The sequence below is a fragment of the Arthrobacter gyeryongensis genome, from assembly GCF_039543785.1.
Lineage (GTDB): Bacteria > Actinomycetota > Actinomycetes > Actinomycetales > Micrococcaceae > Arthrobacter > Arthrobacter gyeryongensis.
This window is the reverse complement of the sequence record NZ_BAABKK010000024.1, coordinates 57,672-114,475: the sequence shown is the minus strand read 5'-3', so window position 1 is coordinate 114,475 and position 56,804 is coordinate 57,672. Positions and strand designations below refer to the sequence as shown.

The following is a 56,804-nucleotide window of genomic DNA, read 5'->3' as shown; positions in this document are numbered from 1 at the left end:
GGCCATGAGGGCCGGCAGCCTGAGGCCGCGGGCTTCCGCGGCGCTCAAGTGGCTCGTCCTGCTGACCATTTGCTTGACGGCCCGGACGGAGCTCGGCGCGCAGGCGAGGATCTGGTCCACCCAGCGCTGCACCGCGGCGTCGAGCTCCTCTGCGGGAACCACTTCGTTGACCAGGCCCATCGATTGCATTTCCGCAGCCTCGGCCTTGCGGCCAGTGAGGAGCATGCCCATCGCTTGGGTGTAGGGGACGCGGCGCACCAGCTGGTGGATGCCGCCGTCGAGCGCTAGGCGCCCGACCCGCGGTTCGGTGAGGCCGAAGCGGGCCGTGTCCGCGGCGACGACGATGTCGGCTCCGAGTACGATCTCCATGCCGCCGCCAAGCGCATAGCCGTTCACTCGGGCAATGACCGGAATGTCCAGGCTCGTGCGCAGGCTCAGTCCGCCGAACCCGTTGGGGTCAAGCTCCGCCCAGTACTGCAGGCCGGTCTTGTCCACGGCGGAGGCGGACATGTCCGCACCGACGCAGAACGCCCGCGTGCCGGCACCGGTGATGACGACGGCGCGCACGTCAGGATCGGCTTCGATCTGGTTCCAGATGTCATTGAGCCGGGCCTGTGCAGTCCCGTCCACCGCGTTGAGCACGTGCTGGCGGTCGATCACCACAGTGGCCACGTGGTTCTCGAAGGTCAGCGTGACCTGGTCCACGATTGCCTTCTCTTCTATCGAAGCAGTCACCGGAGAACTCCCAATTTCTGCAGGCGCTCGATGGTTTCAGCGTCGAAGCCGTTCTCCAGGAGGACCTCGACGTTGTGCTCGCCGAGCCGCGGCGCCACGCGACGGATGGAAGGCGGGGTAGCAGACAAGCGAATGGGAGCGTTGAGCATCTTCACGGTGCCGACGCCCGGGTGCTCGGCCTCGACGATCATGCCGTTGGCCTCGGTCTGCGCATCGGCCAAGGCCTGTTCCAGGGTGTGGACGGGGGCGTTGAGCAGTCCTTGGCTTTCCAGCTGGTTGGTCCAATACTCGGTGGTGTTCGTCGCGATGCGCTCCCGGAAAATCGTCTGCAGGGCCGGCTTGTGCTTGAACTGCTGCTCCAGGTTGGCGAACTCCGGCCGCTGGGTGAGGTCTTCCTCCAGGCCCAGCGCTTCGGAAATCCGCGCGAGTGGATCGGGGGTGAAACCGCCCACCATGCAAACGGCGCCGTCGGTGGTTTCAAAGACGCCGCTCAGCGGCATGGCGCCCCAATTGACTTCGTAGCCGCGGTTGAGCTGCATGCATGCCTCCTGCATCTGCAAGTGCAGCATGGAGTCGTACATGGTCACCTCGACCTTTTGCCCGACGCCGGACGTTTCCCGGGTGCGCAACGCCAGCAGGATGCCCTGCATGAGGTGCATGCCGGTGATGTAGTCGCACAGCGTGGTGGGGTAGATGGCCGGCTTCATGTCGTCGGACTCGCGCCGCCACATCACGCCCGAGTAGGCCTGTGCGATCGCATCCTGACCCCCCTTGTGGGAGTACGGCCCAACCGGGCCGAAGCCCGTGCCGGAGGCCCAGATGATGCCCGGGTTCGCGGCTTTCAGTTCCTCATAGCCGAAGCCCATCCGCTCCATCACGCCGGAACGGAAGTTGCTGACGACGACGTCGGCATCGGCCATGACCCGGTGGAGGACGGCCTTGCCCTCGTCGGTGCGGGTGTCCACGGAAACGCTTCGCTTGTTCCGGTTGATGGACAGGAAGATCGGGTTGTCCTGGCCGTCCTTGTCCGGGAACGAATTGCGCGAGATGTCGCCGGCGCCCGGACGTTCCACCTTGATGATGTCCGCGCCGTAGTCGCCCAGCAGCTGGGTGCAGGACGGCCCCATGAATACCTGGGTGAAGTCCACGATCTTGATTCCGTCGAGGGGGAGCGGGATGCTGTTGGGCTTGGCAGCGCCGGCGGGCGCCGCCGTCGTGGTTTCCTCAAACTGGTCGAGCAGGGTGTCGGTACTCATGCCCCCACCACGGCTTCACTATCGACGGTAGCGTTCGACGACGGGATGTCGCCCGGGTCCGCACCGTGCCGGCGCATGCCCTGCTGGATGTCCAGCGCGGAGACGTCGCGGACGAGGGTGCCGTTTTCGACCGCCAGCGCCGCGGCGACGCCGACTCCCTGGCCCATGGCCATGCAGGGCGGGATCTCGCGGGACATCTTCTGCGCTTCCGGGGTGGCCGAGTAGTGGCGGCCAGCGACGAGCAGCTGGTCCACTTCCTTGGGAAGCAGCGAGCGGTACGGGTAGTAGTAATCGCGGCCGCGGGCCACGGTGTCCGCGAAGTGGCGGCGGGAGGTGACGTCGTCTTTCGTCATGACGTATTCGCCTTCGAGCAGGCGGGTTTGCCTTACGCCCATTTGGGAGGCGACGTCGAGCATGTAGCAGTTCTCAAAGCCCGGCAGGTGGGCGCGGACGTACTCAACGGCCTCGGTGATCCGGTCCCGTGCGGCGAACTCGGCGGCGGTCATGTCCGCCGGGTCGACGCCGTCGTATCCGGTCATGTGGGGAGCGTTGCACCAGACGACGCCGTCGATCGGTGTCTTGAGCCACCACAGTTCCCAGGCGCCGCCGAGGAGGCGTTTGATGGTGCGGTTGATGGCGCGGGCTTCCTTCGGGTTGGCCTGCTCGAAAGCCTCTGCGGCAGCGGTGTCAACGTTGCCCAGACGGAAAACGAGCGTGGTGAGGTAGCTGTCCTTGATGTGGCTGGCGCCGGCACGGGAGGCGACGTCGATGTCTCCGGTCGTGTCGATGACGATGTCCGCCATGAACGCCTGCGGGCCGGACTTGGTCTCGCAAATGACGCCCTTGATGACGCCGTTGTCCACGATCGGGCGGGAGAACCAGGAGTGCAGGCGGAGGTTGACTCCGGCTTCGCGGACGAGGTCGTTGGAGACACGCTTCCAGCCGTCGGGGTCGAAGGCAGCGGCGTAGCAAATCGGCTTGGGGTTGGTGTGGGAGTGGAAGTCGAAGGTGCCGTAGCGGCCCCACTTGTTCCAGAGTTCCTCGGAGGTCTTGCGGTCATCGGCGGGCGGGACAACCGCGAGGCCGAGCTTCTGCAGCCGTTCGACGTACTCCGAAACGATGCCGGTGACCGTGATTTCCTGGCCGTTGATCATGTCGTCGAGCACCAGGACCATGCCTCCGGAGGCGAGTCCGCCGAGCGAGGAGTAGCGCTCCAGGAGCGTGACGGATGCGCCGGAACGTGCTGCGGTGACCGCGGCGGCCACGCCGGCGGGCCCACCGCCGACCACGAGGACAGCGGAGCGGGAGATGACGGGCGCGGTGAGATCCGCCGTCGTCGTACTGAGTTCCAGTGACGATGTGCTGGCAAAGGAGTTCATGGAGGAGGATCCTTACTTCCCGGCGGGCATGCCGTTGGAACGGTTGCCGGGGTGTAGACGAGGTGCCCGGGAGGAGTTCGCGGCGATGCACGCAACGAACCAGGCCCGGGCGGAGGGCATGACGAGTAGAGGTCCCGCGGGACCTGGACACGGAAATAGAGATGTTTGCGAACGGACGTCCAAGGGTCCGTGCGTGTATGGGAGCAGGCGGCGGCTAGCGCCGGGTGATCACCAGACGTGAGGGGCGTTGACCCATATTGCTACGCATACCTCTTCGTAGCTGTTTTTGTACCAGTGAGGCGTATCCGACGAGAAAGTGATCGAATCGCCCGCCTCAAGCGTGTAGCACTGGCCGTCCAGGAAGATGTCTTTCCTTCCCGAGAGGATGATGCCGAATTCCTCGCCGCTGTGGCGGAAAGGAGTGGCGCTGGTGTCGTGGCCTGGCGGGCTCACGATCCATTGGGCCTCCAAGGCGCCGTTGAGGTCCGGGGTCAGGAGCTCGTAAACGGCCTCTCCCACGGACTTCTTGGTGACGCCTTTGAGGTTTCGCCGTTCGGCCTTGCGGACTACCGGCGATCTGGTCTCTTCCTGGCCGATGAAGAATTTCCCGACGGGAATGTCCAGGCCGTGAGCCAGCTGTGCCAAAGTGGTGAATGATGGATTGGCCAGCCCACGTTCGATCTGGCTGACGATCGCCGGGCTGAGACCGGTGATTTCCGAGAGTTTGGACAGGGTCATCCCCTTGTCCTTGCGCATCGTGCGGACCTTGTTGCCGACAGTTGCCAGAAGCGCGCTCGTGCCGGCCGGTGAGGATGCCGTGATGATCTCGTTGGTCATGATCCAGCTTTCTCTCGGTGAGCTGTCTCACATAACTATAGTGAAAAATTTTAGCGAATCAATGGTTTGGTGAAATTTTTCTTCTCCGCCGGGTTGAGCGGCGTCCTCGCGGCGGCGGACTCTCCAATGCTGGCGGCGCGGCACGGGCTATTTATCAAAAAGCATTGACCTGGTGAATATCTTCAATATAGTTAAGTGAGTCGCATCACGTGGGGAAGTTTGCAACACGATCAGAGACGTGGGCGCTTCAGTCTTCTGGCGGAAGGCCCAGCCCAGCCCCACGTCCACCCTCGTGTTTCCCTACTGATCCTGCGGCATCCAAGCAAGCCATCCACGCTCCCTGTTAACGGACTGGATGTCCCCGTTTGCTTCAAAGCGCTACGAAGAGGCACGCGTAGCTATCTGGGCTAACTCGCTTCCCATGAGGTGAGCTGGTTCGGCCCCGCCGAACCAAGCCAAAATGATAGTTTCGATCACCGTCCATACCCCCTGGATGTCAACGGTGATCCGTACCCTCACGCACCGCGAAGGTGCGGAGGAAGGAAAGAATCATGACTGACACTGTCGTCAAGAATGGCCCGGAGAGCGCCCGGAAATCCCGGCTCTCTCCGGAAATCCGCCGTGGGCTGCTGGGCCTCGGACTCGGGAACACCCTTGAATGGTATGACTGGATGGTCTTCGGACTCCTGTCGGCCTTCATCGGGCCAAAGTTCTTCCCCTCGCAGGACCCCACCGCCGCAACGCTTAACGCCTTGGCGGTCTTCGCCGTCGGCTTCGCGTTCCGTCCGCTGGGCGGTGTCCTGCTCGGTACCTTCGCCGACAGAATCGGCCGTCGAAAAGTGATGCTCTGGTCCATCATGATGATGGCGATCACCACGCTGATCATCGCCCTGTGCCCGACTTACCAGCAGATCGGCGGCGCTGCCGGCGTCATCCTCCTGGTCTGCCGCATCGTGCAGGGCATCTCCACCGGTGTCGAAGCTCCGCTTTCCACCGCGCACGCCGTCGAACTTGTTCCCGTGGGACGCGAAGGGTTCGTCGCAGGCATCATCTCCTTCTTCGTCAACTCCGGCATTCTCCTCGCCTCGCTGGTCAGCTACCTGTGCAGCCTGATGTTGAGCGGGGCCGTCATGGCCGACTGGGGTTGGCGTGTTCCCTTCATCGTGGGCGCAATCTTCGGCTTCATCGTGGTCTACCTTCGCCGGACCCTTCCGGAAACCATGCGGCCCGAGGAGCTTGCGGAGAACTCATCGAAAGCTGTTTGGGGCGGTGTGCGCAAGCATTGGCTAAGCGTGCTGGCCATTACCTTCGTCGTTGGAGCGGCGCAAGCCTACAACTACGCCTGGAATACGGGACTGCCCACCGCGGCCCGGAGCGGCTTCAAGGAAGACGCCACGGCTGTCTTCGCCCTCACCACCATTCTTGGCGTGGTGCTGGTAGTCGGCAGCCTGGTGGTCGGCAAGTTCGCCGATGGCAAGTCGATTTCCAAGTGGTTCCTGATCACCCGCGCGCTGTCCATTCCTTCGGTCTTCCTGATGCTCATGTACGTCCGTCCGGGCATCGGCGGATTCGCCGCGGTCCTCCTCGGCGGCTCGGTTGTTCTGGTCCTGAACATGACCCTTTACAACGTCGTCACGAGTTCCCTGATGCCCAAGTCCTGCCGCGGCGCCGGAACTTCCCTCGGTTACGGAATTGGCGTCGCCATCTTCGGCGGCACGGCTTCTTACCTCCTGGTCTGGCTCCAGTCCATGAATGCATCGTGGATCTTCCCGGTTTACGTCGCCGTCCTGTCCGTGTTGAGCATTGTGTTCTACGTGCTCGCCCGGCGGAAGAACGGCATCTTCATTGGAAGCTAGGAATGTGATCTCGTTCGACCTCAGCCAGTCCGATGTGGAGCTCTACACCGCGGCACGTCAGCTGCTTCTCACCGCCCACCATGGCGAGAACCATCGGGTGGCCGCGGCCATGCGGGGCGAGTCAGGGGCGATTTACCTGGGCCTTCACATCGGCTCGAAACGAATCAACGTGTGTGCCGAATCCAGCGCCCTCGCCAATGCCCGCATTGCGCAGGAAGCCTCCATCCGGTCATCTGTCGCAGTCAGCATGGACGAATACGGCGAACCCCAGGTCACCAATCCTTGCGGCGTTTGCCGGGAGCTGCTGCGGAACTATGGGGCCGAGGCAACTGTCCTGGTTGATGCCGGGGGAGAGGTTGGAAGCGTCGGCTTGGAAGAACTCCTGCCGTACCCCTGGATGCGGGCCACCGAGACCGAATGGACCACCCAGCCGCCGGAAGCAATGAAGCCGTACTAACGGAAATGGAAATGGCCGGGACTCATGAGTCCCGGCCATTTCTGCAGTTCTGTGCTATTTGACCGGGTGCTATTTGACCAGGTTCAGCCAACGCTTGGACGTCAGCGCTTTGTGGGTGCGTCTACGGACGATAGAGGTTCGGCCCAGCCAATTCCGGACCCGGGGCTGCCCCTCTGCGGCCGCGGCGGGGGAAGAGACTTCCGGCGCTGCCCCTGATGCGGCCGGCTGGCTCGGACACAGGTCCGTGATCAGTCCCATTCCCGCACATGCCCGCACTTCGCGGATTCCCACCACTGCGGCGCGCTTGGTCTCAAAATCCTTCGAGACCGCCATGACGGTGCCGTCCGCTGCCTTCAGCCGGAACCTGTAGCGTTCCCGCGCATCGACAAACAGTTCAAACTTCCCAGCCATTCGCTGACCTCCCCAATAGACACATATGGTCGCCCTCTAATGGACGCTACCCGGCGGTCACCAAAAAACAAAGCACCCTTAGTGTTTTAAGCGATATGCCGCTCGGATGCCGGATCCGCGGCGCGTGGTTGCCGGATGAGGTGCTGACGTGTAGTTTTGGCGATGCAAAGTAACCTTAGTAATACCCGCCACCGCCGGGTCCGCGGTTCAGCAGGAGGTACAGCAGTGGGAATCGGATCATCCATCTTCCTAATAGCGATAGGCGCCATCTTGGCATTCGCCATCCCCGGAGACGTCGTGTCTTTCATCGACCTCCATATGGTCGGCTACATCCTCATGGTCGTCGGCGTCATCGGCTTGATCGTTTCCCTTTTCGTGTTCGGCCCGCGCCGGACCCGCCGAATCAGCGAAAGCCGCGCCACGGTTGACCCGGTCACGGGGGACCGCATCGTGACCCGGGACACCCGCGACGGCGGAATCTAGCAACAGCAGGAACGAAGGGGAGGGTCGGCGTGCCGACCCTCCCCTTTTCGATGAACCCGGATGGTAGTCAAACGGGTCGTTGCCGTCCGGCCCGCCGTTGCCCGCAGGAGCTCCGTGAGTTCATGTACGACCCGCTAAGCTAGCTTTCGTCAGCTCAGCGCCGGTTCCTAACCGCCACTTCCCTTGCCGCTGCTCTTGTGATGTCCCGGTGCCGGTGCCACCGGAACAGGCGCAGCCGGCGTGGATGGCTCAATGCTCGGTGAGGGCGTCGGCGTAGGGGTGTTGGGCGTGGGCGTGGGCGTTGCCGAGACGGATGGGTCCGGGGCCGCGGGAGCAGGCGGCTGGAAGGCGCTCACGCCAACGATCACCAGGGCGGCGGTCAGAAGTGCGGCGCCGACAGCCCACGCCGAGCTGCGCGCGCGGCTTACGGGCTTCCCTCGCCTCGCCGTTGCCTCGGGCTGCACCCGCATCTGGATGGTTGCCTTGGCGGTGCGGGGCGGGCGGTCGGGCATGCGGGGAAGGGCCTGCGTGGCTCCATTGGCGCCAGCCGGTATCGCCGCTGGGACGCCGGAACCGAAGGCACTCCGAAGTGCTCGCTCAACCTCTAGTGCGCCGGGCCGTGCAGAAGGTTCAGTCAATGTCATGGCGGTGAGGAGGTCAACCCAGCGCGCCCCCAGGGCGTCCGGTACACGGGGTGGGCGGTGGAGCCTCGCAACGGCCGACTCCACGCTGGTTCCCGGGTATTCGAGCTTTGCGGTCAGGCATTCGAGGAGGAGGAGTCCGAGGGAGTAGATATCGCTTGACGGTCCGAGGACAGAGCCGGTGGCCTGTTCCGGGCTCAGGTATGCGGCGGTTCCCACCATCGTGCCTGTTGCGGTCAGGCGCGTTCCCTCGATGATGCGGGCGATCCCGAAGTCTGTGAGCTTGGGCCGGATGGGGGATCCTACGGGGGCATCAGGCAGGAGGACATTCGCGGGTTTGATATCGCGGTGGATGATCCCGCGCCCGTGGACGTATTCCAGGGCCGAAGCCAGATCCGCTCCTATATGGGCTACGTCCTGGGGCGACAGCGGTCGGCCCCGCAGTCTGGCATACAGGTCCGGACCGTGAATCAGTTCCATGGCGAGGAATGTCCGGGCATGCTCCGGGTCCCGATCGTCGGTACCGGCGTCGAAGAGAGTGACGAGTGAGGGATGATTGAAAGTCGCCAGGAGCCGCATCTCGTTTTCATGCCGGGCAAGCTCGTCCGGCCCGCCGAGCAGGGGAGAAAAGAGCTTCAGCGCCACGTCGCGGCCTAGCCTCTCATCTTGCGCCCGGTACACAGACGCGGTGGCGCCGCGGCCGATCAAGGTTCCCAGCCTGTACCGACCAGCTACAAGGGCATCGCTGTCTCCAGCAATAGGGCCATCCGACACGGTTTCACCTCGCTTTCTTCGAACCGACGGAGCCCGTATAGTCTAGGCCCCCTTGCCGGACCATGGACATTCGTCCCCTCAGGCGTAATCGTCCGGCCCTAGGGGAAGGTTACGGTTCGGCCGAAACTCGCCTGTCCTGCCCTGCCCGCCCTGCCTCTCCGCAGCGCGGGCCAGATCGAGCGTTTTCGAGATGACCGCCACACGCTGCTCCACTGTTGCGTGCGGAGGGGCGGCAACTTTGATTCCCCGAAAATCCTTGCCGGACGCCGGACCCGCCGCGCGCAGGCATTCCTCCATGCGGTCCACCGTCAAGAGGGACCCCGGCTCGAGGACATCCAAGCCCCCAGGCGATTCGTCGTCCGGACGGGCGCGCAGCGAGGTTGGGGGTGCAGGAGGAACATGCACATCGGCCCAGGCCGCACCGTACCGGGTGTCAACCCCTGCGCAGCCCGAGAGCACAAACCCGCCGAGCAGGTTACTCCCGCGCAGGAAGTTGATGTGCTCCGGAGCGGCATCCGGGTTGCGTTGCTCAATCACTGACCGCCCCCAGTTGACGGCAATGCCCATGGATCGGCCGCTTGACTCGTTTACCCGGTGCACTGTCTCCGCTTCAACGTGGAGCGGGAGAAATCCCTTGGAAGGCACTTGACCGGGGACAAATGCATCACAGTGCTCAAGCACAATCTGCGCACCGTTCCACTGCCAGTCAGATATTTCCTTCAGAGAGCCGGCCAAGGCGGACGCAGAAGCCCGCTGTCCATCTGCCCAAGGCGCTGAATGGATCTCAACGGCAACAACCGCGGCTCGGCCAAGGCTCTCGTTGATCCTTCCGGCGGCGTTCAGCGACTCTCGAATGAAGTCGATTGCCGCCTTGCGCCCGGCCCTGGAAGTTGAAGCCAGGCCGAAGCCGGGGTCTGAGCCAAGGCGGGCCATGGTCCCGGGGATGGTGGTCACGATGAAGTCTGCTTGCTCGGGCAACTGCCGCAAGAACCAGGATTCGTCGTCCTTGTGCAGCTTCCCCGCGAAGGGGACTTCGAGGCCGGCAACGCCGTCCAGTTCCAGGACGGATTTGAGGAAGCTGCCTTCAGCCGAAGGATCCCATCCGCTTAGGCTTGGCGCGGCCGCATAGGCCCCCACAAAGAATTTGCTCATCGACTGACCGGTTCGTGGTTCCCGAGGAGTGGCAGTTCATCGCGCCGGGGGAGCCCCTCCCAGTCGCCGGGGACGAGGCACACAAAAGCACCCGCGCTGACGGCTGTCTGAAGACACTCCTCCGGCTCCAAGCCTCCGACGAATTCAGCCAGGTATCCGGCGACGAACGCGTCTCCGGCACCCACGGTATCGAGGGCTTCGATGACCAGTGCGCCCTGCCTGAAGACCTTGCCGTCGACGAATGCCAACGCGCCGTCTGCACCCAACTTGATAACCACTTGGCGAGGACCCATGGCCGCGATGCGCCGGGCGGCCTCTTCGGCGTCACGAACTGTCCCGACCGCGAGTTCAGCCTCTTCGAGACCGGCGAAAACGATGTCGACGTCCGGGATAATTTCGCGGTAGGCGCTTCCTGCGGTGTCGGCGTTCCAGAGCTTACTGCGGTAATTCAGGTCGAAAGAGACCGGAACACCGGATGATTTGGCTGCGGCGATAGCGTACTGAAGGGTGGAAGCGGCTTGCGGAGAAAGCGCCGGGGTGATTCCGCTGACGTGGAGCAGGGCGGCCCCGGCAATCAGCCTTTCGTCGACCTCGTCGGGGACAATCCGTGAGCCTGCACTGCCGGAGCGATAATACGCAACTTTCTGGGCTGTGGGGGTCCGACGTTCCTTGATCATCAGACCCGTGGGCGCGTCGTCGTCGACTATGGCGCGGACGTCCACGCCCTCAGCGCGGATCTCCCGTTCTACAAGCTGGCCGAGGGAATCCGCGCCGACGCGGCCGCACCAGACGGCCTGGACACCCAAACGTTGCAGGCCGATGGCAACATTGGACTCAGAACCTCCGATGCCGAGGCTCATGGTGGACGCATGGGCAAGCGGGCCGGCCTTGTCCGAAGCCATGAGCGCCATGGTTTCGCCAAGGGTGACGACATATATTCCGTGACTCATCGGGATTCACGTGCCTCATCAACGAAGTTTCGGACCCGCCGGGCCCGTGCGGTCAGTTCAGTCAGGCTCCCGCCTTTGAAGGCGTCGCCGAGGAGCGGTCCTCCGAGACTGACTGCCAATGCTCCTGCGCGTATCCATGCAGGTACGTCTTCGATATTGACGCCGCCGGAAGGGACCACCTGGATGTCGGGGAAGGGGCCGCGGAGTTGCGATACGTAGCCGGGCCCGACCGTGGAGGCGGGGAAGACCTTGACGGCTGTGGCGCCCAGCTTCCAACCGGTGTGGAGCTCGGTGGGGGTGAGCCCACCAGGAAAGACAGGCACCCCGCGTCGGGTGCAGGCGGTGATGACGTCCGGTTCGGTAATGGGCGTAACGACGTACGCGGCGCCCAGGTCGAGTGCCGTTTCGGCCTCGGCAGCCGTCGTCACCGTGCCGACGCCGATTTCCACGGATTCGCCGAACCGCTCCCGAAGCAGGGGAAGTTCCTCGAATACTCCCGGGGTACTCAGCGTCAGCTCGATACTGAGCACACCGCCGTCCCGCAGGGCTTCGACGACGGGGCCGTAGTCCTTGGCGTGCCGGGCCCTCAGCACTGCAACGACCCTGGTGTCGCGGAGGATGGCGGACGGAGCGGGACGGGAGGCAGTGCCCGGGTTCTCGAGGCTGAGCATTGGATGTGTCCTTTGTATCTTGGTTGGTTGGCCGGGGCTCCCGACGGCGGCACTCGCCGCCGTCGGGAGCCCTTAGGGTGCTACTGGACGTGCTGCGCTTCGGAGGTCACCGGGACAACCCCGCTTTTGCCGTGTGCTGCATCCTCAGGGTCGGTCAAATCGCGGTTGAGGGTTTCCGGGGACATGCGGGTGGCGATGAAGCTGATGAGCATGGTCGCCGACATGTAGATCGCCACAGGAATCCATGAGTTGCTGAACATGCCCAGCAGGGCAGCGCAGATCATGGGAGCGATGCCTCCGCCGATGATGGAAGAGAACTCGCGGCCCAAGGTGACACCCGCGTAGCGGTAACGGCTGCCGAAGATCTCAGGGAAGTAGCTCATGTGCACGCCCACCACGCCTTGGCATGCCAGGACGAATCCGACCACGATCACCAATACGATGGCTACCGGCGAGCCGGTGGTGAGCAGCAGGAACGCAGGGGCGGGGAAGAGGATGAGGGCGCCGGTAATGAGTGAGACGACGCGTCGTCGTCCGATCTTGTCGGAAAGGATTCCGAAGGACACCGCAGCGACTCCGCCACAGAGCGAACCGATGAGGAGCACGGGAGGAATGAACTTCGGGTCCGTTCCGATCACGGTGATGAGGTACGAGGCCATGAACACCTGAATGGTGTAGGACTGCGTGCTGACGCCGAGGTTCATCAGGATGACGCGCAGGACGTTGGCCTTGCCGTATTTGGCAACTTCGCGCAGAGGCGCCGGGGGTTCCGTGCGGGCCTGCTTGATCTCTTCGAAGACCGGCGATTCGTCCAGCTTGCGTCGGATGACCAGCGCGGCGATCGTGACGAAGATGCTGGAGAAGAAGACGAGCCTCCAGCCCCACGTGAGCATGTCGTTGGGTGCCAGCGACTGGGCTGCGATCCACACGAGTGCTCCGAGCGCCGTTCCGGCGGCGGCGCCGACCATGATGAGGGATGCCAGCTTGCCTCGGGTTCCAGGCGCGGCGGATTCGGTGAGCAGCGTTGCGCCGCCCGATTGCTCCGCTCCGGCGCCGAAGCCCTGGGCAGCGCGGCAGACACACAGCAGGATCGGGGCAAGGAGACCTACCTGGCCGAAGGTCGGCAGGAGCCCGATTGCCAGCGTCGCTCCACCCATGAGCAGCAGGGTCACTACCAGGACCCATTTGCGGCCGAGTCGATCGCCGAAGTGGGAGAAGAAGATCCCGCCGAGGGGCCTGAACAGGAATCCGACGGCGAAGGTGCTGAAACTGGCCAGCAGCGCCGCCGCCGGGGAAATGTTGGGGAAGAAGAGCTTGCTGAAGACGAGTGCCGACGCCGTGCCGTAGATGACGAAATCGTACAGTTCAAGCGTGGTGCCGATGAGTCCGGCGATGGCGGCCTTCCGGACCTTGCTTTGGTCCACCGGCGTGGGCGGGAGGTTTGCTGCTGTGGTCATTTCCATACTCCTTTGAATGGATGTCCGCTGGCCCGTACTTGGGCCGAGTCAGTAGGTGATGAGGACTTTGAGGTTGGTGGGGTCTGTCACGGGGGCAGTGAGTGCGGTCGCCGCGTTGGCGAGGGGAAATGTTGCGGTGATGATTGACCGGAGGTCCACTACCCCTGAGGAGGCGAGCTGGATCGCCGTCGGGAAGGCGTTGGCGTACCGGAACGCGCTCACCAGGTCGATTTCGAAGCGTTGCAGGAAACCGAGCGGGATCCCGTCGACGGTGGGGCGGGCCTGGCCGACGACGGTTGCCCGGGCGGCTGGGGCGAGTGTCAGGATGCCGTCAGCCAGGGCCCTGGTGTTGCCGGAGCATTCGATCAGGCGGTCCATGTCTTTCAGATCCAACGCCGTCACCGAGGTGTTGATGGTCCGGGTGGCGCCGAACCGGGCGGCAACAGCCAGGCGGTCGTCGTTGACGTCGGTCACCACGATCTCTGACGCGCCGCGGGAGGCCGCCACTTGCGCCACGAGCAGGCCGATCGGCCCTGCGCCGGTGATCAGCACCCGGTGTCCGGCCTGCACCTGGGCGCGTTCAACCGCCCAGACGGCGACGGCAAGCGGTTCGATCGCTGCCCCGATCTCGGCCGGGACGCTCTCCGGCAGAACGTGAAGCGCGGCTTCGGGCACCACTACGTGGCGGGCGAACAAGCCGTCGGTGGGCGGGGAACCGAAGCACGTCCCCGCCGGGCAGAGGTTGTAGCGTCCGGAGAGGCACGTGGGGCAGCTCCGGCACGGCAACGCGGGTTCAATCACGACGGCGGTGCCCGCGGCAACGGTGGCGGCCTCACCTGCCGCAATGACGACGCCGGCTCCCTCGTGGCCGAGGACCGTAGGCTGCCGGAGGACATTGGTGCCGTTGCGGCCGTCGGCGAAGTAGTGCATGTCTGAGCCGCAGATGCCGCCGGAGCGCATTTCAACGAGGACATCGTTCGGCCCGAGGGTCTTCAGGGGGTTCTCTTCGATACGGAGATCCCCTGCGCCGTGCAGGACAGCCGCTTCCGTGGTCAGCGGCAGGGACGATCCGTCGGCGAGGTGGACTGCATGGGTGGTCATCGGATGCTCCGGGTCTGTGCGGGTAGAAGTGAGGCGGATTCGGCTGCCGCGTTTGCGGCGGCCAGGGGGCCTTGCCGGTGGATGATGTCGATCAGCTCACCGGTGCGGCGGATGAAGTCATCGCGAGTAGCCAGTTCGTCACCCAGAAGATGGCGTTCGCCAAGTACCTTCGCGGCGAGGTCCCGCCCGGAGCCGGATCCCGCTGCGAGCTCCTGGAGTGTTTCCCGGGCGGGGTCTTGCATCTCATTGGCGTGGTTGCCGGGGTCGAATCCCCGAAGAGGTGCGATGCATGACAAGTATGAGGCGACCGTGAGGGCGAGGTAGTGGGGCATGGCGCCGGCGTCGAGCATTTCCAAGGCAGGAATCGGGATCCGCTGGCGGAGCTTGACGGAACCATCGCTGCCCACCTGGCTGGTCCGGTGCCCCAATGCCGAGTTGCGCCAACGCGAGAAGAGTTGCTCCTCGTAGGCCTCGACGTCGACGGCTGCGGGCACCGTGATGCTCGGCAGGTACTCGTCACGGAGTACACGGCGGGCGGCGGCTTCGATGTAGTCGATGCCGGTGGCGTCCGGAATGGTGGCTGCACCGGACAGGGCTCCGAGGTAGGCGATCAGCGAATGGGTGCCGTTCAGGAGCCGGACCTTGAGTTGCTCGTAGGCTGCGACGTCGTCCGTGAAGATGGCGCCTGCTGCCTCCCATGCCGGGCGGCCCGCTATGAAGTTGTCCTCCAGGATCCACATTGTGAAGGGCTCGGCTGGCACGGGGATCTGGTCCTCGTAGCCGAGTTGCTCGGCGACGAGGCTGCGGTAGTGGTCCGTCGTGGCGGGCACGATCCGGTCAACCATGGACGAGGGGAAGGTGACGTTGGCATCGATCCACTGCACCGTCTCGGCGGCCTCGCCGGCCGGGAGCAGTGAGGCGAATTCGTGGACGAGCCGTTGGGTGTGGTGCCCGTTGTCTGCGAGGTTGTCACAACTGAGGACCGTCACCGCTTTGCCGTGGGTCTGTGCCCGGCGCTGGAGTCCGCGGACGATCTGAGCGATGGGAGTGCGGGGGACTGGGCTGTTCGCGAGGTCGTGCTGGACGTCAGGATCGTCAACGTTCAGCGAGCCAGTCGCGGGGCTGTAGGTGTAGCCGTTTTCGGTGACCGTCAGGGATACGATGCGCGTGGTCTCGGCGCCAATGGCGGCTACGACCCGTTGTGGTTCCTGTGCCGCGACAAAGGCGTCCGTATGCACGCGCGGGGTCGAGAACTTGGATCCCTCGGGCGAGATTTCGACGACGGTGTAGAGCATGTCCTGGGCGTGCATGGCATCAGTGATGGCTGAGGAACGGCTGGAAATCCCAATGATTCCCCAGTCGCCGCCCTGCGCCGCGACGGCGGCATCCGTATAGACCGCTTGGTGCGCGCGATGGAAATTTCCGAAGCCGAGGTGCACGATGCCGGGTGCAGGGGCGACGATCCGGCGAAGGATTCCGGGGGTTTCGGCGTTCAGCTGCGGGAGGCGTGGCGTGGCCATGGTTCACCAGTCCTTCATGGAGCCGTCGAGCTCCCGGGCGATGGGCAGGTAAGCCTGCGTGTAGGGGAACCTCGCAGCGGCATCTTCGTCTACCTGGACGCCCAGGCCGGGCTCTTCGCCAGGGTGCAGGTAACCGTCTTCAAAACGGAAACTCGATTGGAAGACCTCGGACACCTTGGGGTCGTAGCCCATGTATTCCTGGATGGCGAAGTTGCTCGTGGCCAGGCCGAGGTGCAGTGATGCGGACAGGTTGATGGGGGAGACATCGGACGGACCGTGGGGTGCGCCTTTGATCTGGTACACCTCGGCGAAGGCCAGGATCTTCCGGACGTGGGAGATGCCTCCGGCGTGCACGACGGCGGTGCGGATGTAGTCGATGAGCCGTTCAGTGATGAGCAACTCGGCATCCCAGACGGTGTTGAAGACTTCACCGATGGCCAAAGGAATGGTGGTCTGCTGGCGCAGGGTGCGGAGCAAGCGCTGGTTCTCCGCGGGGGTGACGTCTTCCAGCCAGAAGAGGTCCACGTCTTCCAAGGAGCGGGCCAAGCGGGCTGCCTCGGTGGGGTTGAGGCGGTGGTGGACGTCGTGGAGGAGCTTAAGCTCGGGGCCGACGTGCTCACGGACTGCGCTGAGGATCTTTGGTGCATGGCGCAGGTAGGCGGCGGTGTCCCAGTCTTCTTCGACAGGTCCGGCACCGCGGCCGGCGGGTTCGTAGCTCGCGGCGCCCTTGGTGACGCCGTAAACCTTGTCGAGCCCGGGGACGCCGGACTGGGCGCGGACGGCGCGGAAGCCTTGTTCACGGCGCTGGTCAACCGAGTCCAACAGTTCGGGCAGGTCCCAGCCGGTGGCGTGCGTGTACGTGAGGATCTTGTCGCGGGCTGCGCCGCCCAGGAGCTGGTAGACCGGAACACCAAGGGCCTTGCCTTTGATGTCCCAGAGGGCGAGGTCGATGGCGCCGATCGCGGCCATGGTCACCGGACCGCGGCGCCAGTACGCGCCTTTGTAAAAGTATTGCCAGGTGTCTTCGATGCGGTCTGCGTCCCTGCCGAGCAGGGCCGGGCCGAGGTGATCGCGGAGGTAGCTCGCGACGGAGAGTTCGCGGCCGTTCAGTGTGGCGTCACCCCAACCGACGATGCCGTCGTCGGTGGTGATCTTGAGGGTGACGAAGTTGCGGCTCGGGCTGGTTACCAGGACGTCGACGTCGACGATTTTTCGGGTCATCGGGAAATCACTACATTCTTCAGCGGCTGGTTTGTGGAAAGACGGGTGATGTTTTCGGCGATCTCGAGTGCGCGGCTGCGGAAAGTCTCTGCGGTGACGCCGGAGGAGTGCGGGGTCATGATGATGTTGTCCAGCCGGCCGAACGGCAGGGTGGACGGTTCGCCGCGGCCGTCAGTTCCCGGGTATTGGTACCAGACGTCGATCGCGGCCCCCGCGATCCGCCGGTCTTTCAGGGCTTCGTAGAGTGCGGCTTCGTCGACGACGGGTCCGCGGGCAATGTTGACGAGCAAGCCGTCCGGGCCGAGGTCGTCGAGTTCTGCCGCGCCGATGATGCCGGTGGTTTGCTCCGAGAGCGGGATGCTGACCACGAGAATGTCCGATTCACTGAGTGCCTCGCCGAGGCGTTCGGTGGTGCCTGCCCAGCGCAAGGAGTTGGCCTTTGCGTCCACGCTGCCGCTGCGGGTGATGGCGATACCCTCGGCGCCGAAGGCCTTGAGGAGCGACCATGCCGCCCCGCCGATGTGCCCGAATCCGAGGAATGTCACCACAGCGCCGCGCAGTGTTTCCGGCTGGCGGATTCCGGAGGAATAGACAGACGAAGACCAGACGCCGCTCCGAAGTGCCGCGTCCTGGCCAAGCAGGTTGCGGCGAAGCGCCACCAAAACGGTGGCGATATGTTCGGCAATGGAACTTTCGTGGTGGAAGGTGTTCGCGCAGACCGCCCCGACGGGCAAAGCGGAGGCGTCGATGCCGTCGTAGCCGGCACCGCCAACGTGCACAAGCCGCAGATTGCCGGCGGCCGCGCCCATCGCCTCGGTGAAGCGTGGCCCGACGTAGACATCGGCATCTTTGAGGTCGGTCAGTACTGCATGCTCGCTCCAGCTGTCGTGCCAGGAGGTAAGGGCGCCCTCGGGGAGTGCGGCCTCGAAAGTGGAGCGGTGGGGCATCAGGTTGGGGTCTGCGATGACGATTCTCATGGTTACTTTCCCTGGAGGGCTTGCTCTGCGGTGCGCGCAGCAAAGGTGGAGCCACGCACGATGAGTTGTGAACTGAGGTGGACGGCTTCCGTTGCCGTGGGCTTTCCGGCCATCTGCTCGAGGAGGAGCTCAAGGCTGAGGGCGCCGCTTCGGTCAATGGGTACGCGGACAGACGTGAGTCCGGGTTCTGCCGCGGCGGCAATGTCGAGGTCGTCGATACCGACAACGCTGATGTCCTCCGGGCAGTGGTAGCCGAGGGTCCGGGCGCCGGCGAGCATGCCGATGGCGACCAGGTCGTTGTATGCAATCACTGCGGTGGCGCCGCTGGCGACCACCGACGCCGCCGCGGCCAGTCCGCCGTCGACGGTTGCATTCTGGTTCCCCACGGTGACGAGTTCGATGCCCCAGTCGGCGCAGAAGCGGGTGATCGCTGCACGGCGTTGGCCGTTAGCCCATGACGACGCGGGCCCGGGAATGTAGGCAAGCTTGCGGTGGCCGAGGGCGTAGAGATGCTCGACGGCTTGGCGGATTCCCTCGCCGGCCTCCATGAGCACCCGTGCGGCGTGCTCCGCCTCGCCATTGATGACCACCAGCGGCGCGCTACCCGCGAGATGGTGAATCTGCTCGGAAGGCAAGCGGGGCGAGCAGAGGATGATGCCGTCCACGCCCGTGGCGAAGGATTCGAGGTGTGCCTGTTCACGCGAGGACGATTCGGAGGTGTCCGCGAGGACCATCCGGTGGCGGCCGTGCCAGGCCTGGTCCTGGATGGCCTTGATGAGGGCGGCGAACACCGCATTTGAAATGTCCGGGACGATGACGCCGAACGTCCGGCTGCCAGTTACTCCTGGCACGTCGTAACCCAATTGTTCGGCCGCGGCCATGACCTTCTGCCGCGTTTCGGCTGCCAGGCGGCCGGGGTCTCCGAATGCCCGCGACGCCGTTGCCAGGGACACCCCTGCCAGCTTTGCGACATCCGTGAGTTTTGCCGACATCTGTCCTCCAGTTGCTTCGTTGAAACCTTGTCCTGCAAGTATGGAAAGACTTGTACAAGTTTGTCAATGGTTTGCACAAGGTTGTTGGGGCGGCCGGGTTGCCTGGACCCGTTGAGCGTCGCGTAGCCGCGGAGTAGGGTGGCCCCACCCACCTCGCACCACCATTTGAGGAGCGACCATGTCACATCGCAAACTTCGACTGGCCACCATGACGGCAGTTCTCGCGCTGAGCGTGACGAGCGGCGCCGTCGCCAACCCCGCCTTTGCCGATCCGCGCCAGACTGAAAAGACCGCCACCGCCACCGGATACGGCGGGGCGGTCAGCACGGTAGACCCTGAAGCATCCGCTGCCGCCATCGAGGTCCTCCGCAAGGGCGGCAACGCCGCAGACGCCGCCGTCGCCGCCGCCGCCACGCTGGGCGTCACCGAACCGTACAGTGCCGGGATCGGCGGTGGCGGCTACTTCGTGTTCTACAACGCGAAGACCGGCAAGATCGGCACCATCGACGGGCGCGAGACCGCTCCAGCGGCGATGCCGCATGACGCGTTCATCGATCCCGCTACGGGGAGGCCGTACAACTTCACCCCCGAACTCGTCACCAGCGGGGTCTCTGTAGGCGTCCCCGGCACGGCGGCCACCTGGGAGCGCGCACTGGAACGCTGGGGTACGTTGAGTCTTGGCGACGCCCTCCAGCCTGCCATCAAGGTCGCGACCCGCGGCTTCGTCGTCGACCCGACTTTCCGCCAACAGACACTCGACAACAAGCTCCGCTTCGAGGCGTTCAGCTCCACCAGCAAGCTGTACCTACCGGGAGGCGATGCACCCGCCGTCGGCAGCATCTTCCAGAACCACGACCTCGCCGCGACGTACCGGCTCCTCGCGAAGCAGGGCACACAGGCCTTTTACAGCGGTCCGCTCGCAGCCGAGATCGCGGCAACCGTCCAAGCCCCGCCCAAGACCGCCACCACCACGCTGCCCATCCCCGTGGGGCACATGACCACTGCCGACCTCGCCGCGTACAAGCCCCTGGACCAAGCGCCCACCCACGTCGACTACCGCGGCCTCGACGTCTACGGCATGGCGCCGTCGAGCAGCGGGGGTACGACGGTAGGCGAGGCGCTGAACATCCTCGACACCGTCAACCTTTCGGAGATGTCCAAGCCAGCTGCCCTGCACCACTACCTCGAGGCGAGCGCGCTCGCCTTCGCCGACCGTGGAAAGTATGTGGGCGACCCTGCGTTCGTCGACGTTCCCACCGCCGCGCTCACTGACCCGCTGTTCGGCAAGGAGCGCGCCTGCAAGATCGACCCGCTGCACGCGGCCACGAAGCCCGTCGCGCCGGGAGATGTGTCAACGTACGACGGCGTGTGCCCGGCTTCCCCTGCCGCGCTCGCCGATGAGAAGGACACCGAGAACATCTCGACGACCAACATGACGGTCGCGGACAAGTGGGGAAATGTGGTCGAGTACACGCTTACCATCGAGCAGACCGGCGGATCGGGAATCGTGGTGCCGGGACGCGGGTTCCTGCTCAACAACGAGATGACCGATTTCTCGGCCGTATACAGCGCGAGCGACCCCAACCGAATCGATCCCGGCAAGCGCCCGCGCTCTTCGATGTCCCCGACCATCATCCTCAAGGATGGCAAGCCGTTCCTCGCCCTCGGTTCACCCGGTGGATCGACCATCATCACCACCGTGTTGCAGACGATACTGAACAGGGTGGACTTGGGCATGAGCATCTCCGACGCGATCGCCGCCCCGCGTGCTTCGCAACGGAACACCGCCAAAGTGACGGCCGAGCCGGACTTCATCACGGCGTATGGGAGTCAATTGACACCGTTTGGCCATCAGTTCACGCCATCGGGTGATGCCTTCACCTCGGCCGCGGAGATCGGTGCGGCAACGGCGATCGAGTTCGGGCCCGGCGGGCGCATGATCGCTGCCGCCGAGCCGGTGCGGCGCGGAGGAGGGTCGGCGATGGTGCTGAAACCGTCGCCGTGAGAGGTGAATGGTTTCTGGCGGGAAACCACTTGTCCATTCGATCCGCTGTAGTGCTGACGCCCGGGGTAACGCTGGGGTAACTTGTCCCCATGGCTACCGAAGCAACCACCCTCACCGTTGATGGGCCGCACGGTCCCCGGGAAATGCGGATCTCCAGTCCCAGCCGGGTTCTCTGGCCGGAATTGGGCCTCACCAAGCTGGATCTCGCGCGCTATATCGTTGATGTCGGGGAAGCATTCATAGCCGCGAACGGTGACCGGCCGGTCTCGCTGCAGCGCTTTTCGGACAACATCGACGGAGAACAGTTCTTCTCCAAGAATCCGCCGAAAGGAACCCCAGACTTTGTCCGGTCGGTGAAGGTGATCTATCCAAGTGCGCGCTCGCATCCCCAATTGGTCCTCGACGAGCCAGCCGCGGCAGTGTGGGCCGTCCAGATGAACACGGTGGTCTTTCATCCTTGGCCGTCGCGTGCCGAGAACACCGACAACCCCGACCAGTTGCGGATCGACCTGGACCCGCAGCCCGGAACAGATTTCGACGACGCGATTCCCGCGGCTCTTGCGCTGAAAGGCGTACTCGCGGAGGCAGGATTGACCACCTTTATCAAGACCTCAGGAAACCGGGGACTCCACGTCTATGCCCCGATCGAGCCTTCGCATGAGTTCTTGGACGTACGGCATGCCGTCATCGCGGCCGCCCGGGAGCTCGAGCGCCGAATGCCGGACAAGGTCACCACTGCCTGGTGGAAGGAAGAACGGGGTGAACGGGTATTCGTCGACTTCAACCAAGCCAACCGTGACCGGACCATAGCCGGTGCGTATAGCCCGAGGCCGCTTGCCCATGCCCCGGTCTCTTGTCCAATCACGTGGGACGAGCTTGAATCGGCGGACCCGAAAGACTTTACGATCCTTAGCGTGCCCGGCAGGCTGAAATCCGTGGGGGACCCTTGGGGTGACATGAACTCCAAAGCAGGCAAAATTGACGTCCTGCTTCAATGGTGGGAACGCGACGTCGGCGCCGGGCTCGGGGAGCTGCCGTTCCCGCCCGACTACCCGAAGATGCCGGGAGAACCACCGCGTGTCCAGCCAAGTCGAGCACGCAAGCAGGACTGACTGATGGGCCGGGAAGGTGGCCTCGACAGACAATGAGTGGAAGAATTAGGGCTGGACCAAAACGGCCGGCGGCGCATCTTGCCTGCTGAGACCCAGGTGAGTCCCCCAGTGCGCCGTCGGTCCTGACGTTGCTGGTCTCTTACGCCGCGCCGGTCCATCTGGGCGCGGTTGCCGCGCGCCGGAGTTCCTTGGCGCGGGTGCGGAATCCGTCGGACGCCTTGCGCGGTTCGTCGCATGCCTGGGGACCCGCATTGCGGGGGATTGCCATCGGACGAGCCATCCCGGCCGGTTCGCGTGCGCCCGCCGCCGGGCAAAGGTCGGTGACCAGTCCCATGCCCGCGCATTCCCGCGCGGCGGCGATTCCGGCGACAACTGCGGGCTTGTCCTCAAACGGCGTCGAAACAGCGATGACGACGCCGTCAGGTGATTTGAGGCGGAACCTGAAAAAGGACTCCCCGTCAACAAACACTTCAAATATGCCGGCCACTGCTACCTCCCGGTCTGCGGATCCCGCTCAGTAGCGACTTCACTACCGGCGGGGACGGAGCATCACTGCATTCCTCGTCCGCTGCTCTGGTTGAACAACCACCGTGAATCGTTTTTCACGTGATATTCAGTCTGTGCTGACTGTGTTGAGGCTAACAAGACCGCGTGAGTAAACCCTGTGTAAAACGTGTGCAACCGCAGGGTGGGTCAATTGCCACTCGCCCGGTTCATCAGGTGCTCAAGCAGCGCTAGTTCCGGGAATCCGGGGTGCCGGGCAATGCTGGACCTGAGCTTTGCCCGGAGGTGCTCGCCGCTCGGTTCGGTTCCGCTGAGGACCTCGTCTATGATGTCCTGCGCTTGCCCACGCAAAGCCGCCAGGCTGTCACCGTCGTCGCCGGGAACCAGAACCGGTTCCGGCTCGACGAGCGGGTCTTCAGACTCCAAAGGTTCCGACACTGCCAGCTCCTGATATTTCATCCCGGCAAGTCCCAGCCACGTCGGGAATTCGCCCCCATCCACTCTAGATAGTAATGAGGGCACCCGGATTGTTCATCGCTTGCGGATCAGAAGGATGAAAATGGCCTCGAAACGACAGTTTGTGACGCGAACGCCGGCGCGCGCGCCGTCGCACCGTTGCGGCCTCAGTCCATGACCAAGTCGCGGGCCGCGGCAGCGATGTGGCGCGCGGAAATACCTGCGGCGTTGAGCAAGTCCTTGGGTTCGCCCGAGCCAGGAAGTTCCCTTACCGCGAGCAGCGCCATATGGAGTTTGGGCGTGTTGGCACTCGCGAGCGCTTCGAGGACGGCCGAGCCGATCCCGCCTTGTGGGTAGTGGTCTTCTGCGACAACAATCCGGCCATCGGTTTCGAGGCACGTCCGGCGCAGGGTGTCGACGTCGACCGGCTTGATGGAGTAGAGGTCGATGACCCGGGCTTTGATCCCCGACCGGGCCAGCTCCTCTGCGGCAGCGAGGCATTCGTGGAGCGTGACGCCGGCGCCGATGAGGGCAACCTGGTCGTCGGGGCCGGCGCCGTGGACCTTGCTCCCGCCAAGGGGGAACTGTTCGTCCGGCCCGTAAATCACGGGATAGGCTCCCCGGGTGGCGCGCAGGTAGGAGATTCCGGGCGTGTCCGCCATGGTGCTCACGAGCTGCGCCGTCGAAGGGGCGTCGGCCGGATAGAGCACCGTGGAGCTGTGCACTGCCCGCATGGCCGCTATGTCCTCCAGGGCCATTTGCGAAGGACCATCTTGCCCGATTTCAACGCCGGCATGCGTACCGACGAGCCGGATATTCACTTCCGAGACTCCGGCCATGCGGATAAAGTCGAATGGCCGCGAAACCAGGAAAGCCGCGAAACTTGAGGCGAAGGCCACGTAACCGCGGACCGAAAGGCCGATGGTTGCGGCGACGAGTTGCTGCTCGGCAATGAACATTTCGAAATACCGCTCAGGGGCCACCTCCTTGAAGTCCCCGGCATGGGTCGAATTCCCCACCTCGCCGTCGAGGACCACCACTTCGGGGCGGACCGCAAGCGCGGACACGGCGGCGCCAAAGGCGGCCCGGGTCGCCACTTTGTCGCCAATTTTCCAATCCGGAAGCGCGACTGAACCGTGAGTTTCCGGCGTGATTGCCGGCGTGCCCGACTCCGGAGACCGGGTGGTCACGCGGACACTGCTCGGCCCGCCAAGGGCAGCTATGGCTTTCTCGGCCATGTCCGCCGGGAGCGCTTTGCCGTGCCAGCCGTTCTGGTCTTCGATCTCAGGTACCCCTTTACCCTTGATTGTCTTGGCCAAAATCACCGTCGGCTGATCGTCGTCGCTGCGGGCCCGGCTCAGGGCGTCGTCTATCTGACTGAGGTCATGGCCGTCGATGATGAGGGGCCGGGCCCCGAAGGCTTCTACCCGCCTGGCGTAGGCGTCCATGTCCCACTGCAGTTCGGTAGGGCCGTCCTGACCGAGCCGGTTGACGTCGACGACGGCGGTGAGGTTGCCGAGCTTGTAGTAGGCGGCCTTGTCGAGGGCCTCCCAGATGGACCCTTCAGCCAGCTCGCTGTCTCCGCACAACACCCAGGTGTGGAAGGGAAGCTTGTCCAGGTACCGTCCTCCGAGGCTCACACCGACGGCGACCGGCAGCCCTTGTCCCAGCGAGCCGGTCGCCACATCCACCCAAGGCAGCACCGGCGTCGGGTGGCCCTGAAGCCGGGCACCGAACTGACGATAGGTGTTCAGCAGTTCCTCTTCCTCGACCACGCCCACGGCCCGATACATGGAGTACAGAAGCGGTGAAGCATGTCCCTTGGAGAAAATGAGGTGGTCGTTGTTTGGCAAAGCCGGGCGTTCCCAGTCGTAGCGAAGGTGCCTGGTGAGGAGGACCGCCATGAGATCCGCGGCCGACAACGACGACGTGGGATGACCCGAGCCGGCGTTGGTGCTGCACCTGATGGAGTCCACACGCAATTGCGTCGCCAGAGCCCGGATGGAATCCATATCTTCGGTTTCCCATCGGGCGGCGGTTGTTGTCCTGTCCTCTGACATCGCCGGTCCCTCCTGCCTAGTGCTCGTTCAGCCGCTCAAGCAAGTTCCCCAAGGCATCGCGAATATCGTCATGGTCGTATTGGCTAGCCCTGCTTTCACCTGAAATCACGGCGCATCGATGGATTTTCTTGAAGTCTCCATACGGGAATTTGTAGCGGCCCTTTTGTCCCTCGGGATGCTCATCGTCCACGCCGAGAAACCATTTCGAATATTGGGCGCTCCCGTTCTTATCCAGGAAGGTGTTCTCATCCTGCGTCGAAGGCGCGTGCTCGCTCCAGTCGTCCCGGGTATCGATGACTACCTTGTTGTCCCGGATAAGGCTCTTCGCATGATCGAAGGCCTTCTTGTTGAGTTTCACGGTCATGCTTGGGACCTCCATCTCCTCCGTCAAACTAATACGGCTTGCCAGCTCACGGGAAGGGAAGGTCGGGACCCGGTTCGGGGACAGGGGGAGGTCCCGGCTCGGGCAGCGGAACCGGCTCGGGGGTTCCCGGGCGGGGTCCGGGTTCGGGCACCGGGCCAGGGGTCGGCACAGGTGTCGGCCCGGGCTCCGGCAACGGCACTGGCTCCGGCGTCGGGCTTGGACCAGGCTCTCGGGTGGCGTCAGCGTTAGGGTCTCGCGTGGGGTCGGGAGGGAACTCGCTCATTGTTTGCTCCTCGAATAGCCGATGAAATCTGGGCGGACGTCCGTGGGGCCGGCCTGTTCGCGGCCGGCCCCACGGGGCTCAGCGGTCCGACTGACGCGGACGGGTTTCTGTGCCTGGGCCACCTTCCGTAGCAGGCCACGATTCGGCGCCGCGTTCCATGGAAGGGTCACGAGGCGATTCTTCCGCGGTGTAATCGCCTTCGATCCGCTCGGCGGGCAGATCCGTGACGCGCGCCGTGCCGTAGTCGCCCTCGGTGTACTGGCCGAGGCGAGTCGGGTCACCGCCGTCGGCAGCCCCCATAGCCGCAGGGGCCGTCAAGTCAGGATCGACGGCGGGCAGCTCCGAGGTGGTCTCCGCGGGGGAGACTGCTGCGCCGGAGTCGTCGACATCGCCGGCGGCCACGGAGCCTCGCCAAGCGCCAGTCTCGTAGCCGCGCTCCTCAATGAATTTCTTGAACTTGTCCAGGTCGGCTGAAACCCGCATGTCGTCGATGCCCACCAGAGAGCCGGCCTTTTCGGCAAAACTCTCCGGCTCCCATTCGATCTCTACACGCACGCGGGTACGGTCCGCGCCAAGTGGCTCGAAGCTCACCGTCCCCGCGTTCCTTGGTCCGTCAATGCTGGCCCAGCTGACCAGTGAGTCCGGGACCTGCTCGAGGATTTGGGCATTGAATTCGCGCTTGACGCCGCCAACGTTGGTGGAAAAATGCAGGGCGGTCTCGTCGATTTGTTCCACCGCTTCGACGCCCTTCATGAATTCCGGGAAAGACTCGAACTGGGTCCATTGGTTGTAAGCCACTGAAACGGGAACTTCCACGTCGATTGTTCGGTTAACGGTAGCCATGTTGGTACTCCTTGCTTGCGCTTGTTCCTGCGGATGTTGGTGGTCCTCTTGGCGGTCTAGCCGGCGTCGAAAGTTTCGCCGTCGTCGTCCTTCGGGGACTTATCCTCTGGCAGTCCTGTCGCATCGCCCTTCGGTTCGGATGAGAAGGAACTCCCTGCCTTGCTTCCCTCGGAGTTCGACTCATCCAGCTCGGCATCAGCCGATGGCACCGCGGCTGATCCGTTGTGCCCGCCCCGATTCGCCTGCTGGGCCCCGCTTCCTGCTGTTTCTTGTTCCGGCGTCGGAGTTCCGTAGCCTCCGGCTGCCTCTTCCTCGGCTGCGTGCTGCTTGTCCATGTCCATACCGTCCATTCCGTGCTGGTTGAACCTGTTGGTGGAAAATCAAGAACCTGCTACTCAAGACGCCGTCCGTCTTGACCGGGAGGCTGGCCCCGGACGAGAAGGCCTTTGGCCTTCTGCCGACGCCCGCTCAAGCCTGTTACCACATCGAAACTAGTAGGCCGGGCGGTCATTTGTCCATGGATTCGGGAAAATTGATCAGCAAACTTACTATGTCGATCGAGAAGGCCTAGACTAGGCCGGCGTGAGGCCTCGAATTAGGGTTCCGGCTCGGCCTTCCGGCGCCCGGGAGACCAGGAAAGCAGCGGGTACAGCAGCACGAGCGCCGCGAGGGCGATAAGGATGCTGCCGCCGGCGGCGAGGCCAGCCTCCGGCCCCACGGCAACGCTGAAGATCAGTCCGGCGCATCCCGCGATCAGCAGGGATACACACGCCACGACGGCCTTGACGATCATGTCCCCTGCAGCCACCAGGCGGTACTTGACGTGATGTTGGAAGAGCCGCCGGTGCAGGCTGACCGGAACAAGCATGAGCCCGGTGGTCATGGTCGCCAGGACAACCAGCAGGAGAAACCACCACTTCTGCAGCTCCGTGAGCGTGCCGAATCTCTGTTGGAACGGCAGGGTCAGCAGGAAGCCGCCGATAATTTGCACGCCTGTCTGGAGGACCCGCAGCTCCTGGAGCAGCTCATTCCAGTTGCGGTCCATCCGTTGGTCCTCGGACTCATGCCGCGTGTCGGGAGTAGGCCCGGGCAGTAGAGGATCCTCCGGTCCGCTCACGACGGGCGCGGCAGTTCGCAGCCTGCCACAGGGTTCAGTCCCATGTAGTTCAGGGGGCCAGCAACAATATTCAGGCTAATTGTTGCCCACTGGGAGCACTGCGCGGGAACTGCGCTGAAGTAGCCACGCTGCCCGGCAGCTACCGCTCCAATTATGAGCCAGATCACCACGATCAGCCCGAAAATCGACCCGATTCGCATGGCTATCGACCAACCTCTCATCGATTCCGAATATCATCAGCTTACTTATTCAGCGACTTCGACCATAGGCTGGCCGGATGGCAACCCACGTAGGGACGTCGGGGTGGAGTTACGACCACTGGGACCACGTGCTCTATCCCGCCGGCACCCCCTCCCGCAACCGGCTCGATTACTACGTGCAGCAATTCGAAACCGTCGAACTCAACGCGAGTTTCTATCGTTGGCCGCGCGATTCATCGTTCGCCAGTTGGCGACGCCGCCTACCTGAAGGGTTCGTGTTTTCGGTCAAGGCGCCCCGTGGGCTCACCCATGGCAAGCGCCTTTATGCCCCTGAAGCCTGGATCGGCAGGATCACCTCGGCGTGGCATGAGCTCGGGGACAGGCGTGGGGTCCTGTTGGTCCAGTTGCCGCCGGGAATGGAGCGCGACGACGGCCGGCTGGCCTATTTCCTTGGCCTCCTCCCCGAGTGGATCAAGGTCGCCGTCGAATTCCGCCATCACAGCTGGCACGACGGGGCCGTCTACGAACTGCTTGAAAGGCACCAAACGGCCTACTGCATCATGAGCGGAGCGGAGCTCCCTTGCGTCCTGAGGGCCACGGCGCCGTTTGTCTACATCAGGATGCATGGGCCGGATCACCATCATCTTTACGGAGGTTCATACTCCGATCAGGACCTGCGCTGGTGGGCGGACCGAATTGCGGAATGGGAGGCCGCGGGCAAGGAGGTCTTCGCCTATTTCAATAACGACGGCGGCGGCAACGCGGTCCGTAACGCCCACACCCTCCGTTCGTTCCTCGGCAGCCACTAGGCGTGGCCTCCACGGTTGTTGGGTACCGTAGCTTCCATGGTTGAAACGAAGAAGGTCAAGATGCCATCTTCATCCCTCATGACCGTGATCTTGGCCTTTGCCGCAAATCTATTGGTCGCCGCGGCAAAAACCGTCGCCGCCATACTTACCGGCTCCGCTTCGATGATCGCCGAGTCCGCCCACTCCTGGGCGGACACCGGCAACCAGATATTCCTGCTGGTGGCTGAAAGGAGATCCTCGAAACAGCGGGACGTGGCCCATCCGATGGGCTACGGCAGGGAAGCTTACGTGTGGTCGATGTTTGCCGCCTTTGGCTTGTTCACCGCAGGGGCTGTCGTGTCGGTGATGCACGGTGTCCAACAGCTTTTCGCACCGGAACCAGCCGGTGATTTCGAGGTCGCCTATGTCGTCCTGGCGATATCGTTCGTGCTCGAAGGGGCCTCGTTCGTCCAGGCGTTCCGCCAGGCCCGCACGTCGGCAAGGCGACTTGAACGTCGCACCTTGGAGCAAGTGCTCAAAAGCTCGGACCCCACCATGCGCGCCGTCTTCGCGGAGGACAGCGCAGCGCTGATAGGCCTGCTCATTGCCTTCTTGGGGATCTTCCTGCACCAGCTCACCGGATCACCGCTCCCGGATGCCCTCGGATCCATATTTGTCGGCATCCTTCTCGGTGTCATCGCGGTGGTGCTGATAGATCGCAATCGTCGCTTCCTCGTCGGTCAGGGCGTTACACCGGAACTCGAGAAGTCGATGGCGATCAGGGTCATGGAACACCCGGAAATCGATCGCCTGACGTATCTGCACCTGGAGTTTGTTGGGCCGCGCAAGCTATACCTCGTGGCGGCTGTGGATATCACGGGCGACCTTCGGGAGCATGAAGTAGCCATCGCGTTGCGCCGTGTTGAACGGGAACTGGAAGACGAGGAGACCGTCGAGGAGGCGGTGCTGACCCTCGCTACGCCCGACGAACCCTCGCTGTCCTTTGACGTTCGGCGACCGTCGCCTGCCGTTGAGTAAACCAGCAGCGGCAATCCGCTGGAACCTCTGGGGAAAACAAGTACAGGCTACTCGTGCCATGTTTCACGCAAAGTTGTTGACTCAAGGGACCAGCATCCGCGCGCTGTCCGGGGCCGCCGATCCGGGCTGCCAACGGCAGGATCGGCCGAACGATAGAACTTGCGCACCGGAAGCACAGTCAATTTTCGAGGGGAGCTGCAATGGACGGGCAAGTATGGATTTGGATCGTGGTGGCGATTGTGATCATCGCGGTGATCGTCGCCGTCGTCGCTTATGGGCGCCGCGCGAAGGACGCAGCTAACCGCAAGCGCGCTGCGGACCTCCGCGAGAAAGCCCGTGCCGACGCCCTCGGAGCTCATGAGCGCAGCGCAGAGGCCGCTCGAGCGGCGGCTGACGCCGCCCGCGCCGAGAGCGAAGCGGAACGCTTGCATCAGGAGGCCACCGACAAGCAGAAGGCGGCCGAACGGGCCAACGAAGCCTCGCAGGAAAGGCTACGGCGCGCAGAAGAGTTGGACCCCGATGCGGGCAACCGCTCGGACACGAATAGTGAGGAACGCCGTCGGGACAGGGACGACGCCGGAGACCGGCGGGAGCGCGACGACGAGCGAGGCGACGAAGAGGGGCGGAGAGGGCCGTAGGCTAGTTGTTCGCGGCCCGCGCCTGCGCCAGGGAAGTGTCCTCAGGGAGCGGATCGAGCTTTGGACGGCTGGCGGGGACGTGGTCCCTTGCCTGTTCCTAAATCCGATCGACGACGATCACCACGTGGGTGCCGTGGTGGCGGTCCGTCAACACGCCGGAAACTATGCTCTGGGAAAGAGCGAGCTCGCCGGGCTCGAAGGTGACCCGCAAATGGCTTTCGCCGTCGAATTGGCCGAGTCCGGCGTTCCGACGCTCGTCCCGGACCTCCTCGGATTCGAAGATGCGCAGGATCTCATGGCTGGTGGCTCAACGCTCCAGGGCGGCCACACGAGGGATATTGCCGTGGCTACTTCGTGGCTCGAAGCTTGCGATGAGGTGCAAGGGCCTCTGGGGATTGTCGGTCATTCGTTGGGCGCCCAGGTGGGGTGTTCTTAGTTGCGGGTTCGGGACGCTTGAGTCCTTCGAACGTGAGGGCATTTCCCATAACCCGGCCTGGTTTGTGCCCAATCTTCGTTTCGTTCCTTTCGAAGGAGGGCACGCCTTTCCGGCCACTCAGAGAAGACACGCCGTTTCGTGGCTCAAGGCCAGCCTGGCCGCAGCCCGATCAACGCCTTAGGCTGCCGTCACACTCCACCTGCAGTGGGTGCGGCTTGGGGTTGATCTGCCAGTTCCTGCGTGGCAGCCCAGCTCGCGAGGAGTCGCAGGGCATCTGCCGAGGGGGAGCCAGGTTCTGCAGGGTAGATGAACAGGGAGAGGCCGGTGTCCGCTGACAATTCCATCGCTTCGAACAGCAGCCGGAGTTCGCCCACCACGGGGTGATGGAAATGCTTGAAGCCGCTGTAGTGGCGGCGCACATTGTGGGCGGCCCAGCGAGTGCGGAATTCATCGCTTCGGGTGGAAAGTTCGCCTACAAGATCGCTCAGTCCGCGGTCGAAGGGGTCGCGGCCGGCCTCGGTGCGCAGGATGGCGACCATGTTGTTGGCAGCGAGTTCCCAATCCGGGAAGAACCTCCGGGCCCGCTCCTCATCCAGGAAAATGAAGCGCGCATAGTTGGCCGGCCTGACCGGGTTGACGTACATCTCGGAATGTAAAGCAAGGCCAAGTTTGTTGGCGGCGAGGATATCCATGCGCGCGTTGCGGACAAATGCCGGCGCGTCAGTGATGGCGTCAAGGGCAAAGTGGACACTTGGCCGGACCTGTTGTGGCGCCGACCGACGCTGCCGCTTGCTCGTCCCGGCTGTGCGCGCCAGATCGAACAGGTGTGCGCTCTCAGCTTCGTCGAGTTGTAGAGCCCTGGCCAATGCTTCCAGTACGCTCTCGGATACTCCGGCAAGGTTTCCGCGTTCCAGCCGCGTGTAATACTCGACGCTTACCCCGGCTAGGATTGCGACTTCTCCGCGACGGAGACCGGCCACGCGCCGGTTCCCGCCCGACGTCGGTAGCCCCGCTTGTTCGGGAGTGATCTTCGCACGCCGGGAAGCAAGGAAATCGCGGGCGTCGTTCCGGTTGTCCATGCGATCAACGATAGTGACGTTTGAGCGCCTTGAGGGAGTCCCTGCCAGTACCTCTGTCAGCCGGAGTTCCCTCCGCGTCAGTGCTAGAAAATGTGGAAATCGCCGGCGTCGGCGTTGGCGGACGGGTACACTACGGGTTCCCGTCCCAGCTCAAGCAGGACGTCATTGATGCTCATTTGCCCGTCGAGTTGGACGGCCGGGACGAAGGCGGTTTCGGATTCGACTTCAGCGGTCATGGATCGATCTTATGCGCGGCGGAGCCCACGGACACGATGAACACGCGGCCATAAGCCCAAGACGCCGGACGCTGTTTTGTGTTCGAGGATCACGGCTTCTGGGATGCTGCCGCGGAGGGGGAGAGGTCGGATAGCGTGAGCGGGTGTGTCGGAGCCTCCGGGAAGGGGTGGCTGATGGTCACACCTAGATCCGGATTGACGTGGACCAACGCACCGCCGGGCAGCGCTCTCCACTCCGGGTTCTCATCCATCGGTTCAGTGGCAATGAGGACGTGACCGGAATGGGCCAAATCCTTGCTGTGGGCGCGGATGCAGGAGCTCCGCGCGTCCAGGGGAGCTGCCTCCTCGGAGTGGGCGGGCAACCGTTCCAAAATGTGCAGTTCATGTGTGTCCGGATACCTGACCGCCCAAACGTCGCTCGCCGTCGTGAGGATCAGGTTCAAGCTGAACACTGGGAGCTCCTTCGCAATCCAGCTGATCGCTTGGCTGATACCTTTGCCGACGTCGCCACCTGCGCGCCTGCTCTCCGCGGTGATCAATGCGAAGAGGCGTTCACTGTCTGTCTGGCCCTTTACCAGATCCGAAACCCCGAACTCAGCCAGCCGCTGATCGAGCCGTTCAAGATCGCCGAAGGCGCCGTTGTGGGCGAACAACCTCCCGTCCTGCTCGAACGGATGCGTGTTGACCATCGTGTGCGCTCCAGTACTGGCATACCGCACGTGGGCCAGGAACGTCGTGCTTTTCAGCACCCGCGCCTCACGCGCGAAGGCGTGATCCTCCCATGCGGCGAGCGGCTGCTTGGCGACATGGGCCTTACCGTCACTGTCGAAGGTGCCTATGCCGGCGCCGTCGGGCTCGCGCCGGCTCTGGTCGGCGAGACTGTCCGGCGCGTCCAGGAGCCAGAAAGTGGCGCGGACTGCTTGTGAACCGGCGTGCAAGCCGAACAATCGGCACATGGCACACATCCATCCTTGAAGCGGTCGGTGGTGAAGCTGCTGGCTAGTGGTGGAACGCCTGGGTTTGCCCGCCGGCGGGCATGGGCGAGGTGAGGCCGTCCAAGTAGGCGACTTCCTTCTTGAGATCGGCCAGGAAACTCGATGCGAGGTCTCGTGTGAAACCGTTCCGGACAACGATCCGTTGGACCGTGATCTCGCCCAATCCCTCCGGCATGGGGTAGGCAGGGACGAGCCATCCATTCATCCGCAGCCGCTCGGACAAGTGGTGAAGGTTCCAGTTCTCCGTGTAGCCGTCGGTGAGCTGCCAAGCAAAGACCGGGATGTCCGATCCGTCGCTCCACAAAGTAAACGGCTCCATCGCCCCTATTTCACTCGATAGATAGAGCGCCACGTCCCGCGAGGTCGCCTGAACGGATTTGTATCCCTCGTATCCGAGCCGGAGGAACAGGTAGTACTGAAGCAGCACCTGGGCGCCGGGCCGCGAGAAGTTCAGGGCGAAGCTCGGCATGTTCCCGCCGAGGTAGCTGACATGGAAGATCAGGTCCTCGGGGAGCGCTTGCTCGTCCCGCCAAATGATCCAGCCAAGACCGGGATAGACCAAGCCGTACTTGTGGCCGGACGTGTTGATCGAGGCAACCCTCGGCAGACGGAAGTCCCAGACTGTCTCCCGTTGCAGGAAGGGCGCAACCATGGCTCCGGAGGCACCGTCGACGTGGATCGGAACATCAAAGCCGTGCTTTTCCTGGATCTCGTCCAGCGCCGCCGAGATTTTTTCGACGGGTTCATAGACTCCCGTGTAGGTCACGCCCATGATCGCCACAACGCCAATGGTGTTCTCGTCCACATACTTGTCCAGCTCGTAGCCGTCCAGCATTTGGTGTTCCTTCGACACCGGAACGTACCGGGCCTCCACATCCCAGTAGTTGCAGAACTTCTCCCAGCACACCTGCACTGCCGAGCTGAGGACCAGGTTGGGTTTGTCGGTGGAAAGGCCGGCCGCCCGCCGCGCGTGCTGCCAGCGACGCTTCAAGGCCAGGCCGCCGAGCATGCATGCCTCGGAGGAACCGATCGTGGAGGTCCCAACGGACTTGGCCGGATCGGGGGCGTTCCACAAGTCGGCGAGCATCCGCCAGCAGCGGGTCTCAATCAACGCCGTCTGGGGGTATTCGTCCTTGTCGATCATGTTCTTGTCGAACGTTTCGGCATACAGCTTCGACGCCTCGGGTTCCATCCAGGTTCCAACGAACGTGGCGAGGTTCAGGCGGGAGTTGCCGTCCAACATGGCTTCGTCGTGGACAACCTGATAAGCAGTCGAAGGAAGGGACTCACCGTCCGGAATGGTGAACCGTGGAAAAATACTGGATTCTCCCGGCCGGCTGAACACCGGGTTCAATTCAACTGCGGTGTCGGGTTCATGGGCTGATGTTCGGTGTGACCTATTGATGGTTCGCTCCTTTGACTCGCCGCTGCGCCGGCCATTGCTGTGGCTTGGGCCGCCAAGGCCCCACGCTACCGTGGGCAGCCGCCGTGCCCAAGCCCTTCGGAAGCCGCGCCAGCCGAGTCGGCGCCAGTGACCATTCCTGTTCCACGCCATGGTGCCAAAGTGGCTCCTGGTGCATAATCGCAGGGGACGAAGCTCTCTCACAGCGAGCGTAGGAGGCACCAATGTCGATGCAGGACACTCCAGAAGAGCGACAGCCTAAGGAAACGCAAAGCGTTCCGCTGCCCGGATCTGACAGGGCTCCGGCTCCGGGCGTCCGGGACGTTCTCGGTCCCGTCGATCCTTCGCGTCGGATCGAGGCGACGGTCATCCTGAGGCGCCAGGAAGAGATGCCCGAAGTTCCGTCCGCTGCGCTTTCGCGGGACGAACTGGCCTCCCGGTACGGCGCGTCGGCAGCAGACCTTGATCTCGCTGTACGCACCTTCGCCGACCTCGGTCTCGACGTCGTGGAGTCGGACGCAGCCAGCCGCAGGATTCGGCTGTCTGGAACCGTGGAGCGCATGAGCAGCATCTTCGGTACGTCGCTTGACGAGCTGACGAGCCGAAGCCCGGACGGCACCGCTGTCACCCACCGGCATCGCACCGGGGGCCTGCAAGTACCTGCAGATCTCGACGGCGTCGTCGTCGCCGTCCTCGGCCTTGACGATCGGCCGCAGGCCCGGGCCCAATTCCGCGCCATTCCCCTGGCCTCTGCCGGTACCAGCTACACCCCGCCCCAGCTGGGAAAGATCTACAACTTTCCTGAGGGAACGGACGGAACGGGCCAAACTGTTGCCATCCTTGAGCTGGGCGGCGGCTACGGACAGCAAGACCTTGACACCTACTTCCAGGGCCTGGGGATCGCCACGCCCAGCGTCACCGCGGTGGGAGTCGACGGCGGGGCGAACCAGCCCGGACAGGATCCGGCGGGCGCCGACGGGGAAGTCCTGCTCGACGTCGAAGTGGTCGGCGCCTTGGCGCCCAAGGCCACCATCGTGGTCTATTTCGCTCCCAACACGGACGCCGGATTCCTGGACGCGATTGTCGCAGCCTCCCATGCAAATCCGGCGCCGGCCGCGATCAGCATAAGTTGGGGCCAGAGCGAAGACGCCTGGACTGCCCAAGCCCGGACGGCTTTCGACCAGGCGCTGGCCGATGCCGCGGCCCTCGGGGTGACCGTGACAGCCGCAGCCGGGGACAACGGCAGCGCGGACGGCGCAACGGACAACAAGGATCACGCCGATTTTCCGGCGTCGAGCCCGCATGTGCTGGCCTGCGGCGGAACCCGCCTTCAAGCAGACGCCGCGACAGGCGTCATCAGCGCGGAAACGGTCTGGAACGACGGCCCCAACTCGGCTACTGGCGGAGGTTACAGCGATGTCTTTCCGGTTCCGTCCTGGCAGTCCGGCATCTCGGGGCACGCCAAGCACAAGCCTGCGCCCAAGAAGGCCGGAAGGGGCGTCCCGGATGTCAGCGGCGTCGCCGACCCGCAGACGGGTTACAAGGTGCGCGTCGACGGGAAAGACATGGTGATCGGCGGAACCAGTGCGGTCGCACCGCTCTGGGCGGCCCTGGTTGCCCGCCTCGCGCAGGCCACTAACAGGCGCTTCGGGCTCATCCAGCCGCTGCTTTACCAAAACGGCAACCAACCGGCGTCGGGCTTCCATGACATCGTTTCAGGCTCCAATGGGAGTTACCACGCCGGGACCGGCTGGGATCCCTGCACTGGCCTGGGCAGTCCGGACGGCAGTGCCCTCCTTGCATTGCTTCAAGCAAAGCCTTAGCGGACCTGCCCGAACTGTTGCAGTACTCCCAAAGAACCACCGCCCAAATGGGTTTGGCTCGGTAAACTGGTTGGTGTCCTTTACAACCGCAGGTTTCAAAGGAGGCTACACAATGGCTGGATACTTTGAGCTGGTCGACGGACCCAACGATGGGTACAGGATTGCGCTGCGCGACGGCGAAGGCGACATTCTGGCGATGTCTACGACTTTTGCCACCAAACAATCGGCTGTCCGCGGGATATCCACGCTCAGGGAGATCGCCGGAACGGCCCTCATCAAGGACCGGAGCCACGGACGCTGGACGCCGTCCCTTGAGCGCCAGGCACACCACTTGCATCTGTTCCACCAACCTGCGTGGCGGAAGCACGAAGTGAGAAGCGCCGCGGGCCGCTCGTAGCCCTGCGCTAGCGCGCGTTCGCGAACCGCCCCGCACCCCGGACCCAAAGGCCCGCCCATGTGGATTGAACGGGCCGCAATGGCGCATGCCAAAAAGCCGTGCGGCACCAAGTCTCCTCGGCGAAAAACGGCGCGCCCGCGCCTGCTTTGGCTGCCCCAGCCGGAGCGGATACGATGGACGATGGCTGGCTGTGGTCCCCGTACGCCACAAGCTATGAAGCCTTATCAATGAATAGGAGACACCCGTGTCAGATGCCCAGCAGATCACCCTCATCGTCGATGGCGAAGAGACCAAGGTGACGGAAGGGACCACCGGCGCGGAACTCTTCTTTGAGCGCCGCGACGTCGTAGTGGCCCGGGTCGACGGCGAACTGAAAGACCTCGACCAGGTGCTGCCCGAGGGCGCCCAGGTAGATGGCATCACCATCGACTCGCCGGACGGACTGAACGTCCTGCGCCACTCCACCGCGCACGTCATGGCCCAGGCTGTGCAGCAGCTTCGTCCGGACGCCAAACTCGGAATCGGCCCATACATCACAGACGGCTTCTACTTCGACTTCGATGTTGCCGAGCCCTTCACTCCTGAAGACCTGCGCCAACTTGAGAAGATGATGCAAAAGATCATCAACCAGAACCAGAAGTTCGTGCGCCGCGTCGTCACTGAAGACGAAGCCCGCGAAGCCATGAAGGGCGAGCCCTACAAGCTTGAACTGCTGGGCAAGAAGAATGACGCCGCCGACGCCGGCGAGGGCGTCAACGTCGAGGTGGGCGCCGGAGACATCACCATCTACGACAACGTGGACCGCAAGAGCGGTGACAGCGTCTGGTGCGATCTTTGCCGCGGCCCGCACTTGCCCAACACCAAGCTGATCTCCAACGCCTTCGCCCTGACCCGCTCCTCGGCGGCATACTGGCTGGGCAACCAGAACAACCAGCAGCTGCAGCGCATCTACGGCACCGCCTGGCCCACCAAGGACGCGCTGAAGGCATACCAGGAGCGCATCGCCGAGGCCGAGCGCCGCGATCACCGCAAGCTCGGCGCGGAGCTGGATCTGTTTTCCTTCCCGGATGAGCTGGGCTCCGGCCTGCCGGTGTTCCACCCCAAGGGCGGCATCATCCGCAAGGCGATGGAGGACTATTCGCGCCAGCGTCACGTGGACGCCGGGTACGAGTTCGTCTACACCCCGCACATCACCAAGGGGCACCTCTACGAAGTCTCCGGCCACCTTGACTGGTACAAGGAAGGCATGTTCCCGGCGATGCACATCGACGCGGAACTGAACGACGACGGCACCGTGCGCAAGCCCGGCCAGGACTACTACCTGAAGCCGATGAACTGCCCCATGCACAACCTGATCTTCCGGTCACGCGGCCGATCGTACCGGGAACTGCCCCTTCGGCTCTTCGAATTCGGCTCTGTGTACCGCTACGAGAAGTCCGGTGTTGTCCACGGCCTGACCCGCGTACGCGGCATGACACAGGACGACGCCCACATCTACTGCACCCGCGAGCAGATGAAGGACGAACTCACCACAACCCTGAACTTCGTCCTTGGCCTGCTCAAGGACTACGGACTGGATGACTTCTACCTTGAACTGTCCACCAAGAACGAAGACAAGTTCGTTGGAGAGGACGCCGCCTGGGAGGAAGCCACCCGGACCTTGGCCGAAGTAGCCGAGGCCTCGGGGCTGGAGCTGGTCCCGGATCCGGGTGGAGCCGCGTTCTACGGTCCCAAGATCTCCGTGCAGGCGAAGGACGCGTTGGGCCGCACCTGGCAGATGTCCACCATCCAGCTCGACTTCAACTTGCCTGAGCGGTTCGAGCTGGAGTTCCAGGCTGCCGACGGCACCCGCCAGCGTCCGGTCATGATCCACCGCGCTTTGTTCGGCTCAGTGGAGCGTTTCATGGGCGTACTGACCGAACACTACGCGGGAGCATTCCCCGCGTGGCTCTCGCCCGTGCAGGTGGTTGGCATTCCGGTGGCGGAGGCTTTCAATGACTACATGTTCGACGTCGTCGGCCAGCTCAAGGCCGCGGGCATCCGTGCCGAGGTGGACATTTCCTCGGACCGTTTCCCGAAGAAGATCCGCACCGCGAGCAAGGACAAGATTCCTTTCGTCCTCATTGCCGGGGGAGAGGACGCAGAGGCCGGCGCGGTTTCGTTCCGCTTCCGCGACGGTAGCCAGGACAATGGTGTGCCCGTTGCCGAGGCCGTCCGAAGGATTGTGGACGCCGTCAAGAACCGCGAGAGCTGACGAGTCGGACACCGCGGGGGGCAGGAAACAGTGCAGGAGAACACGGGCGTGACAGCTGAGTATCCGGGCGATGCCGAAGTGACTGACGACTTCGGCCTGGCAGGTGTTCCTGATGCCTTCCAGCGCCTGTGGACTCCTCACCGCCTTGCCTACATCAAGGGCGGGCAGAACCAGTTCAAAAACCAGGACGATTGCCCGTTCTGCGTAGCTCCGAGCCGCACGGACGAGGAATCCCTCATCGTGCGGCGCGGCAAGACGTGCTACGTGGTGCTCAATTTGTTCCCTTACAACCCCGGTCATTTGCTGGTGTGTCCTTACCGGCACGTTCCGGACTACACGGACATCACAGTGCAGGAAACGGCGGAAATGGCAGAGCTCACGCAGACCGCTATGCGGGTCCTGCGAAAGGTGGCCAACCCGAGCGGCTTCAACCTGGGCATGAACCAAGGCGTGGCAGGCGGGGCGGGAATCGCCGCACACCTGCATCAGCACGTGGTTCCTCGCTGGGGTGGGGACGGGAACTTCTTCCCGATCATCGCCCAGACGAAGGCCATCACTCAGACCCTTGACGAAGTTCGCCAGCAAGTGGCCGACGCCTGGCCGGAAGAGTCGGATCTCTCCGGGGAGACGGATGCTTAATCGGCACGCCCGCGGGTTTTTCACCGGGCTGTTCTCGCCCCTTGCCCGGTTCCTACTCAGGGTTGGGGTCACGCCCGACGCCGTCACCGTCGTCGGGACCGCCGGCGTTGTTCTCGGCGCCCTGATTCTCTACCCCCTGGGCCAGCTCTGGTGGGGTTCGCTGCTGATCGCCGTTTTCGCGCTGTCCGACGTCGTGGACGGCATCATGGCGAGGGAGCAGGGACGCAGCGGACCGTGGGGAAACTTCCTCGACTCCACGCTGGACCGGCTGGCAGACGGCGCCATTTTCGCCGGCGTCGCAATCTGGTTCTTCATGGGCGGCGGGAACAGCGCGATTGCAATCGCGTCCCTGGCCTGCCTGGTGCTTGGGATGGTGGTTTCGTACGCCCGCGCCAAGGCTGAATCATTGGGCTTCTACGCCAATGTGGGGATCGCCGAGCGCGCCGAGCGGCTCATTTCGGTGCTCCTCGTCACCGGCCTGACCGGACTGGGGCTGCCTCCCGTCGTCTTGCTGGTGACCCTTCTCATGCTCGCCGCCGCTACGGCCGTCACAGTCGTCCAAAGGATGGCAGCCGTCCGCGAACAGGCGATGGCAGACGTCGACGGCGGGACGCCCGCTTAAGCGGTGGGATCATCCTGTCGTGTGCAGGCACGTTTCCTGTCAGGGCAGGTTTATGTCCGGGTGGGTCTGAAGTGGTGGTTGCGTCGGGGTGTTTGGCGGGGGTCGACGTGGGGCGGTGGTTTGAACCATGCCGTGCCGGTGTCCAGGGTGATGGTCCAGTGTTCTTTGTGGATGACGTGGTGGTGGTGGCTGCACAGGAGGGTGCCGTTGTCGGTTCCTGTGGTGCCGCCGTTGGACCAGTAGGTGATGTGGTGGGCTTCGCACCAGGGTGCGGGGATGGTGCAGTCGGGGAAGGCGCAGCCTTGGTCGCGGGCGATGATGGCTTTGCGGATGTGGGGCGGGAAGATGCGGGTGGTGCGGCCGATGTCCAGGACGCGGCTATCGCTGCCGAGCAGGACGGGGATGATGTCCGCGTCGCAGGCGATCTTGCGGATGACCGCGGGGTGGAGCGGGCCCTGGAAGGTGGACGCGCCGCTGCCGGGGCGGGGGCCGGCGGCGCCGGGCGTTTCGCGGTCGAGGCGGTTGACGCGGTTGACGTGTTCGACGCGGTCGAGGAGGTCTCGGTAGTCGATGGTGACCATTACCTGGGGCCGGAGGCCGCCGTTGGCGGGCAGTTCGCCGGTGGAGAGGGCCACTGCGCAGGCGCCGGTGAGCCCGTCGAGGAGTTTCTGTGCCCGGGAGCGGCGGTCCAGGGCGGGGTGCGCGCCGCCGTCGTCAGCTGCGCCGTCGTCAGCTGCGCCGCCGTCAGCTGCGCCGCCATCAGCTGCGTCGTTGTCGGTGGTGTGCTGGAGGCGGGGGTTGGTGGCGGTGTTCATGGCGGTGGCGAGGGTTTCGAATTGTTCGGCGGTGGCGAAGATTTCCAGGTGGTGCAGGCCGCGGCGGGGTTGGCGGATGAACGCTCCCTGGCGGTGGCGCAGTTCTTCCTCGCCGGGTTCGGGACCGTCCTGGTCGATGGCATCGACCCAGCGCCTGGCCATCCGGGAGACGAAATCCGGATCGCTCTGAACCGCGGTGCGGGTCAGGGCGTGTTCCATCTGCCCGGCGGTGTCCGCGTCGGCGAGGTGGCGTACCTGGTCCAGGGCCGTGCTGATGATCGTGGCCGAGCGGGAGGGCAGGGCCGCCGAGGCAAGGGCCGCGGCGAGGACTTCGTGCCGTGCGGGGACGTCCTGCCCGGCGATCCCGGTCTGCGGGAGCACCCCGGAGGCCAGGGCGAGCCGGCGCCTGGCCTCGCCAATGCCGATCCGCAGCCTGGCGCGCAGGAATTCGGCGGCGTTCCGGTACCCGTCGTCGGCCGCGGCGGCGGCTGCCGTGAGGCCGGGCGCTGCCGCAAGGCCGGCCGCATAACCTTCTGAGCCGGCCGCGGTTGCCCCCGCGGCGTCCGCGGCTGTTGCGGTGTCGGCTTCAGTTCCCGCGTCCGCTGCGGTGGCGGTGGATTCGGTCCAGCCGGTCCGCCAGCCCGCCGCCGGGGACGGCTGCCGGGAGGCCTGGGCTTCGCTGCGGGTCCGTTCCACGGCCCGGGCCGCGACGAGCTGTAAGAACTCGACCGTCCGGGAGATCTCTTCGACCGTGCCGGCGAAATCAGCGGCCTCGGGGAAACCGAACGAGCGGGCGTCGGCGACGGCGGTTGAGCGCAGTGCATCCATCGCCGCGACCGCCAGGTCAAGGCCACCCGCGGGGGACGGCGCGGTGGCAGGGTTTAGGAGCTGGGAAGGGTTTTGGAGCCGGGCCGGGTTTTGGAACTGGGCGTGCCGGGCGGGGACGGGCTTCAGGCGGCGGGAAAGACGTCCCAACGACGCGATCCCGACCTCGGGCGGGGCTGCCCGACGTGCCACGAGTTGACCGATGCCTTCCATGAATAAACCCTGTCACGGGGGTCTGACATTTAAGGCCCCCGCGTGCCAATCGGCGTCGCGAAAAGCGAAACAAGGAAAACACGTCCCAAATATCAGGTGCTGAGCTCCCAATGAATCCGGATCGCCTCAGCGACCGGGCCGGTGCTGCACTCACAATTGCCGAAGACAGATTCCCGCGCCTTCGCCCCGCCGGTGCCGGCAGGACCGGGTGGCCGAGGCTGGTAATCAAGTACGACGGGCACAGCGCAGGGGACTAGTATTGAAGTTACTTGGTCAATGTGACCTGGAAATCCGGTGCGCGCTGTGTGTGGCCCCTGTCCGCCTGCGCCCCGGCCAAGGTCTTCTATCTACCCATAGGGGTTTTTGTGTCTACACCTGATGTAAGCAACGAAGCCGGTTCGTCCGCAGCCAGCGTTACGGGCAGCAACCGCGTCAAGCGCGGCATGGCCGAGATGCTCAAGGGCGGCGTCATCATGGACGTCGTCAACGTCGAGCAGGCCCGCATCGCCGAAGATGCCGGTGCCGTGGCCGTGATGGCGCTCGAGCGCGTTCCCGCCGACATCCGCGCCCAGGGCGGCGTGTCCCGCATGTCGGACCCGGACATGATCGACGCGATTATCGCCGCCGTGTCCATCCCCGTCATGGCCAAGGCCCGTATCGGCCACTTCGTCGAGGCACAGGTCCTTCAGTCTCTCGGCGTGGACTACATCGACGAGTCCGAGGTTCTGACCCCGGCCGACTACACCCACCACATCGACAAGTGGAACTTCACCGTTCCCTTCGTCTGCGGTGCCACCAACCTCGGCGAAGCTCTGCGCCGCATCAACGAGGGCGCGGCCATGATCCGCTCCAAGGGCGAGGCTGGCACCGGCGACGTCTCCAACGCCACCACCCACATGCGCCAGATCCGCGCCGAGATCCTCCGCCTCTCCACGCTTCCCGAGGATGAGCTCTACGTCGCCGCCAAGGAACTTCAGGCCCCGTACGAACTCGTCAAGGAAGTCGCCGCGACCGGCAAGCTCCCTGTCGTCCTCTTCACCGCCGGCGGCATCGCCACCCCGGCCGACGCTGCCATGATGATGCAGCTCGGCGCGGACGGCGTGTTCGTCGGTTCGGGCATCTTCAAGTCCGGCAACCCGGCCCAGCGTGCCGCCGCCGTCGTGAAGGCCACCACCTTCTTCGACGACCCCGACGTCATCGCCAAGGTCTCCCGCGGTCTGGGCGAAGCGATGGTCGGCATCAACGTCGAGGAAATCCCCGAGCCGCACCGCCTCGCCGAGCGCGGCTGGTAGGTCTTAGTTAAGCCGGCGCTCCGTTGGCGCGCCGGACGGCGCTGATCCCCGCGCTCCATTGGTGCGCCGGACGGCGCTGATCCTCGGCCTGCTATTCCCCGCGACTCGCTGCCGCGGCTTTGCAGCGGCTAGGGGCGGGGGCCCTTTTACGCAGGCTGCCGGATCACACCGTCCGACGCCTTGTGCGGCTGTAAGTACGACGGCGGCCGGTCACCTTCTTCGGTGACCGGCCGCCGTCGCGCGTTAACCCCGCTGACTCGCAGTTGTTGTCGTTATGAGGCTCCAAAGCGACAACAACTGCGAGCTAGTTGGGCCAGGCAGGCTACTCCAGTCCGCGGCGCTTCAGGAGGGGCTCGAGGGAGGCTTCGCGGCCCCGGAGCGTGCGGAAGGATTCCAGCGGATCCCGGCTGTTTCCGCGGGAGAGCAGTTCCGAGCGAAACCGTTCACCGTTCCGGCGCAGCAAGCCGCCGTTTTCCGTGAACCAGTCCACCGTTTCCGCGTCGAGCACTTCACTCCAGATGTACGAGTAGTACCCGGCTGCGTAGAAGTCACCCGCGAAGATGTGTTGGAAGTACCCCGTGCGGTACCGGGGCGGAATGAGGGAGTGCGCCACGCCTGCCGCAGCCAATGCCTTGGCTTCGAAATCCTGCGCATCCTGGGGAACTCCGTCGACGTCCAGCACGTGCCAGGCCAGGTCCAAAAGGGCGGCACCGAGGTATTCGGTGGTGGCGAAACCTTCGCCCCAGAGCTTGGACTCGTTAAGGCGATCGATGATGTCCTGGGGGAGCGGCTCGCCGGTGGCGTAGTGGCGCGCATAGTTGCCGATGATCTCGGGCCACATGATCCACATCTCGTTGACCTGTGACGGATACTCAACGAAGTCCCGGGGGACCGAGGTTCCGGAGAATCGTGGATACGTGACGTTGGAGAAGAGTCCGTGCAAGGCATGGCCGAACTCGTGGAACGTGGTCCTGACTTCGTCCAGGGTGAGCAAGGTGGGTTCCCCGGCCGGAGGTTTGGAGATGTTCAGGTTGTTGATCACCACCGCCTTGGTACCCAGGAGCGCTGATTGTTCAAGGAGCGAGTTCATCCACGCGCCGCCACGCTTCGAGTCCCGCGCGTAGTAGTCGCCCAGGAAAAGGCCAAGCTCGGAGCCGTCCTCGTTCCGCACCTCCCAGACGCGGACGTCGGGGTGGTATCCCCCAAGGTCCTTCCGCTCGTGGAAAGTAATACCGAAGAGGCTCGCGGCTGCGAAGAACACGCCGTCCACCAATACCCGGTCCAATTCGAAATAGGGCCGTAGCAGCTGTTCGTCCACCTCGTACCGCTCCCGGCGGACCTTCGAGGAGTAGTACGCCCAGTCCCAGGCTTCCAGCGGGTGCCCCGCGCTCTCCGCCAAGGCGCCCGCTTCGGCGTCGGCATTGCGGATGGCGGCAGGAGCAAGCCGGTTCAGCATCGCCTGGACGGACGCGAAATCGGGGGCGGTCTGGCGGTCCATGACCAGTTCGGCGTAGTTGCCGAACCCGAGAAGTGTCGCCTTCTCGGCCCTCAAACGCACCATCGCCTTCGCCAGCTCCATGACGTCCAGGCTGCCGCCGTCGCTGCCCCTCGCAATGGACGCCTCATAGAGGCGGCGCCGGAGCTCACGATTCTGCAAAGAAGCCAAAGCAGGTTGGTTGCTCGGTTGAATGAGGGTCAGGAGGTATTTCCCCTCGTGTCCGGCAGAGCGTGCTGCCTCGGCGGCGCTGGCGATGTCGTCCGCCGGCAGGCCGGCAAGTTCGGTGGCGTCATCCACCACAAGCGCGGCGGCCTTCATGGCTTCCTTGACGCGTTGCCCGTACTCCGTTCCCAAACGGGAGAGCTCCGCATTGAGGCTCTTGAGCTTTTCCTGGTCAGCCGGGTCAATTTGGATCCCGGACTGTCGGAATTCCCGGAGGTATTCCTGCACCAGCCGGATGGATTCATCGTCAAGTCCTGAGGTGTCTATGGCTGCGAAACGCTCGTACAGTCCGCGGTTGAGGTAGACCGTGTCCTGATGGCTCGCGAAACGGGGAGACAGCTCGGTTTCGAGTTCGCGGATGGACTCAGAGGCATCGGCAGAAACCAGTGTGAAGAAGGAGGCCGCTGCCCGCTCCAACAGGCGGCCGGAGCGTTCCATCGCAACCGCCGTGTTTTCGAAGGACGCAGGCTCCGGATTGTCCACGATGGACTGGATCTCGGCCAGGTGCTCAGCGAGGCCCGCGTCCACGGCTTCTGCGTAGTGGCTGTCCTGGATCGTTGCGAAGGGCGGCAATCCGAAGGGAAGGGTACTCGGCTCCAAGAGAGGGTTCGTCATGAAGCAACCCTTTCATGCAGGGCCTCCGCCCACAACGCTTTTCCCCGGGTTAGCGCGGCCGCCGCGCCGCATTCTCGCGCGCGCGGCGCGCATAGCCGTCGTCGGGCGTCCCGGGAACGAAAGTACCGTACTTGCGTTCGACGGCGGTCCGGATCAGGAAGTCGGCGATGGCCGGATTCTTGGGCAACAAGGAACCGTGCAGATAGCTGGCAACCACATTCCGGTGCCTGGCGCCTTCATGGTTGTCTTTGCTGTTGTTGCCGGCACCCTTGGACACGGTGCCGAGGGGCTCGACGCCGGGACCCAGGGAAGTCTGTCCGCTGTGGTTTTCGTAGCCCATGATTTCGCCGAACTCGGGTGAGGTCAGGGTGACGTTTCCGATAAGGCGTTCATCGGTGCCGACCGTCTCGACGTCAAGGATACCGATACCGGGAATAACAGGGCCGCTCTTCGTCTTGAAGAACTTGCCGAAGAGCTGGTAAAGCCCGCAAATAACCAGCATCGGCGTTCCGTCCTCGGCCATCTCGCGGAGTTGTTCGCCTCGTGACTGGAGATCGTCCTGGATGACTATCTGGCCGCTGTCCTGGCCACCGCCGCCCACAATGAGATCGACATCTTCGGGGAAGTCGTCGCCCACGTTGTATTCAAGGAGCTCAGGTGTGTATCCATGCCAGAGCAAGCGCTGCCGCAGGACGAGAGCATTGCCCCAGTCGCCGTAGATGTTCATGTCACGGGGATACAGCTGGAGGACCCGGATGGTGCCCTTGCTGGCGTGAACGGCGGTATCTTCGGCCGGGGTCATGAGACCACCTCTACTGTGGTGATTTTGGAGAGTTCGCGCCGGATGGCCAACATCGCGGTGTAGGTGCAGAACACGCGTTTTGGCTTGCCCGCCGAACCCCGGATGAATTCAGCCAACGCCGCGGTGATGTCCGTGTCCACTGAACCGAAACGCACCTCGTCGTACTGGAGGCGCAGCGCCATGTCGTAGGCACGGACACCGGTCAGAACCTCGACGCCGTCCTCGCGCAGGGAATCGAATTCCACGTCCCAGAGCCACGACATGTCACGGCCGTCGGCATAGTTGTCGTTGATGGCGATCATGGACGCGTAGCCCTTCGCCGGGAATGACTTCAGGCCCAGGCGGAAACCACTCGGGTTCTTTACCAGGACCAACTCGAGGGGCTGGCCATCCACCGTCAGGCTCTCCCCGCGGCCAAAGGCCGGAGCCACCTCCGAGAGTGCCTTGACCAGTTTGGCGGCATCGCCGGGCCTTCCGCTTGCCCCGGTGATGCTCCTGGCGAGCACCAATGCGGCAGCGGCATTGAAGATGTTGTAGACGCCGCGGAGTTTCATGTGTGTGGCCACGCGGGTTCCGTCGAACTCAAAGTCGGCGTCATCGGTACCGACGCGGCGGAGCACGACGTCGGCCGCCGGGGAGTCGGAAACGTCACCGCGGGGGCTGGTTCCCTGAGCCGCGGTCCGCATGTCGTCGTCGTTCGGGAAGGTGCTCCGGAGCGATTCGTCCAATCCGAAGTACAGCACCTCGGGGCCGCTAAGGGCTCCGGCGATGCGAGCGACCCGGGGGTCCTCGCGGTTCAGGACCACGGTGCCGGTGGTTCGCTCGGCGATGCGCTGGAGAAGCATCGCGGTGGCGTCGATTTCGCCGAAACGGTCCAGTTGGTCGCGCAGGACGTTGAGGAGGAGGCAGTAGCGCGGCGGTACTTTGTTCACGAAGTGCACGGCATGTGCTTCGTCGAGTTCCAGGACCGCGACGTCGGCGTCCAGCCTGCCGCGCCAGTCCACTTCACCGAGGAGTGCAGCTGCGACGCCGCGGGTGAAGTTGCTGCCTGTCCGGTTGGTGAAGACCTTCAGGCCCTGGCTTTCCAAGAGCTCCACCACCATTTTGGTCGTGGTGGTCTTGCCGTTGGTTCCGCTCACCACCGCCACGCCATGGGGGAGCGAGGACAGCGTCCTTTGCATGAAACCTGGGTCGATTTTCTCGACCACGAGGCCGGGCAAAGCCGAACCCCCGCCGCGCAGCCGGGACACAGCACGGACCAGCTTGCCGAGTGGAACGGTGAACGAAAACATGCTCTGTAATATATCCCAGTTGGTGCATAAACCACGTGCCGTAAGCCTGCCATCGGATTCCCGGGGCGGGCCCGGCAGTGGCAGCGCATTATGATGGTCGAATGACCAATCCCCCTTCCGAGGCGTCATCAAGCGTGGGCTCGGGCCTGCGCATCGGCGTCCTCGCACTACAAGGCGATTTTCGTGAGCACATCCACGCCGTCGAAGCGGCCGGTGCCACCGGCGTCGGCATCCGGCGTCCGGCGGAACTCGATGACATTGACGGCCTCATCATTCCGGGCGGCGAGTCGACAACCATCGACAAGCTAGCGCGCATCTTTGAACTCGCCGATCCCATCCGCAAGCAGATTGCGTCCGGCCTGCCGGTCTATGGATCCTGCGCCGGCATGATCCTGCTGGCGGACGACATCGCCGATCCCGCCACGGACCTCGCCGGGAATCCACAGCAGACCTTCGGTGGATTGGACATCACGGTCCGTCGCAACGCCTTCGGCCGGCAGCGCGAGTCTTTCGAAACCGACCTTGACTTCAAAGGCCTTGAGTTCAGCGCCGGCGAATCCGGCGTCGACCCCGTCCACGCCGTCTTCATCCGTGGACCGTGGGTGGAACGCGTTGGTCCCGGCGTCGAAATCCTTGCCCAGGTGGAACCTGGAAAGGCCACCCACACGGACACTTTGCACGGGTTGGCTAGAATTGTTGCAGTGCGCTCAGGTCGGTTGCTGGCCACCTCCTTCCACCCGGAAGTGACTGGGGAGAAGCGCGTGCATGAATTGTTTATTCGAATGATCAGAGGGGAAGTTTAAAGCATGTCAGGCCACTCCAAATGGGCGACGACCAAGCACAAGAAGGCCATCCTCGATAGCCGCCGGGCCAAGTCGTTCGCCAAACTGATCAAGAACATCGAAGTCGCGGCCCGCATGGGCGGACCGGACCTCGCCGGCAACCCCAGCCTGGAACTGGCTGTCACCAAAGCGAAGAAGACATCGGTCCCCGCCGACAACATCGACCGCGCCATCAAGCGCGGAGCCGGCCTGACCGGCGAGGTTGTCGACTACACGGAGATCATGTATGAAGCCCGCGGCCCGCAGGGTTCGGCCCTTCTCATCGAGTGCCTCACGGACAACAAGAACCGTGCCGCTTCGGAGGTCCGGCTTGCAATCTCGCGCAACGGCGGGACCATTGCCGACCCCGGCTCAGTGAGCTACCTCTTTACTCGCAAGGGCGTCGTCAACCTGCCCAAGAACGGACTCAGCGAAGACGACATCCTGATGGCAGTGCTCGACGCCGGGGCCGAGGAAGTCAAGGACAACGGCGAGAACTGGGAAATCCACTCGGAGCCCACCGATCTCCAGGCCATCCGCGAAGCCCTCAAGGAAGCCGGCATCGAATACGAGACGGACGAAGCTGAGTTCGTCCCGTCCATGCAGGTGCCGCTGGACCTCGACGGTGCCAAGAAGTTCATGAAGCTCGTCGACGCCCTTGAGGATCTCGACGACGTCCAGAACGTGTACACCAACGCGGACATGAGCGAGGAAGTCCAGGCTGCGCTCGAAGCCGAGTAGCGCCCACTTGCAACACAGCTTCATAACAAACAGGGAGGCCCGGACTTGACTCTTCGCGTATTGGGAGTCGATCCGGGCCTCACCCGTTGCGGCATCGGAGTGGTCGACGTCGAACGGAACCGACGCGCCACCATGGTCGCCGTCTGCGTCGTGGGAACCTCCCCGGAACAATCATTGGACCAGCGATTGCTGGTCATCGCCAAGGCCATCGACGAATGGCTGGACCTGTACAAACCCGACGTTCTCGCGGTCGAACGGGTCTTCTCCCAGTTGAACGTCAGTACCGTCATGGGCGTCGCCCAGGCCTCCGGCGTGGTCATTGCGGCCGCTGCGCGGCGCGGCATCCCGGTGGCGCTCCACACGCCGTCGGAGGTCAAAGCTGCCGTCACGGGTAGCGGCACCTCCAACAAAGAAGCGGTGACAAAACTCATCACCAAGATCCTTCGTCTTGACGCCCCGCCGCGCCCGGCCGACGCCGCGGACGCGTTGGCCCTCGCCGTCACGCATGCGTGGCGGGCCGGCAGCGGTGCCGCGGTTGCCACCACCGGACCAGGGAGCAGTGCATTGACACCCGCCCAGCGGGCCTGGGCTGAAGCCGAAGCGAAAGCGCGCCGCGGCCGGTAAATGTCGCTGGCCCTTGCTAGGGTATTCGTAGATATGTTCGGATAGCCCGCGGCGCAGCATGCACGGGGCAGTACTTCAGGAGCCGGGTCTTGATCAGTTTTCTCCGCGGAACCGTGGCACACGTCAGTCTCTCCACGGCCGTCATCGATCTCAACGGTGCCGGTATGAGCGTCTACGCCACGCCCCAAACCCTCAGCCACCTGCATGTCGGCGAGGAAGCGAAGCTGTTCACTTCGTTGATCGTCCGGGAGGACTCCCTGACGCTCTTTGGATTCTCGAACGATGACGAGCGCGAAGTATTCGATGTCCTTCTCAGCGTGAGCGGGGTGGGTCCGCGCCTGGCCCTCGCGGTCCTGGCCGTCCATGAGCCCGAAGCCATCCGGGTGGCCGCCCATTCCGGTGACGCAAAGTCATTCACCAAGGTCCCCGGCATCGGGCCGAAGGTGGCCGGCAGGATCGTCCTGGAGCTTGCGGGCAAACTCGTTCCTCACGGCACCGCTCCGGGGGCCGCACCCGCCGTCGCGGCCGAGTCGGTCTGGAAGCCGCAGGTGGTGGCCGCAATGACCAGCCTCGGCTGGTCGGAGAAGGACGCCGCCGGCAGTATCGACAAGGCAATGGCCGATTCCCCGGAACTTGCCGACGCCGGCAACGTGGCCCAGATCCTGCGTGCAACCCTTCGCTGGCTGGGGCAGGACGGCGCACGCGCTGGAAACCGGGTAGGCAGCCGTGGCTGAGCAGTCCCTCGTTACCGGGGGAGAGGAACCCGAAGAGCGCATCATCGAGGCCGCACTGCGCCCGAAGAACCTCCACGACTTCGTAGGCCAGCACCGCGTCCGCAAGCAACTCTCGCTCGTGCTGGAGGCCTCAAGGATGCGTGGCCGCAGCGCGGACCATGTCCTGCTTTCGGGGCCTCCGGGACTGGGGAAGACCACGCTCTCCATGATCATCGCCGCCGAGATGAACGCTCCCTTGCGCATCAGCAGCGGGCCGGCCATCCAGCACGCCGGAGACCTCGCGGCCATCCTCTCCTCGCTTTCGGAGGGGGAAGTGCTCTTCCTCGACGAAATCCACCGGATGTCCCGGCCCGCCGAGGAAATGCTGTACATGGCGATGGAAGACTTCCGGGTGGACATCGTGGTGGGCAAGGGCGCGGGCGCCACTGCCATTCCGCTTGAGCTGCCGCCATTCACCCTCGTTGGCGCCACCACGCGGGCCGGGCTCTTGCCTGGTCCGCTGCGTGACCGCTTTGGTTTCACCGGGCACTTGGAGTTCTATTCCGTAGCGGAGCTTGAATTGGTGCTGCGTCGCTCGGCCGGATTGCTTGACCTGAAGGTCAACTCGGCCGGGTTCAGCGAGATCGCGGGCCGCTCCCGTGGAACTCCTCGTATCGCCAACCGGCTGCTGCGCCGTGTCCGGGACTGGGCTTTGGTCCACGGCATCGAGCAGATCGATGCCCGTGCCGCCTCCGCTGCGCTGGACATGTATGAGGTGGATGAGCGTGGCTTGGATCGCCTGGACCGTGCCGTATTGGAGGCGCTGATCCTCAAGTTCAACGGTGGCCCCGTGGGGCTCTCCACCCTCGCGATCGCCGTCGGGGAAGAACCCGAGACGGTCGAGACTGTCGCTGAGCCGTACCTGGTGCGCGAAGGCCTTCTGGGACGGACGCCGCGCGGCAGGATTGCCATGGCGTCCGCCTGGACCCACCTTGGCTATGCGGTTCCGCCAGGAGTGTTCGGGCAGGACCCGCTCGCGTTGTTCGAAGACAGCGAAAACGGGGCGGAAAGCATCGACACCGGCCGATAGCACGATCCATTCAGCTTAACCCTCTAGACTGGTATGACACTCGGCACGTTCGAGTCCTTGGTTCTGTGCCCGCCCGTCGGAGCATTGTGCGGCCAGGTGGGCGAAAGCTCCACGGCTGCCGGATCCACCGGGCAGACATGGCCGTGAAACCAAAAACGTAAGTAAAGAACGGAACTTCCCTGTGGATCCAATGACAATCCTGCTGTTCGCCATGCTCGGCGTCTTCATCTTCATGATGTTCCGCCGCAACAAGAAGACGCAGCAACAGCAGGCCAAGCTGCAGTCCCAGTTTGCCCCCGGCGTTGACGTCATGACCAGTTTCGGACTGTTCGGCCGAATCGTCTCGATGGACGACGCTGAGAACAAGGTTGTCCTTGAACTGTCTCCTGGCAACCTCGCCACCGTGCACCGCCAGGCCGTTACCAAGATCGTTGAGCCCGTCGAGGAGGCCGCAGTTGACGTTCCGGACGACGCGTCGTCGCTGACGGCCGCGGACGCCGATGCATCGGCATCCGCGGAGACCCCGGACGAAACCCTCAAGCGCCTCAACGACGAGGGCAAGAAGGACAACTAGCCCGTACCCGCTCTACAAGCGGGAATAGTTCTACGGCAATGAATCGCCGCCGGCCTGCGCTCACAAGTGCACGTCGGCGGCTGTTCCGTCATCAACAGGAAGATCGAACATGGCACGTACCGGCCACAAAAATGCAGCCCGCAGGGTGCTGATCTGGCTTGTCGCAATATTCGCTGTACTGACAGCAGTCCTCGGTGGCGGTGTCATCACAGGTCACGCCAGCTGGGCCCCAAAGCTCGCGCTTGACCTCGAGGGCGGCACGCAAATGATTCTCGCGCCCAAGGTCGAAGGATCCACGGGCATCAACGAAGAACAGTTGAACCAGGCCGTCGCGATTATCCGCCAACGCGTTGACAGCTCCGGTGTCGCCGAAGCGGAAATCACCACGCAGTCCGGCCGCAACGTCGTGGTGAGCCTCCCAGGCACGCCAAGTTCGGAAACCCGCGCACTGATCCAGGCATCTGCCGACATGAACTTCCGCCCGGTGATCACCACGGGCGACCCTGCGGCCGTCCCGGTCGCATCACGGACACCTGACGCAAGCCTGCCGAAGCCAACGGCTGCCCCGGCCAACGCCAGCGACAGCAACTGGGTGACAGCGGACGTCTACAAGGCCTTCGAAGCGCTGGACTGCGTCAATCCGGCCCAGGACAAGCAGCCGCGGTCGGATCCCGCCAAGCCGCTGGTGACCTGCGAACCGGCAACGGCCAAGACTCCTGCCGTCAAGTACATCCTTGGCCCGGTCGAGGTGAAGGGCCAGGACATCGTTTCGTCCTCCTTCGATCCCGTCCAGGGCGCACAGGGCTCGGTCACCAATGCGTGGGGCGTGACGATCACCTTCGATTCCAACGCCACGAAGACCTTCAAGGACGTTACCCAGAGGCTCAACCAGTTCTACGTGGCATCGCAGGCACAGGGCGGCAACGACCCCAAGGCCCAGTTCGCCATCGTCCTGGATGACCAGGTCATTTCCGCGCCTCGTGCCCTCGCCGTCATCACCGACGGCAAGCCGCAGATCACCGGTAACTTCACGCAAGCTTCCGCGCAGGCTTTGTCGGACCAGCTTCGCTACGGCGCTTTGCCCATCAGCTTCGATATCCAGTCCGAGGAACAGATTTCCGCCACCCTCGGTGGCGAGCAGCTCCGTCTTGGCCTGATGGCCGGTGTGATCGGGCTCCTGCTCGTGGTGGTCTATTCGCTCTTCCAGTACCGGGCTTTGGGCTTTGTCACCATCCTCTCGCTCGTTGTGGCCGGTGGACTGACATACCTCGCCATCGCAATCCTTGGCTGGACTGAAAACTACCGGCTGTCGCTGGCCGGTGTGGCAGGTCTCATCGTGGCCATTGGTCAAACAGCCGACTCCTTCATCGTGTACTTCGAACGCATCCGCGATGAACTTCGTGAGGGCAAGGGCCTCGTTTCCGCCGTCGCGAATGGTTGGAAGCGCGCCAAGCGCACGGTGCTCGCGTCCAAGGCCGTCAACCTGCTTGCTGCTTTGGTGCTGTACTTCGTCGCTGTTGGAAACGTCCGCGGCTTCGCCTTCACCCTTGGCCTCACCGCGTTGGCCGACCTCTTGGTCGTGTTCATGTTCACGCACCCCACACTCCAGGTGCTGTCCCGGACCAAGTTCTTCGGGGAAGGTCACCGCTTCTCCGGCCTCGACCCTGAGCGCCTGGGCGCCGTGCCGCTGTACCGCGGTGCCGGTAGGCTCCGCACGCCGACGGAGAAGCCCGCCGTCGTTCGCGCCCGCAACACCGGTGCTGCTGCGGAGGCCGAGCGCCGTATGACCATCGCCGAGCGTCGCCTTGCCGAGAAGCAAGCTCAGCTGGCTGGTTCTTCCAACAGCACCAAGGAGGAAAAGTAATGACCACGAGCTTCGCAAAGTTCGGTAACGAGCTCTACACGGGCAAGCGCTCTTACAACTTCGTATCCAGCAAGAAGATCTGGTTCATCATCGCCGCAGTGGCGGTGGCGATCTCCGTTCTCCTGCCGGTGGTCAAGGGCGGCTACAACCTCGGAATCGACTTCAGGGGCGGTTCCGAGTTCACGGTGTCCAACGTGAAGACCACCGATTCCGCGCCGGGCGAAAAGGCAGTCCACGACGTCGTTTCCGGTGCCGTTCCGCGCGTCGCCAACGTTGCCGGCAGCACCATGCGTATCCAGACCGACAAACTCAGCGATGACCAGACCATCAAGATCAAAACGGATCTCGCAAAGGCCTACGGCGTCACCGAAAACCAGGTCACCTCGACCTTCATCGGCCCCACCTGGGGGCAGGATGTCACCAAGCAGGCGCTGATCGGCCTCGCGGTGTTCGTAGGCCTGGCCGCTCTTTTGATGGCTTTGTACTTCCGTACCTGGAAGATGTCGGTTTCTGCCCTTGCGGGCATGCTGGTCACGATGTTCTGCACGGCCGGTATCTACTCCTTGAGCGACTTCGAGGTGACGCCGTCGGCCATCATCGGATTCCTGACGGTTCTCAGCTACTCGCTTTATGACACCGTGGTGGTTTTCGACAAGATCCGTGAAAACACCTCGGACATCACCACCTCCAGCCGGCGCACTTTCGCCGAAGAGGTCAACCTCGCCGTCAACCAGACCCTGGTACGCTCCATCAACACCATGATGGTGGCCGTCTTGCCCGTCGCCGCGATTCTCTTCATCGGCGCCGGACTGCTTGGCGCCGGCACGCTGCGCGACCTGTCCCTCGCGTTGTTCGTCGGCATCCTGATCGGTACCGCGGCCACGATCTTCATCGCGGCTCCGCTCTACGCCTGGCTGCGCCAGAGCGAACCAGAGCTGCAGAAGCAGGCCAAGAAGGTAGCTACCCGACGCGCGGCAGCTGCCAGCGCGAACTCGGAAGCCGCCGCCGTTTAGCCTGGTTTCCTCTTGAAGGGCCGGCCACCGCTGAAAAGCGGTGGCCGGCCCTTTCCGTTCCCGGCTCCGTCATCTGGGTACCGGTTCTTGGACAGGTCACCGGCGGGAATAGACTGGGAGAATTAAGTCAGTCGTGAGAGGTGCTTTTGTGGAGGAACGTACGACGTCGGCGCTGCCGGCGGGCGGAGAGGACGGCCTGAGCCGCGTGCCCGGCACCGCAACTGCAGCTACGGGAAGCACCGTGGATGGTGTGCCCGTGGACAGCCCGGGCGTGCGCCCGACGTTCCCCGGACGGCGCGAGCGGACGCGCTCCAGGCTGGCGAAATTGACTGGACGGGGCACGAGCACCTATTCGCCCATCCTCGAGCCGCTCCTTCGGACCGTCAGGGCAAACAACCCCAAGGAAGACCTCGATCTCATCCAGCGGGCCTTCACCATAGCCGAGCGCAGCCACCAGGGGCAGAAGCGGAAGAGCGGCGATCCGTACATCACCCACCCCGTGGCAGTGGCCACGATCCTGGCTGAATTGGGGCTCACCGGCACAACCCTGGCCGCTGCACTCCTGCACGACACAGTGGAGGACACTCCCTACACCCTCGCTGACCTGACGCGCGATTTCGGCCCGGAGGTCGCGATGCTCGTGGACGGCGTCACCAAGCTGGACAAGGTCCAATTCGGTGAGGCCGCACAGTCCGAGACTGTCCGCAAGATGGTTGTGGCCATGGCCAAGGACATCCGGGTGCTAATGATCAAGCTCGCGGACCGGCTGCACAATGCCCGTACGTGGCGCTTCGTTTCCGCCGAATCATCCGCACGCAAAGCACGCGAAACGCTTGAGATCTTTGCGCCGCTGGCCCACCGCCTCGGCATGAACACCATCAAATGGGAACTCGAGGATCTCTCCTTCGCCGCCCTGTACCCCAAGGTGTATGAAGAGATCGTCCGGATGGTGGGGGACCGCACTCCGGAGCGCGAGAAGAGCCTGAGCGTCATCCGCAACCAGATTGCCGAAGACCTGCGCGTCGCCCGCATCAAGGCCACCATCACGGGACGCCCCAAGCATTACTACTCGATCTACCAGAAGATGATCGTCCGGGACAAGGACTTCGACGACATCAACGACCTCATGGGCGTGCGCGTCCTGGTGGACTCCGTCCGTGACTGTTACGCGGCCCTTGGCACCTTGCATTCGCGCTGGAACCCCCTGCCGGGGCGGTTCAAGGACTACATCGCCATGCCGAAGTTCAACATGTACCAGTCCTTGCACACTACCGTCATCGGCCCCGGGGGCAAGCCCGTCGAGATCCAGATCCGTACCCACGAAATGCACCGCCGGGCCGAGTATGGCGTGGCGGCGCACTGGAAGTACAAGGACCAGCCAAACCGCACCGCTGTAGGCCCGGGGAGTCCCAAGGACGGCGACATGGGATGGTTGCGTTCCTTGGTCGACTGGCAGCAGGAAACGTCGGATCCGGGCGAATTCCTGGACTCGCTGCGTTTTGAGATCAATGCCCGGGAAGTGTTCGTCTTCACCCCCAAGGGCGAGGTCATGGCCCTTCCCGCAGGATCGACGCCGGTGGACTTCGCTTACGCGGTGCACACCGAAGTGGGTCACCGGACCATCGGTGC

General features: G+C 63.9%; 55 protein-coding genes (2 of these 55 cut by a window edge). 24 read left to right on the top strand and 31 right to left on the bottom strand.

The features are described from left to right. The 4 genes from ABEA18_RS16285 to ABEA18_RS16270 all read right to left on the bottom strand — a co-directional run. A protein-coding gene (locus ABEA18_RS16285; RefSeq protein ID WP_345450746.1) for an enoyl-CoA hydratase-related protein crosses the window boundary here: on the bottom strand, positions 1-735 show its 5' portion. 78 nt of this gene lie to the left of the window's left edge; the window shows 735 of its 813 coding nt (coding positions 1-735); its start codon is at positions 733-735; its stop codon lies beyond the left edge, outside the window. Further along, on the bottom strand, positions 732-1,991 hold the full coding sequence (locus tag ABEA18_RS16280; RefSeq protein ID WP_345450744.1) for a CaiB/BaiF CoA transferase family protein: 1,260 nt from the start codon (positions 1,989-1,991) through the stop codon (positions 732-734). Before ABEA18_RS16280 ends, ABEA18_RS16285 begins: the two co-directional genes overlap by 4 nt. After that, positions 1,988-3,370, bottom strand: coding sequence for an FAD-dependent oxidoreductase (locus ABEA18_RS16275; protein WP_345450743.1), 1,383 nt, complete (start codon positions 3,368-3,370; stop codon positions 1,988-1,990). Before ABEA18_RS16275 ends, ABEA18_RS16280 begins: the two co-directional genes overlap by 4 nt. Before the next feature lie 228 nt (positions 3,371-3,598). Next, positions 3,599-4,207, bottom strand: coding sequence for a helix-turn-helix domain-containing protein (locus tag ABEA18_RS16270; protein WP_236810629.1), 609 nt, complete (start codon positions 4,205-4,207; stop codon positions 3,599-3,601). Positions 4,208-4,758: 551 nt separating this feature from the next. Here ABEA18_RS16270 and ABEA18_RS16265 point away from each other — a divergent pair. Then, positions 4,759-6,063 carry an MFS transporter gene (locus tag ABEA18_RS16265; protein ID WP_345450737.1) on the top strand — a complete coding sequence of 435 codons (1,305 nt, stop codon included), beginning with the start codon at positions 4,759-4,761 and terminating at the stop codon, positions 6,061-6,063. 4 nt (positions 6,064-6,067) lie between these two features. Further along, positions 6,068-6,520 carry a cytidine/deoxycytidylate deaminase family protein gene (locus ABEA18_RS16260; protein ID WP_345450735.1) on the top strand — a complete coding sequence of 151 codons (453 nt, stop codon included), beginning with the start codon at positions 6,068-6,070 and terminating at the stop codon, positions 6,518-6,520. Positions 6,521-6,589: 69 nt separating this feature from the next. Here the strand turns inward: ABEA18_RS16260 and ABEA18_RS16255 are convergent, their stop codons facing one another. Beyond that, on the bottom strand, positions 6,590-6,931 hold the full coding sequence (locus tag ABEA18_RS16255; protein ID WP_345450733.1) for a YegP family protein: 342 nt from the start codon (positions 6,929-6,931) through the stop codon (positions 6,590-6,592). A 225-nt stretch (positions 6,932-7,156) separates the two neighbouring features. Here ABEA18_RS16255 and ABEA18_RS16250 point away from each other — a divergent pair, with 225 nt between their 5' ends. Continuing rightward, positions 7,157-7,414 carry a DUF6458 family protein gene (locus ABEA18_RS16250; RefSeq protein WP_078107972.1) on the top strand — a complete coding sequence of 86 codons (258 nt, stop codon included), beginning with the start codon at positions 7,157-7,159 and terminating at the stop codon, positions 7,412-7,414. 167 nt (positions 7,415-7,581) lie between these two features. Here ABEA18_RS16250 and ABEA18_RS16245 read toward each other — a convergent pair whose 3' ends face one another. The 10 genes from ABEA18_RS16245 to ABEA18_RS16200 all read right to left on the bottom strand — a co-directional run bounded on the left by ABEA18_RS16245 (position 7,582) and on the right by ABEA18_RS16200 (position 18,870). Next, positions 7,582-8,829 carry a serine/threonine-protein kinase gene (locus tag ABEA18_RS16245; RefSeq protein WP_345450729.1) on the bottom strand — a complete coding sequence of 416 codons (1,248 nt, stop codon included), beginning with the start codon at positions 8,827-8,829 and terminating at the stop codon, positions 7,582-7,584. 78 nt (positions 8,830-8,907) lie between these two features. After that, on the bottom strand, positions 8,908-9,981 hold the full coding sequence (locus ABEA18_RS16240) for a DUF4862 family protein (RefSeq protein ID WP_345450727.1): 1,074 nt from the start codon (positions 9,979-9,981) through the stop codon (positions 8,908-8,910). After that, positions 9,978-10,931, bottom strand: coding sequence for a sugar kinase (locus ABEA18_RS16235; RefSeq protein ID WP_345450725.1), 954 nt, complete (start codon positions 10,929-10,931; stop codon positions 9,978-9,980). The genes ABEA18_RS16240 and ABEA18_RS16235 overlap by 4 nt, the downstream gene beginning before the upstream one ends. Further along, entirely contained in the window at positions 10,928-11,602 is a 675-nt protein-coding gene (locus ABEA18_RS16230; protein ID WP_345450723.1) for a bifunctional 4-hydroxy-2-oxoglutarate aldolase/2-dehydro-3-deoxy-phosphogluconate aldolase, read from the bottom strand. Before ABEA18_RS16230 ends, ABEA18_RS16235 begins: the two co-directional genes overlap by 4 nt. 80 nt (positions 11,603-11,682) lie before the next feature. Then, entirely contained in the window at positions 11,683-13,059 is a 1,377-nt protein-coding gene (locus ABEA18_RS16225) for an MFS transporter (RefSeq protein WP_345450721.1), read from the bottom strand. A gap of 48 nt (positions 13,060-13,107) precedes the next feature. Then, positions 13,108-14,160, bottom strand: coding sequence for an alcohol dehydrogenase catalytic domain-containing protein (locus tag ABEA18_RS16220; RefSeq protein WP_345450719.1), 1,053 nt, complete (start codon positions 14,158-14,160; stop codon positions 13,108-13,110). Beyond that, positions 14,157-15,680 (bottom strand): mannitol dehydrogenase family protein, encoded by a 1,524-nt coding sequence (locus ABEA18_RS16215; protein ID WP_345450717.1) that lies wholly within the window; start codon positions 15,678-15,680, stop codon positions 14,157-14,159. The genes ABEA18_RS16220 and ABEA18_RS16215 overlap by 4 nt, the downstream gene beginning before the upstream one ends. A gap of 3 nt (positions 15,681-15,683) precedes the next feature. Next, the gene (manD, locus tag ABEA18_RS16210; protein WP_345450715.1) at positions 15,684-16,901 is read right to left on the bottom strand and encodes a D-mannonate dehydratase ManD; all 1,218 of its coding nucleotides are present in this window, start codon (positions 16,899-16,901) and stop codon (positions 15,684-15,686) included. Then, positions 16,898-17,878, bottom strand: a complete 981-nt coding sequence (locus tag ABEA18_RS16205) for a 2-hydroxyacid dehydrogenase (protein ID WP_345450713.1) — start codon at positions 17,876-17,878, stop codon at positions 16,898-16,900. The genes manD and ABEA18_RS16205 overlap by 4 nt, the downstream gene beginning before the upstream one ends. A gap of 2 nt (positions 17,879-17,880) precedes the next feature. Further along, a complete protein-coding gene (locus ABEA18_RS16200; RefSeq protein WP_345450711.1) occupies positions 17,881-18,870 on the bottom strand; it encodes a LacI family DNA-binding transcriptional regulator in 990 nt (329 codons plus the stop codon). A gap of 178 nt (positions 18,871-19,048) precedes the next feature. On the opposite strand from ABEA18_RS16200, the gene ggt reads away from it, so the two are divergent. After that, positions 19,049-20,875 (top strand): gamma-glutamyltransferase, encoded by a 1,827-nt coding sequence (ggt, locus tag ABEA18_RS16195; protein WP_345450709.1) that lies wholly within the window; start codon positions 19,049-19,051, stop codon positions 20,873-20,875. A gap of 89 nt (positions 20,876-20,964) precedes the next feature. Further along, on the top strand, positions 20,965-21,987 hold the full coding sequence (ligD, locus tag ABEA18_RS16190) for a non-homologous end-joining DNA ligase (protein ID WP_345450707.1): 1,023 nt from the start codon (positions 20,965-20,967) through the stop codon (positions 21,985-21,987). A gap of 139 nt (positions 21,988-22,126) precedes the next feature. Here the strand turns inward: ligD and ABEA18_RS16185 are convergent, their stop codons facing one another. From ABEA18_RS16185 to ABEA18_RS16150, 8 genes are all read right to left on the bottom strand, one after another. Next, complete coding sequence (locus ABEA18_RS16185; protein ID WP_345450706.1) at positions 22,127-22,474, bottom strand: YegP family protein; 348 nt, start codon at positions 22,472-22,474, stop codon at positions 22,127-22,129. Positions 22,475-22,680: 206 nt separating this feature from the next. Continuing rightward, entirely contained in the window at positions 22,681-22,929 is a 249-nt protein-coding gene (locus ABEA18_RS16180; protein ID WP_345450705.1) for a hypothetical protein, read from the bottom strand. A 185-nt stretch (positions 22,930-23,114) separates the two neighbouring features. Then, the gene (locus ABEA18_RS16175) at positions 23,115-25,007 is read right to left on the bottom strand and encodes a transketolase (RefSeq protein ID WP_345450703.1); all 1,893 of its coding nucleotides are present in this window, start codon (positions 25,005-25,007) and stop codon (positions 23,115-23,117) included. Between the two features lie 16 nt (positions 25,008-25,023). Next, positions 25,024-25,371 (bottom strand): hypothetical protein, encoded by a 348-nt coding sequence (locus ABEA18_RS16170; protein WP_345450701.1) that lies wholly within the window; start codon positions 25,369-25,371, stop codon positions 25,024-25,026. A 361-nt stretch (positions 25,372-25,732) separates the two neighbouring features. Continuing rightward, a complete protein-coding gene (locus tag ABEA18_RS16165) occupies positions 25,733-26,497 on the bottom strand; it encodes an SRPBCC family protein (protein ID WP_345450699.1) in 765 nt (254 codons plus the stop codon). Between the two features lie 56 nt (positions 26,498-26,553). Beyond that, positions 26,554-26,832, bottom strand: coding sequence for a hypothetical protein (locus ABEA18_RS16160; RefSeq protein WP_345450697.1), 279 nt, complete (start codon positions 26,830-26,832; stop codon positions 26,554-26,556). A gap of 260 nt (positions 26,833-27,092) precedes the next feature. Beyond that, positions 27,093-27,614 (bottom strand): DUF6328 family protein, encoded by a 522-nt coding sequence (locus ABEA18_RS16155; protein WP_345450695.1) that lies wholly within the window; start codon positions 27,612-27,614, stop codon positions 27,093-27,095. Next, a complete protein-coding gene (locus tag ABEA18_RS16150) occupies positions 27,611-27,814 on the bottom strand; it encodes a hypothetical protein (RefSeq protein WP_345450693.1) in 204 nt (67 codons plus the stop codon). The genes ABEA18_RS16155 and ABEA18_RS16150 overlap by 4 nt, the downstream gene beginning before the upstream one ends. A gap of 77 nt (positions 27,815-27,891) precedes the next feature. Between ABEA18_RS16150 and ABEA18_RS16145 the strand changes: the two genes are divergently transcribed. The 4 genes from ABEA18_RS16145 (at position 27,892) to ABEA18_RS16130 (ending at position 30,714) form a co-directional block, all read left to right on the top strand. Further along, complete coding sequence (locus ABEA18_RS16145) at positions 27,892-28,623, top strand: DUF72 domain-containing protein (protein WP_345450691.1); 732 nt, start codon at positions 27,892-27,894, stop codon at positions 28,621-28,623. Between the two features lie 36 nt (positions 28,624-28,659). After that, positions 28,660-29,640 carry a cation diffusion facilitator family transporter gene (locus tag ABEA18_RS16140; RefSeq protein ID WP_345450689.1) on the top strand — a complete coding sequence of 327 codons (981 nt, stop codon included), beginning with the start codon at positions 28,660-28,662 and terminating at the stop codon, positions 29,638-29,640. Between the two features lie 200 nt (positions 29,641-29,840). Continuing rightward, a complete protein-coding gene (locus tag ABEA18_RS16135) occupies positions 29,841-30,278 on the top strand; it encodes a hypothetical protein (RefSeq protein WP_345450687.1) in 438 nt (145 codons plus the stop codon). A gap of 79 nt (positions 30,279-30,357) precedes the next feature. Then, the gene (locus ABEA18_RS16130) at positions 30,358-30,714 is read left to right on the top strand and encodes a dienelactone hydrolase family protein (protein WP_345450685.1); all 357 of its coding nucleotides are present in this window, start codon (positions 30,358-30,360) and stop codon (positions 30,712-30,714) included. 188 nt (positions 30,715-30,902) lie between these two features. Here ABEA18_RS16130 and ABEA18_RS16125 read toward each other — a convergent pair whose 3' ends face one another. The 4 genes from ABEA18_RS16125 to gad all read right to left on the bottom strand — a co-directional run bounded on the left by ABEA18_RS16125 (position 30,903) and on the right by gad (position 34,429). Beyond that, positions 30,903-31,793: a helix-turn-helix transcriptional regulator gene (locus tag ABEA18_RS16125; RefSeq protein WP_345450683.1), complete on the bottom strand. Its 891-nt coding sequence runs from the start codon at positions 31,791-31,793 to the stop codon at positions 30,903-30,905. 83 nt (positions 31,794-31,876) lie between these two features. Next, positions 31,877-32,029, bottom strand: coding sequence for a hypothetical protein (locus ABEA18_RS16120; RefSeq protein WP_172465612.1), 153 nt, complete (start codon positions 32,027-32,029; stop codon positions 31,877-31,879). Between the two features lie 89 nt (positions 32,030-32,118). Continuing rightward, complete coding sequence (locus tag ABEA18_RS16115) at positions 32,119-32,985, bottom strand: class II glutamine amidotransferase (RefSeq protein ID WP_345450681.1); 867 nt, start codon at positions 32,983-32,985, stop codon at positions 32,119-32,121. A gap of 43 nt (positions 32,986-33,028) precedes the next feature. Continuing rightward, positions 33,029-34,429 (bottom strand): glutamate decarboxylase, encoded by a 1,401-nt coding sequence (gene gad / locus ABEA18_RS16110; RefSeq protein WP_345451197.1) that lies wholly within the window; start codon positions 34,427-34,429, stop codon positions 33,029-33,031. Between the two features lie 221 nt (positions 34,430-34,650). Here gad and ABEA18_RS16105 point away from each other — a divergent pair, with 221 nt between their 5' ends. The 5 genes from ABEA18_RS16105 (at position 34,651) to pgsA (ending at position 40,161) form a co-directional block, all read left to right on the top strand. Next, positions 34,651-36,249, top strand: coding sequence for a S53 family peptidase (locus ABEA18_RS16105; RefSeq protein WP_345450679.1), 1,599 nt, complete (start codon positions 34,651-34,653; stop codon positions 36,247-36,249). A 112-nt stretch (positions 36,250-36,361) separates the two neighbouring features. Continuing rightward, positions 36,362-36,646 carry a YegP family protein gene (locus ABEA18_RS16100; protein WP_345450677.1) on the top strand — a complete coding sequence of 95 codons (285 nt, stop codon included), beginning with the start codon at positions 36,362-36,364 and terminating at the stop codon, positions 36,644-36,646. Between the two features lie 244 nt (positions 36,647-36,890). Continuing rightward, a complete protein-coding gene (gene thrS, locus ABEA18_RS16095) occupies positions 36,891-38,900 on the top strand; it encodes a threonine--tRNA ligase (RefSeq protein WP_345450675.1) in 2,010 nt (669 codons plus the stop codon). Positions 38,901-38,930: 30 nt separating this feature from the next. Next, positions 38,931-39,539, top strand: a complete 609-nt coding sequence (locus tag ABEA18_RS16090; RefSeq protein ID WP_345450673.1) for an HIT family protein — start codon at positions 38,931-38,933, stop codon at positions 39,537-39,539. Then, positions 39,532-40,161 carry a phosphatidylinositol phosphate synthase gene (gene pgsA / locus ABEA18_RS16085; RefSeq protein WP_345450671.1) on the top strand — a complete coding sequence of 210 codons (630 nt, stop codon included), beginning with the start codon at positions 39,532-39,534 and terminating at the stop codon, positions 40,159-40,161. Before ABEA18_RS16090 ends, pgsA begins: the two co-directional genes overlap by 8 nt. Before the next feature lie 50 nt (positions 40,162-40,211). Here the strand turns inward: pgsA and ABEA18_RS16080 are convergent, their stop codons facing one another. After that, a complete protein-coding gene (locus ABEA18_RS16080; RefSeq protein WP_345450669.1) occupies positions 40,212-42,014 on the bottom strand; it encodes a DUF222 domain-containing protein in 1,803 nt (600 codons plus the stop codon). Between the two features lie 365 nt (positions 42,015-42,379). Here ABEA18_RS16080 and pdxS point away from each other — a divergent pair, with 365 nt between their 5' ends. After that, a complete protein-coding gene (gene pdxS / locus ABEA18_RS16075) occupies positions 42,380-43,306 on the top strand; it encodes a pyridoxal 5'-phosphate synthase lyase subunit PdxS (RefSeq protein ID WP_284982234.1) in 927 nt (308 codons plus the stop codon). 322 nt (positions 43,307-43,628) lie between these two features. Here pdxS and ABEA18_RS16070 read toward each other — a convergent pair whose 3' ends face one another. Genes ABEA18_RS16070 through ABEA18_RS16060 form a run of 3 tightly spaced genes read right to left on the bottom strand, consistent with a single transcriptional unit; the run spans position 43,629 to position 47,735 of the window. Continuing rightward, positions 43,629-45,641: a M3 family metallopeptidase gene (locus tag ABEA18_RS16070; protein ID WP_345450667.1), complete on the bottom strand. Its 2,013-nt coding sequence runs from the start codon at positions 45,639-45,641 to the stop codon at positions 43,629-43,631. A 49-nt stretch (positions 45,642-45,690) separates the two neighbouring features. Continuing rightward, complete coding sequence (locus ABEA18_RS16065) at positions 45,691-46,443, bottom strand: type 1 glutamine amidotransferase (RefSeq protein ID WP_345450665.1); 753 nt, start codon at positions 46,441-46,443, stop codon at positions 45,691-45,693. Beyond that, on the bottom strand, positions 46,440-47,735 hold the full coding sequence (locus ABEA18_RS16060) for a Mur ligase family protein (protein ID WP_345450663.1): 1,296 nt from the start codon (positions 47,733-47,735) through the stop codon (positions 46,440-46,442). Before ABEA18_RS16060 ends, ABEA18_RS16065 begins: the two co-directional genes overlap by 4 nt. 101 nt (positions 47,736-47,836) lie before the next feature. On the opposite strand from ABEA18_RS16060, the gene pdxT reads away from it, so the two are divergent. From pdxT to ABEA18_RS16015, 9 genes are all read left to right on the top strand, one after another. Beyond that, a complete protein-coding gene (gene pdxT / locus ABEA18_RS16055) occupies positions 47,837-48,538 on the top strand; it encodes a pyridoxal 5'-phosphate synthase glutaminase subunit PdxT (protein WP_236810687.1) in 702 nt (233 codons plus the stop codon). A 3-nt stretch (positions 48,539-48,541) separates the two neighbouring features. Next, positions 48,542-49,297, top strand: a complete 756-nt coding sequence (locus tag ABEA18_RS16050) for a YebC/PmpR family DNA-binding transcriptional regulator (protein ID WP_234754258.1) — start codon at positions 48,542-48,544, stop codon at positions 49,295-49,297. 45 nt (positions 49,298-49,342) lie between these two features. After that, entirely contained in the window at positions 49,343-49,921 is a 579-nt protein-coding gene (gene ruvC, locus ABEA18_RS16045) for a crossover junction endodeoxyribonuclease RuvC (protein WP_236810689.1), read from the top strand. 89 nt (positions 49,922-50,010) lie between these two features. Next, positions 50,011-50,655, top strand: coding sequence for a Holliday junction branch migration protein RuvA (ruvA, locus tag ABEA18_RS16040; protein WP_284754937.1), 645 nt, complete (start codon positions 50,011-50,013; stop codon positions 50,653-50,655). Next, positions 50,648-51,724 carry a Holliday junction branch migration DNA helicase RuvB gene (ruvB, locus tag ABEA18_RS16035; RefSeq protein ID WP_345450658.1) on the top strand — a complete coding sequence of 359 codons (1,077 nt, stop codon included), beginning with the start codon at positions 50,648-50,650 and terminating at the stop codon, positions 51,722-51,724. Before ruvA ends, ruvB begins: the two co-directional genes overlap by 8 nt. 190 nt (positions 51,725-51,914) lie before the next feature. Further along, entirely contained in the window at positions 51,915-52,298 is a 384-nt protein-coding gene (yajC, locus tag ABEA18_RS16030) for a preprotein translocase subunit YajC (RefSeq protein WP_345451195.1), read from the top strand. A 109-nt stretch (positions 52,299-52,407) separates the two neighbouring features. Further along, positions 52,408-54,162 (top strand): protein translocase subunit SecD, encoded by a 1,755-nt coding sequence (gene secD, locus ABEA18_RS16025; RefSeq protein WP_345450656.1) that lies wholly within the window; start codon positions 52,408-52,410, stop codon positions 54,160-54,162. Continuing rightward, positions 54,162-55,175, top strand: a complete 1,014-nt coding sequence (gene secF, locus ABEA18_RS16020; RefSeq protein WP_345450655.1) for a protein translocase subunit SecF — start codon at positions 54,162-54,164, stop codon at positions 55,173-55,175. Before secD ends, secF begins: the two co-directional genes overlap by 1 nt. Positions 55,176-55,323: 148 nt before the next feature. After that, positions 55,324-56,804, top strand: partial view of a RelA/SpoT family protein gene (locus ABEA18_RS16015; protein ID WP_345450653.1) — the 5' portion only. Its footprint extends 913 nt past the window's final position; 1,481 of the gene's 2,394 nt are visible here — the first part of the coding sequence; its start codon is at positions 55,324-55,326; its stop codon lies beyond the right edge, outside the window.

Bases quoted from the DNA above. Each gene is read 5' to 3' on its own strand.
- ABEA18_RS16280 (WP_345450744.1), bottom strand. From the start codon at position 1,991: ATGAGTACCGACACCCTGCTCGACCAGTTTGAGGAAACCACGACGGCG.
- ABEA18_RS16275 (WP_345450743.1), bottom strand. From the start codon at position 3,370: ATGAACTCCTTTGCCAGCACATCGTCACTGGAACTCAGTACGACGACG.
- ABEA18_RS16270 (WP_236810629.1), bottom strand. From the start codon at position 4,207: ATGACCAACGAGATCATCACGGCATCCTCACCGGCCGGCACGAGCGCG.
- ABEA18_RS16265 (WP_345450737.1), top strand. From the start codon at position 4,759: ATGACTGACACTGTCGTCAAGAATGGCCCGGAGAGCGCCCGGAAATCC.
- ABEA18_RS16255 (WP_345450733.1), bottom strand. From the start codon at position 6,931: ATGGCTGGGAAGTTTGAACTGTTTGTCGATGCGCGGGAACGCTACAGG.
- ABEA18_RS16240 (WP_345450727.1), bottom strand. From the start codon at position 9,981: ATGAGCAAATTCTTTGTGGGGGCCTATGCGGCCGCGCCAAGCCTAAGC.
- ABEA18_RS16235 (WP_345450725.1), bottom strand. From the start codon at position 10,931: ATGAGTCACGGAATATATGTCGTCACCCTTGGCGAAACCATGGCGCTC.
- ABEA18_RS16230 (WP_345450723.1), bottom strand. From the start codon at position 11,602: ATGCTCAGCCTCGAGAACCCGGGCACTGCCTCCCGTCCCGCTCCGTCC.
- ABEA18_RS16225 (WP_345450721.1), bottom strand. From the start codon at position 13,059: ATGACCACAGCAGCAAACCTCCCGCCCACGCCGGTGGACCAAAGCAAG.
- ABEA18_RS16220 (WP_345450719.1), bottom strand. From the start codon at position 14,160: ATGACCACCCATGCAGTCCACCTCGCCGACGGATCGTCCCTGCCGCTG.
- ABEA18_RS16215 (WP_345450717.1), bottom strand. From the start codon at position 15,680: ATGGCCACGCCACGCCTCCCGCAGCTGAACGCCGAAACCCCCGGAATC.
- manD (WP_345450715.1), bottom strand. From the start codon at position 16,901: ATGACCCGAAAAATCGTCGACGTCGACGTCCTGGTAACCAGCCCGAGC.
- ABEA18_RS16205 (WP_345450713.1), bottom strand. From the start codon at position 17,878: ATGAGAATCGTCATCGCAGACCCCAACCTGATGCCCCACCGCTCCACT.
- ABEA18_RS16200 (WP_345450711.1), bottom strand. From the start codon at position 18,870: ATGTCGGCAAAACTCACGGATGTCGCAAAGCTGGCAGGGGTGTCCCTG.
- ggt (WP_345450709.1), top strand. From the start codon at position 19,049: ATGTCACATCGCAAACTTCGACTGGCCACCATGACGGCAGTTCTCGCG.
- ligD (WP_345450707.1), top strand. From the start codon at position 20,965: ATGGCTACCGAAGCAACCACCCTCACCGTTGATGGGCCGCACGGTCCC.
- ABEA18_RS16175 (WP_345450703.1), bottom strand. From the start codon at position 25,007: ATGTCAGAGGACAGGACAACAACCGCCGCCCGATGGGAAACCGAAGAT.
- ABEA18_RS16170 (WP_345450701.1), bottom strand. From the start codon at position 25,371: ATGACCGTGAAACTCAACAAGAAGGCCTTCGATCATGCGAAGAGCCTT.
- ABEA18_RS16165 (WP_345450699.1), bottom strand. From the start codon at position 26,497: ATGGCTACCGTTAACCGAACAATCGACGTGGAAGTTCCCGTTTCAGTG.
- ABEA18_RS16160 (WP_345450697.1), bottom strand. From the start codon at position 26,832: ATGGACAAGCAGCACGCAGCCGAGGAAGAGGCAGCCGGAGGCTACGGA.
- ABEA18_RS16150 (WP_345450693.1), bottom strand. From the start codon at position 27,814: ATGCGAATCGGGTCGATTTTCGGGCTGATCGTGGTGATCTGGCTCATA.
- ABEA18_RS16145 (WP_345450691.1), top strand. From the start codon at position 27,892: ATGGCAACCCACGTAGGGACGTCGGGGTGGAGTTACGACCACTGGGAC.
- ABEA18_RS16140 (WP_345450689.1), top strand. From the start codon at position 28,660: ATGGTTGAAACGAAGAAGGTCAAGATGCCATCTTCATCCCTCATGACC.
- ABEA18_RS16135 (WP_345450687.1), top strand. From the start codon at position 29,841: ATGGACGGGCAAGTATGGATTTGGATCGTGGTGGCGATTGTGATCATC.
- ABEA18_RS16125 (WP_345450683.1), bottom strand. From the start codon at position 31,793: ATGGACAACCGGAACGACGCCCGCGATTTCCTTGCTTCCCGGCGTGCG.
- ABEA18_RS16120 (WP_172465612.1), bottom strand. From the start codon at position 32,029: ATGACCGCTGAAGTCGAATCCGAAACCGCCTTCGTCCCGGCCGTCCAA.
- ABEA18_RS16115 (WP_345450681.1), bottom strand. From the start codon at position 32,985: ATGTGCCGATTGTTCGGCTTGCACGCCGGTTCACAAGCAGTCCGCGCC.
- ABEA18_RS16105 (WP_345450679.1), top strand. From the start codon at position 34,651: ATGTCGATGCAGGACACTCCAGAAGAGCGACAGCCTAAGGAAACGCAA.
- ABEA18_RS16100 (WP_345450677.1), top strand. From the start codon at position 36,362: ATGGCTGGATACTTTGAGCTGGTCGACGGACCCAACGATGGGTACAGG.
- pgsA (WP_345450671.1), top strand. From the start codon at position 39,532: ATGCTTAATCGGCACGCCCGCGGGTTTTTCACCGGGCTGTTCTCGCCC.
- ABEA18_RS16080 (WP_345450669.1), bottom strand. From the start codon at position 42,014: ATGGAAGGCATCGGTCAACTCGTGGCACGTCGGGCAGCCCCGCCCGAG.
- ABEA18_RS16070 (WP_345450667.1), bottom strand. From the start codon at position 45,641: ATGACGAACCCTCTCTTGGAGCCGAGTACCCTTCCCTTCGGATTGCCG.
- ABEA18_RS16065 (WP_345450665.1), bottom strand. From the start codon at position 46,443: ATGACCCCGGCCGAAGATACCGCCGTTCACGCCAGCAAGGGCACCATC.
- ABEA18_RS16060 (WP_345450663.1), bottom strand. From the start codon at position 47,735: ATGTTTTCGTTCACCGTTCCACTCGGCAAGCTGGTCCGTGCTGTGTCC.
- pdxT (WP_236810687.1), top strand. From the start codon at position 47,837: ATGACCAATCCCCCTTCCGAGGCGTCATCAAGCGTGGGCTCGGGCCTG.
- ABEA18_RS16050 (WP_234754258.1), top strand. From the start codon at position 48,542: ATGTCAGGCCACTCCAAATGGGCGACGACCAAGCACAAGAAGGCCATC.
- yajC (WP_345451195.1), top strand. From the start codon at position 51,915: ATGACAATCCTGCTGTTCGCCATGCTCGGCGTCTTCATCTTCATGATG.
- secD (WP_345450656.1), top strand. From the start codon at position 52,408: ATGGCACGTACCGGCCACAAAAATGCAGCCCGCAGGGTGCTGATCTGG.
- secF (WP_345450655.1), top strand. From the start codon at position 54,162: ATGACCACGAGCTTCGCAAAGTTCGGTAACGAGCTCTACACGGGCAAG.